A 54,961-nucleotide genomic window follows, 5' to 3' on the forward strand; every position below is an offset into this window, starting at 1 on the left:
CCACCAGCCAGCCCGCAAGCGTCAGGGGGATCAGGGCCTCGCCCAGCAGCGCGCCGATCAGCAGCAGGGGCGGTGCCCCGATGGCCGTGGCCCAGAACATCACCCGCATGGCACCGGCGTGCCTGCGCGCGGCCTTAACCGCAAGGAAGTAGCCGCCGTACCAGAGCGCCACCGACAGGGCGAGCAGGTCGCCCGCCAGCTGGCCCGGCTCGCCCGCACCCTGTGCGCCGAACGCCATCATGCAGGCGCCCAGTATGGCCAGGGCCAGGGCCGCCATGAAGCTCGCGCCGGGGCGCTCACGGAACATCACCCACGCGAACAGGGTCACGACCACGGGGGTCAGGTTGCACAGCACCGTGGCATTGACCACCGAGGTCATGCGGATCGAATAGTGCCAGAAGGCGAGGTCCGCGACGAAGAACAGTCCGGCCACCACCATCCATCGCCCCGGCAGGCCCGGCCCGGCCTGACCGTCCTCGGGCGCGCGCCGCCAGGTCAGCACCAGCAGCAACGGCAGGGCGAGGGCGAAGCGCCAGAACCCCGCCGCTGCCGGACCGACATCGGCGAGGCGCACCAGAACGGGAGCCAGCCCGATCACACAGGCCGAGAGCGCCAGCACGATCATGGCCACGGCTCCGGGCCGCGCTGTCGCCTGCATCATCCTGCCTCCCTGCCCCGCGCTGCGTGCACACGTGTGCAGCCTCAGCCATGCCGTGTGCGTGCGCCCGCGGCAAGGGCGCGATCCGGCGCGACAGGCGCTTGATCCAGAAGGCGAGAGCCCTCACCTTGCGATCATGAAGATCAGCCGCAAGTCCCTGCTGCGCCTTTTCCTGTCGCTGATGCTGGCCGCTGCGGTGGCAGGCGGCGTGGTGCTGGGCATCCGCCTGCTGTGGGCAGGGCTGGGCGGGGGCACCATGAGCGTGCACGGCTGGATTGCCCTGGCCATCGGCATCATCGGCACCTTGCTGATGGCTCTGGTGCTGATGGGGCTGGCGTTTCACTCGGCGCGTCGTGGGTATGACGACCGGGTCATCGACCATCGCGATCCGGGCCGGGACGAGGATCAGGACTGAAGCCGCCCTCAGGCCTCGAAAAGGTGCACCGCGGCAGGCGCAACCGTGATGCCGATGCTGTCGCCCGGTGACGGCGGATGTTCTGCCCCGGGACTGAGGGCGCGGCGCAGGATAAGAGTCTCTCCGCCCGCCACCACGCTCAGCCTGTAGAAGCCCCCGGCAAAGCCCACGGCGGTCACGGTGGCTTGGATACCGCCTTCGCCTGCAAGGATCGCCTCGGGGCGCACGCCGATGCGCGCAGGCCCGTCGGCCATGGCGGGCGCCTCGTGGCGGCCCAGCACGCTCTCGGCCACGGCCCCGTGCACGCGGGCGGGCACGATGTTGATCTCGCCCAGCAGCCGCGCCGCCTCCACGCTGGCGGGTGCGCCATAGCATTCTGCGGGGCTTCCGGTCTGAAGGATGCGGCCCTCGTGCATCAGGGCGAGGTGATCGGCGCTCAACATGGCCTCTTCGGCGTCGTGGGTCACGATCAGGGCGGCGCTGCCCGAGGCGCGCAGGGCCGCGAGCGTGGTGGCACGCACCTCGCTTCGCAAGGCACCGTCGAGGCCCGAGAACGGCTCGTCCAGCAGCACCGCGCGCGGCTCTCTGGCCAGGGCGCGCGCCAGGGCCACCCGCTGCTGCTCGCCGCCCGAAAGCGTCTGGGGGTAGCTGCGCGCCCGGTCGGCCATGCGCACCCGCTCCAGCAGGGCCAGAGCCCGGGAGGCTCGCTCATTGCGGGGCAGATGCCTGAGGCCGAAGGTCACGTTCTCGATCACGGTGAGGTGGGGGAACAGCGCATATTCCTGAAACACCAGACCGATGGGCCTGCGCTCGGGCGGGACGTGCAGGCGCCCACCCGACAGGGGCTGGACGGCACCGTCAGGGCCGGTCAGGGCGATCTCGCCGCTGTCCACGCGCTCCAGACCTGCGATCATGCGCAGCAGGGTGCTCTTGCCACAGCCCGAGGGGCCGAGCAGGCAGGTGATAGAGGCGCCTTGCAGCGTCAGGTCGGCCGCGATGACGGCCTCGCGGGAGCCAAAGCGTTTCGAGACGCCCCTGACCGCAATCATGCGCGCGCTCCCGTCTCGCCCGCGCCCGGACGCGAGGCGTTGATGCGGCGGCTCAGCCAGATGACGGCGGGCAGGGCGACCAGGATGATCAGAAGCGAAGGCCAGGCCGCCTGGGCCAGCCGCTCGTCGCGGGCATAGTTGTAGGCCAGCACGGCCGGGGTATCGAAGTTGAACGGGCGCAGGATCAAGGTGGCGGGAAGCTCTTTGAGGATGTCGATGAACACCACAAGCATGGCCGACAGCAGGCTGCCCGAGACGATCGGCACCTGCACCGACAGGGCCGCGCCGCCCTCGCTGCGCCCCAGGGAGCGCGCGGCCATGACCATGGATGGCGTGATGCGCATCAGCCCTGCGTCCACCGGCTCGAGGGCGGCGGCCATGAGGCGGGCGGCATAGGCATAGATGAGCACGATGATGGCGAAACCTGTGGCACTGAGGGCACCGGGCAGGTTCTGCCAGACGAAGGCGGCGGGCACCAGCAGGCCGATGGCCATGGCCGATCCGGGCGTGGCATAGCCGAGGCTGGCGATGCGTGCGGTCAGAGGCAGCTTGCGCGCGCCAAGGGCAAGGGCCGTGGCCAGGACGACGGTCAGCAGCGCGCCCGACAGTCCCAGCACCAGCGCGTTCGATGCCGACGTCACGATGCGCCCGATCTCGGGGCTGACCCGCAGGCCCACGATCACGAGCCACAGCACAGGCAGGCCCAGCCCCGCGATCAGAAGGCTGGCGCAATAGCCGCTCGCCAGTGCGCCGCGCACGCCGCGAAGGGGGGTGACGGGCAGGGGGCGCCAGCGCGCGTCCGCAGCGGCATAGCTGCGGGCGCGTCGGCCCCAGCGCTCCAGCCACATCAGCACCGCCGCCAGCGCCAGCAGCGGCAGGGCGAGGCGGGCCGCCGAAGGGGTCGATCCCATCACCGACCATGCGCGCACCACGCCGGTGGTCAGGGTGTCGAAACTGAGAAACTGCACCGCGCCATAGTCGGCCAGGGTCTCCATGACCGCTAGGGCGACACCTGCGGCGAGAGCCGGACGCGCCAGCGGCAGGGCGGCGCGCGCAAAGGCCTGAACGGGCGTGCAGCCGAGCGAGCGCGCCGCTTCCAGCGCGCTGACCGACTGGTTCAGGAAGGCGGCGCGCATGGCGATATAGACGTAAGGGTAAAAGGCCATGGTCAGCACGAAGGCCGCCCCCCACAGCGAGCGCATGCGGATGGCGATGTCGAAGCCCGCCACATCGCGCAGCCAGAACCGGAATGGTCCGGCCACGTCGAACAGGTCCGCATAGGCATAGGCGATGGCAAAGCCCGGCGCGGCCAGCGGCAGGACCAGCGCCCAGGCGAAAACGCGCTTGCCGGGAAAGTCGTGCATGACCACAAGCCAGGCCGCTGCAGTGCCGAGCACGGCCACGCCCGCACCCACGAGTGCGGCGAGCAGAACCGAGCCCAGCGCATAGCGGCGCACGTCCGGCCAGGGCAGGTCGACCGCGCCCGGCTGCATGGCCGTCACCACCAGTCCTGCCAGCGGCAGCAGCGCCAGTGCGGCCGCGATGATGGCCAGAACCCCCAAAGGCGAAGGCGCCCCCGATCGTCTCGGGAGCGCCCTGCCCGCTCTGGGCTGATCTTCGGTGGAAAGGCTCAGCGCCAACCGGCTTCGCTCATGATGCGCAGGGCCTGCTCCTGATGGGGGCCATAGCGCGACACCCTGATCGGATGGGCGGTGAAACCGGCCCAGGGGCGCGCGCGCTCGGGCACCGGCACGGACGGCGAGGCGGGATATTCACCATTGGCTTCGGCGACCATGGCCTGAGCCTCCTCGCTGGCGAGAAACTCCAGCAGGCGGATGGCATTGGCGCGGTTGGGCGCATTGGCCGCAAGGCCGCCGCCGGAAATGTTCACCAGGCTGCCCTGACCGTCGAGGCTGGGAAAGCCGAGGCGCACGCGCTCGGTGATGGCCCGGTCGCCCGCGTCCTCACCGGTGGCGAAGCGGATGTAATAATAGGTGTTGGTGATGGCGACATCGCAGACACCGGCGGCCACGGCACGGATCTGGTCGCGATCGCCGCCTTCGGGCTGGCGCGCCATGTTGGCGGCGATGCCCCGGGCCCATTCGCGCGCGCGCGCCTCGCCCCAGACCTCGATCAGGGCGCCAACCAGCGAGAGGTTGTAGGGATTGTCGGCGGCGCGCACGCACAGGCGGCCGCGGAAGCGCGGCCCGGCGAGCTGCTCATAGCTGGCGATCTCTTCTGGGCGCACGCGCTCGGGGTTGTAGGCCACCACCCGCGCACGCCGCGTGAAGCCGAACCACGAGCCGTCGTCGGCACGCAGGTTCTCGGGGATCAGGCCGTTCAGCGTCTCCGAGTTGGCCGGTTGCAGCAGGCCCGCATCCTGGGCGCGCCACAGCGAGCCCGCATCCGAGGCGACGAACACGTCGGCCTGGCCCGAGGCACCCTCGCTGCGCATGCGCTCGATCAGCTGGGCGGCGTTGCCCTCGGTGCGGCGCACCTCGATGCCGGTCAGCTCGGTGAAGCGCTCATAGAGGCGCAGGTCGGAATCGTAATGGCGCGCCGTATAGAGGTTCACATGGCCCGCGCCCTCGGTGCTCGCGTCATCACTGCCGCCCTGACCACAGGCCGACAGGGCAAGGGCGGGTGCCAGCACGATGGCTGTGAGGGCCGCGCCGAGGCGGCGACGCTGGGAGCGGAAGGGGATCATGGGGCCTCCGAGGGGCGTGGCGTTCAGGACGCCCCTCGTCGCACGCTTGCGAATGGTTCGCAATAGCCTGATACGGAAAAACTTGACCCTGCAGCCTGAGGGCGCACCGCTGCAGTCGGCAGAGGCCCGTTCAGACGTCCACCACCGTGGCAAAGCCGCCGTAAATCATGCGCTTGCCATCAAAGGGCATGTCGCTGTCCTGCATGCGCGCGTCCTCCATGCAGGCTTTCCAGCCCGCATCCCGCGCCGCCCTGGAGGGCCACTCGATCCAGGAGAACACGATGCTCTCGCCCGTCTCGGCCTTCACCGCCCGCCTGAAGTCGGTGAGCTTGCCCTCGGGCACGTCGTCGCCCCAGCACTCGACCACGCGCACGGCACCGTGCTCCTTGAAGATTGCCGCCATGCGGGTTGCGAACTCGACGTAGGTGTCGCGATTGCTGTCGCTGACAGCCGCCACATATCCATCCATATAGCTCATGGCATCGTCTCCGGCCTGTGCGGACCTGTGCAGGAATGCGGTCCCGACATTGCGGTTGATAGCGAATATCGTTATCTATGGCAACGATGAAGTTAGAAAAGATAACTCCTGATCGTGAATCCTCACGCCGCCGCTATGAGGATGCCTGCGCCACGGCCCATGCCCTCGACCTGATCGGCGAGCGCTGGGCCATGCTGGTCGTGCGCGAACTGATGCTGGGGCCGCGCCGCTTCAGCGACCTGCGCGGGGCCCTGCCGGGCATCAGCGCCAATGTGCTCACCCAGCGGCTGGAGGGTCTCGAGGCCACGGGCATAGTGGTGCGGCGCATCCTGCCGCCACCGGTGAAGGCGCGGGTCTATGAGCTGACGCCCTGGGGCTACGAGATGGAGCCGATCTTCCAGACCATGGGACGCTGGGCCGCGCGCTCGCCCCATCATGACCCGAGCCTGCCGCTCAGTGCCGTCTCGCTGTTCATGTCCATGCGTACCATGATCGACTGCGCGCGCGCCGAGGGCTTCGTGGGCCGCTTCGCCTTCGTCATCCGGGGCGAGGTCTATCTGGTGCGCATCCGCGAGCATGATGTGCGCGTTCAGCGCGATCTTCGCGCCAGCGCGGACCTTGCCCTGGAAGATGCGGTGATCGAGGGCGAGCCAGAGGCTGTGGCGGCGGTGATCTATGGCGGCCATGCTCTCGGGCAGATGGAGCGCGCGGGCGCGATAAGGGTCAGCGGAGACCGGGAAAAACTCGCGCGCTGTCTGTCGCTGTTCGTCCTGCCGCCGAAAGTCGATGCCGCGCTTGAGCCGCGCGAGTCGCCGGACGGGGCATGAAAAAGCCCGGACGTTTCCGTCCGGGCTGATCTTCATGGGGGTGGACGACCCTATGAGGTCGGGAAGCCGCGCGCGCGCAGCAGGGCCGTCACGTCCGGGTCGCGACCGCGGAACTGGCGATAGGCTTCCGAGCGGTCGGTGGTGTTGCCCGGTGCCAGGATGATCTGGCGGAAGCGGCGCGCGAGGGCGGGATCGAACGGATCGCCCGCCTCCTCGAAGGCCGCCCAGGTATCCGCGTCCATCACCTCGGACCACAGATAGGAATAGTAGCCCGCCGAATAGGCGTCGCTGGAGAACAGGTGATTGAACTGGGGCAGGCGGTGCCTCATCACGATCTCGCGCGGCATGTTGATGCGCGCCAGCGACTCGCGCTCGAAGGCGGCGATGTCGGTGGGCGGCGTGGCGCGGGTGTGCATGTCCATGTCCACCAGGGCGCTCGAGAGATACGAGACGGTGTGATAGCCCTGGTTGAAGGCGGCCGACGCCTCGATCCGGTCCACCAGCGACTGGGGCATGGGCTGGCCGGTCTCGGTGTGGCGGGCGAACTGGTCGAGGATGGGCCGCGTCAGCACCCAGCGCTCATGGACCTGGGACGGATATTCCACGAAGTCGCGCGGCGTGGTGCCGAAGCTGGGATAGTTCACCTCCGACACCAGATAGTGGATGGCGTGGCCGAACTCGTGGAACAGGGTCTCGGTGTCGTCCAGCGAGATCAGCAGCGGCTGGCCCTCGGGGGCCTTGATGAAGTTGTTGTTGTTGGAGGCCAGAACGTTGCTGGGGCCGTCATAGGTGGTATGACTGCGATAGGTGGTCATCCACGCGCCCGAACGCTTGCCCGCGCGGGCGAAGTCGTCCGAGTAGAACAGGCCGATGTGCCGTCCGTTGTCGCGCACCTCGAACACTTCCACGTCCGGGTGGAACACCGGCACGGTGCCCGCCGCCAGCGGATGGAAGGTCATGCCATAGAGGCGCTCGGCCATGTAGAACATGCCGCGCTTCATGGCGTTCAGCTCGAAATAGGGGCGCAGCTCGCTCTGGTCGAGGTCATAGCGCGCCTTGCGCACCTTCTCGGCCCAGTAGAGATAGTCCCACGGCTCGATGGTGATGGTCTGGCCCTCGGAAGCGGCCTGGGCGACCATGTCGCGCACTTCCTCGTCCACGCGCGCGCGCGCCGCAGGCCAGACGCGCATCATCAGTTCCATGGCGCGGTCCGGCGTTCCGGCCATGGTGTCCTGCATGCGCCAGTGGGCATGGGACGGATAGCCCAGCAGGCGCGCACGCTCGGCGCGCAGGCGCACGATGGTGGCGATGGTCTGCTTGGTGTCGTTGGCATCGCCGTTGTCACCGCGGCTGACGAATTTGCGCCAGACCTGCTCGCGCAGGGCCCGGTCGTCGGCAAAGGTCAGGAAGGGATCGACGCTGGAGCGCGTGTTGATGATGGCCCAGCCCTGAAGGTTGCGCGCGCGCGCCGCATCGCGGGCGGCGGCCTTGTTGGACTCGGGCAGGCCCGCCAGGCGCGCCTCGTCGGTGATGAGCGTCCAGGTGTTCTCGTCGGCCACGACCTTCTGCGAGAACTCGGCGAAGGAGGAGGCGAGCTGGGTGTTGATCTCGCCCAGCCGCTGCTTGCCGGCCTCGTCAAGGGCAGCGCCCGAGCGCACGAAGGCCTCGTAGCGGCGCTCGGTCAGACGGCGCTGTTCGGCAGACAGCCCTGCGGGATTGGCATTGACCGCGCGCACGCGCTCGAACAGGGCGGTGTTGAAGGTGATCTCGTCACCGGCGGCCGACAGCAGCGGGGCCACTTCGCGGTTCAGGGCCTGATAGTCGTCAGAGCCGATGTTGCTGATCATCACGCCGAACAGGGCCAGGGCGCGGCCCAGCGGGTCGCCCATTTTCTCCATGGCCACCAGGGTGTTGGCGAAGGTCGGCGCATCGGGATTGTTCGCAATGGCCTCGGCTTCGGCACGGCGCAGCGCGATGCCCTCGACGATCGCCTCGCGCAGCTTCGGCGCCGTGACGCGATCCCACGGGGGGACGCCGCCAAAGGGTCCGCTCCACTCCTGCAGCAGCTCGGCCTGAGGCGTGGTGTTCGGCAAGAGCGCGTTCACCACGGCCATGTCTGCCGCCATGCTGGCGGGCAAGGTGCCCATGGCCGCCGAGGTGGCGCATCCGCCCACCAGAAACAGGCCCGATCCGGCGAGGAGAAGCTGTCGTCTGTCCATGTCCGTCCCTTTTTGTGGCGCGCAGGCTTAACGGTAAAAGGCGCGGCCGGTTGCAAGCGGGGCAGTCCGGCCGGGCACGGTCCGCGCGGTTGGCCGCCAACCTAGCCACAAGTTGGCTTCAAGTCACCTGAACGGCGTTTAACCTTTGCCGCGCCGCTTCAGGATCGCTAAAGCGCCTGCATGGCTCTGGGCGTATTCGACTCCGGCGTGGGCGGCCTGACCGTTCACCGCGAACTGGTCAGGCGTTTTGAAAGCGCCGACCTGATCTATCTGGCCGATCAGGCCAAGGCACCTTACGGCGGACGGCTGGGCGAGGAGATCGTCGATCTCACCCGCGCAGGCTGCGAGCGCCTGTTCGACGAGGGCGCCTCGGTGGTCGTGCTGGCGTGCAATACCGCCGCCTCCATCGCGCTGCGCCGCCTGCAGCAGACCTGGCTGCCCGGCTATCGCGAGAAGATCGGGCGTCCGGTCAATGTGCTGGGCCTGATCGTGCCGACCATCGAATCCGTCACCGGCCAGCCGTGGGACTATGAGGCCGACCGGCATGGCGAGAAGATCGAGGCGGTCGACGTGGTAGGCGTGTTCTGCACGGCGGCCACCGCCATGAGCCGGGTCTATGAGATCGAGATCGACAAGCGCCGCCAGGATCTGGCGGTGTTCTCCGAAGCCTGCCCCGGCCTGGCGGGCCTGATCGAGCTGGGCGCGCCGACCGAGGAGCTGGAGGTGGTGGTGCGCGACCACGTCGATGCGCTGCGCCGACGCATCGGCCGCCATCCCGATCAGGCCATCCTCGGCTGTACCCACTATGCGATCATCGCCGACATCTTTGCCCGCGCCCTGCCCGAAGGCACGCGGGTGATCGACCAGCCGACCGCCGTGGCCGACGCGCTGGAGCGCTACTTTGCGCGCCACACCGAATATGATCTCGGCAGCAGCGGCCTTCGCCGGTTCCTGACCACCGGAGCGCCGGGGCCGCAGGGCGATCGCGTCACCCAGTTCTGGGGCGCGCCGCTCAGCTTCGAGGCCAGCTGAAGCACGAGAGAGGCCGTCGTGAAATCACTCTGGATACTGACCCTTTCCGTCGCAGCCCTGCTTGCGGCCCCACCCTCATCCGCGCCCGCGAGCGCCGAGGTGATCGAGGCTTCGGCCCATGGCTTCGTCATCGGGGGCGAGGTCAGGATCGAGGCACCGCATGCGCGCGTCTGGGCCGTGCTGAGTGCGCCTTCACTGTGGTGGCCCGATGCCCACACATGGTTCGGCGATGCCTCGGGCCTGAGCCTTGATCTGGCGCCCGGCGGCTGCTGGTGCGAGACGGGCGAGAACGGCGCCTTCGCGCGGCACATGGAGGTGGTCTATCTGAGCCCGGAGAGGAGCCTGCGCCTCAGCGGCGCGCTTGGCCCCCTGCAGGGACAGGGTGTGGCCGGTGCCCTGAGCCTTGATCTGATCGCTCAGGACGAGGCGACGGTGCTGCGCTGGCGCTATCGGGTGGGCGGCCATGCCGAGGGCGGGTTAGAGGCCTGGTCGGTGCCGGTCAATCAGGTGCTTTCCGGCAATATCGAGCGCATCAGGGCCGTCAGCGAGGCGAGCTAGCGCCCCGGGCCGCCTCGCTGGCCAGCACACGGCCCGCCGCATGCACGACGGCGGCAATACGAAGGGCGCACTGGATTTCCACTGCAGGCACGGCGTGTTTCTTCAGCTCGCCCTCGTGCGCATCGAGACACGCCCCGCAGCCATTGATCGCCGACACGGCGAATGACCACAGCTCGAAATCGGCCTTTTCCACGCCGGGATTGGCGATGACCGCCATGCGCAGCCGGGCGGGCAGGGTTTGGTATTCGGCACTGCGCATGATGTGCAGGGCGCGATAGTAGATATTGTTCATTCCCATGATCGCCGCCGCCGCCCTCGCGCCGTCCGCGGCCTCGAGGCTGAGGTGTGCGCTGGCTACATCCTCGATGGCCCGCACCAGGTCCGGCGTGCCCATCGCGTGGGCACAGGCCAGAAAAGTGCCCCACTTGCGCTGTGCGTTCAGCACCTCCTCTGCGGCCAGCACCTCCAGATTGCGGGCAATGTCCGCGGCATAGGCCGGTATCATGGCGATGAGGGCGGCCGTTTTCGGATCAGGGGACATCAGTGAACCCGGCTGTCAGAGGACGAGACGCCGATCTTCTCGCGCGGCGCTGCACATGGCAACCGGCCCGCATCCCGGGCAGGGGCAGGGGCCGGGCCGGGGCGGGTCTCGGGGAAAGCCGGGGCCATAACCCTGATCGATCATCTTTACGAAAACCATCAGGACTGTTTATCTGGGCCATGCTCCCGACCCTGCGCCAGCTCAGATATCTGACCCTGCTCGCCGAGCACGGCTCCTTCTCGCGCGCGGCCGAAGCGGCCCATGTCAGCCAGCCTGCGCTATCGGCGGGCATTCAGGAGCTTGAGCGGGTGCTGGGCGCGCCGGTGGTCGAGCGCGCGCGCGGCGCGGTGCTGCTCACCTCGGTGGGCGAGGAGGCGGTGCGCCGGGCCTCGGACGTTCTGGCGCGCACCGAGGATCTGGTCGAGGCGGCGCGTAATGCCGGAAAGCCGCTCTCGGGCCGCTTTCGTCTGGGCGTGATCCCGACGGTGGCCCCCTTTCTGTTGCCCGAGCGCCTGCCTGCTCTGAAACCGCGCTATCCGCGCCTCAAGCTGCTGCTGCGCGAGGACCAGACCTCGCGCCTGATCGCGGCCCTGCGCTCGGGCCATCTTGATGCGGTGGTGATCGCCCTGCCTCATGACACCGCCGGTCTGGATCATGCCCATATCGCCCACGACGACATTCTGGCCATCGCGCCCGAGGGGCACGCCCTGGCCGATCTCGGAGAAGTGCGCCCCGACAGTCTTTCGGCCGAGGACCTGATCTTGCTCGAAGACGGCCACTGCCTGCGCGATCAGGCTTTGGCGGCGGTCGAGATCGACACGCCGCGCGGTGAGGACGTCTTTGCCGCCAGCTCGATCCACACGCTGGTGCAGATGGTCGGCGCAGGGCTCGGCGTCAGCTTCCTGCCCCGCATGGCGGTGCGCGCCGGCCTGACGGACAGGGCCGGGGTGGTGGTGCGTGCCATCGGCCCCGATCAGCCCAGCCGCGAGATCGTTGTGGCATGGCGTCAGGGCTCCAGCCGCGCGGCCGAGGCCCGCCTGCTGGCCGAAGCCCTGCGCGAGGGGTGAGGCGCCCAAAGATAAAGGCCGGAGCGTTTGCCCCGGCCTTCATGAGGTTCAGCGATGGCGGAGCGCTCAGCTTCGCGCCAGATTGCGCAGCACGAACGGCATGACGCCCCCGGCCCGGAAGTATTCCAGCTCGGTCGCCGTGTCGATGCGGCAGCGCACCGGGAAGCGGGCCATGCGCCCGTCGGACGGGCGGAACAGCTCGACCCACAGATCCTGGCGCGGCTTCAGCTTGCCGATGTTGACGTCCGCCAGGCCGCGGATGGTGACGATCTCCTCGCCGGTCAGGCCCAGCTTGTGCCAGCCGTCCTGCTTGAACTGCAGCGGCACTACGCCCATGCCGACCAGATTGGAGCGGTGGATGCGCTCGAAGCTCTCGGCGATGACCGCGCGCACGCCCAGCAGGCGCGTGCCCTTGGCCGCCCAGTCGCGCGACGAGCCCGTGCCGTATTCCTTGCCCGCAAAGACCACCAGCGGACGTCCCTCGGCCTGATAGCGCATGGCCGCGTCATAGATCGCCATCTCGTCGCCCGAGGGGAAGTGGCGCGTGACGCCGCCCTCGATCTCAGGGGTGATCTTGTTGCGGATGCGGATGTTGGCGAAGGTGCCGCGCATCATCACTTCGTGGTTGCCGCGGCGCGCGCCATAGGAGTTGAACTCCGACACCGGCACGCCGTGTTCGGTCAGATAGCGGCCTGCGGGCGAGGCGGCCTTGATCGAGCCTGCCGGGCTGATGTGGTCGGTGGTGATGGAATCGCCGAACACACCGAGGATGCGCGCTTCGATGATGTCGGATACCGGCGCGGGCTCCATGCCCATGCCCTCGAAATAGGGCGGGTTGCGCACATAGGTCGAGCTGTCATCCCAGCCATAGGTCTGACCGCCGGTGATCTCGATGCCCTGCCACTGCCTGTCGCCCTTGAACACGTCCTTGTAGCGCTTGGCGAACAGGGCGTCGGTGACGCAGGCGCGCTGGATGCTGGCGATCTCCTCGGACGTCGGCCAGATGTCCTTGAGGAACACGTCACTGCCGTCCGCACCCTGACCGATGGGTTCGCTAGAGAGGTCGATGCGCATGGAGCCGGCCAGGGCATAGGCGACCACCAGCGGCGGCGACGCCAGATAGTTGGCGCGCACGTCCGGGTTCACCCGGCCCTCGAAGTTGCGGTTGCCCGACAGCACGCTCACCGCGACCAGATCGTGGGCGTTGATGGTGGCCGAGATGGCCTCGGGCAGCGGGCCGGAGTTGCCGATGCAGGTGGTGCAGCCATAGCCCACCAGATTGAAGCCCAGCGCATCCAGATCGTCCTGAAGGCCCGAGGCCTCCAGATAGTCGGTCACCACCTGCGAGCCCGGCGCCAGCGAGGTCTTGACCCACGGGCGCGACTTCAGGCCCAGCGCGCGCGCCTTGCGGGCCACCAGTCCGGCGGCGATCAGCACGCTGGGGTTCGAGGTGTTGGTGCATGAGGTGATGGCCGCAATCACCACGTCGCCGTCGCCCAGGTCGAAGCTCTCGCCCTCGACGCTCTGGCGCGCCTCGTTGCCCTGGCGCGAGAACACTTCCGGCAGGGCGGCCTCGAAGGCGTTTTTCGCCTCGACCAGCAGCACGCGGTCCTGCGGACGCTTGGGACCGGCCAGCGAGGGCTGGACCTCGCCCAGATCGAGGCTGAGGGTGTCGGTGAAGACGGGGTCTTCGCTGCCCTCGTCGATCCACAGGCCCTGCGCCTCGGCATAGGCCTTGACCAGCGCCACGCGCGCCTTGTCACGGCCCGTGGCGGCCAGATAGTCGATGGTGGCCTGGCTGACCGGGAAGAAGCCGCAGGTTGCTCCATACTCGGGGGCCATGTTGGCGATGGTGGCCTGATCCTCGAGGCTGAGGTGCGAAAGACCCGGGCCGTAGAACTCCACGAACTTGCCGACCACGCCCTTCTTGCGCAGCATCTGGGTGACGGTCAGCACCAGATCGGTTGCCGTCGAGCCTTCGGGCAGGCGCCCGTCGAGGCGGAAGCCGATGACCTCGGGGATCAGCATCGGGATCGGCTGGCCCAGCATGGCCGCCTCGGCCTCGATGCCGCCCACGCCCCAGCCCAGCACGGCCAGGCCGTTGATCATGGTGGTGTGGGAATCGGTGCCCACCACGGTGTCGGGATAGGCGACGGTCTTCTTGCCTTCCTCGGCGGTCCAGACCGTCTGGGCGAGATGTTCGAGGTTGACCTGGTGGCAGATGCCCGTGCCCGGCGGCACCACGCGGAAGTTGTTGAAGGCGGTCGAGCCCCAGCGCAGGAAGCGATAGCGCTCCATGTTGCGCTCGTATTCACGCTCCACATTGGCCTTGAAGCTGCTCGCCTGACCGAAATGGTCCACCATGACCGAGTGATCGATGACCAGATCGACGGGGTTGAGCGGATTGATCCGGGCCGGATCGCCGCCCAGCGCCGTCATGGCGTCGCGCATGGCGGCCAGGTCCACGACCGCAGGCACGCCGGTGAAATCCTGCATCAGCACCCGCGCGGGGCGGAAGGCGATCTCGTGCTCGACCGCGCCGCGGTTCTCGATCCAGGCGGCCACGGCACGCAGGTCGGCTTCGGTGACCGAAACCCCGTCTTCGTTGCGCAGCAGGTTCTCGAGCAGAACCCTCATGGAGCGCGGCAGGCGCGAAATCCCGGTCAGACCGGCTTCCTCTGCGGCGGCAAGGCTGTAATAGGCATATTTCTTGCGCCCGACGGAGAGATCCCGGCGGGTGGAAAGGCTGTCGACTGACGGCATGGAGAAGTCCTTCTTGGTCAAGGCCGCCCGAAAATCCGGTTGCACCTTTGCGCGGTCGCGGCCCGGACGCACAGGGTCCGGGTGCGCGCGCAGAAGGCCTGCTGCGGCTGGCTGCTACATAAACCCGGCCCGGCACCGCGTCGAGAGACCAGCACAGGGCGAAGCAACATTGATAACGGCTCGCAAATGCTGAGCTCGGTCACCCTCGATGCCCTGACCCTGTCGCGCGGCGGGCGGGTGCTGCTGCGCGATCTGTCACTGACGCTGGGGGCGGGCGAGGCGCTCGCTCTTTCCGGTGCCAACGGGGCGGGCAAGACCACGCTCCTGCGCGCCATTGCAGGCTTCATCCGCCCCGACGCGGGCGCGATCGGCTATCGGGGTACAGACGGGGCGGCGCTGGAGCCCGAGACGGCCAGGCGGCATCTGCATCTGCTGGGTCATCATGAAGGGCTGAAGGGCGCGCGCACAGCCCGCGACGAGCTGCGTTTTCAGGCCGAGTGGCTGGGGGAAGGCGGCGGGATCGGGGCGGCCGCGGACGCGCTGGGGCTGGGCCCCGTGCTGGGGCTCGAGACCCGCAGGCTCTCGGCGGGCCAGAGGCGGCGGGTGTCGCTGGCGCGCCTCGTCAGTGCGCCGCGCTGCCTGTGGCTGCTCGACGAACCGCTGGCGCCCCTCGATGCGCGCTGGCGTGATGTGGCCCGCGCGCTCATGGCCCGGCACCTGTCCGAAGGCGGCATGATCATCGCGGCCGTGCACGATCCGCTGGACCTGCCCGCGCGCAGCCTCGACCTTTCACAGGTGTCCTCATGAGGCGATCATCACCGGCGAGGGTTCTGTTTATGCGCGAGCTGTCCCTGGCATGGGGCGGCGGGGGCGGTGCCCTGCTCGCCTGCGGCTTCTTTCTGGCCATGGGCGCGATCGTGCCCCTGTCCGCCGGTCCCGATCCGGCGGTGCTGCGCCCCGTGGCGGGGGGCGTGACCTGGATTGCCCTCGCCCTCGCCAGCCTGCTCTCGCTTGAGCGCCTGTTCGAGCGCGATCACGAGGATGGCGCGCTGGACCTCATCGCTCTCGGTCCGCTGCCGCTCGAGGCCGTGTTCGTCATCAAGGCCCTGGCCCAGTGGGTGGCCACGGGCGTGCCTCTGGCCGTGATCGCGCCCGTGGTGGCGATTGCGCTGGGGGCCCCGGTCGCCCTGTCCGCTCTGGTGGTGCTGTCGGCCCTGATGGCCGGGATCGGCTTTGCCTTCACCGGGGCGCTCGGCGCGGCGCTGGCGCTCGGCTCGCGCCAGGGTGGGCTGCTGATCGCCGTGGTGGTGCTGCCCCTGTTCATCCCGCCGGTGATATTCGGGGCGGGCGCGCTGGACCAGGCCGCGGCGGGCGCGGACTTCGGCCCGGCGCTGGCCCTGCTGGGGGCCTATGGCCTGTTCGCCGCCGTTGTCGGCGCTGTGGGCGGGGCAGCAGCGATCCGCAACGCCCAGAGCTAGACAGAGTTGGCCAGAGCCAGCCTGGCCAGCTCACTGGCCGGCTCACTGGCCGGCTCACTGGCCGGCTCACTGGCCGGACAGCCCTCTCAGCCATGCCTCCAGCGCGGCCGTGTCGCCCATGTCGCCTGTCCACTCGTGGGCCGGGCGGACGGTCTCGTTGTTGCCGCGCGCCCGTCCGCGAAACACCTTCATCGGCACGAAGGCGGCGGCACGCCCGCTGGGCAGGGCAATGTCGCGGGTGTCCATGTAGAGGCTGTCGGCAGAGGTCTCCTGGCCAACGACCACCGCGCCCATGGCGGTGAAAATATCGACAGCATCGAGGCACGCCGAGGCACAGCCGGAATCGGTGAGCACGAAGACCTGCCCGCGCACCGGCGAAGGGGCAGGTGTCCCGTCCGGGCGCGCCTCGCGCTCGCCCTGACGCCACAGGGGGCGGCCCGCCGCCAGAGCCTCGGCCATGCCCGCTGCGATCTGGCTGGCCCAGGCCCGGGCTTCCGGCTGATCGGCGAACACCTCGTCGCGATAGGATTCGATCATCTCCAGATTGCCGCGCGAGGCGCGCCAGTCCACGCCCTGCGAGCGGGGCCCGAGCATCGCGACACGTTCCTCTCCCCACAGCGCCCTGGCAATCTGGCTGGGCCATAGCGAGGAGCCGCCATTGTTGCCGCGCAGGTCGAGCACCACCAGGGCGGCGCGACGCACGTCTTCGGTTCGCGCCTCGACCTCGCTGACCAGCGCCGTCAGACGCTGGCCGACTTCCGAGGATGGGTCGCTCTCGAAGCTGCCCATGCTGATCCAGATGCCGCCGTCGATGTCCCGCATCTCGACGGGGGCAAAGTGGCGCGGCGCGCGCGCGGCGGCAAAGGCGGCCCGCTGGGTCTCGTCATCCAGATGATCCCAGACGATCCGGTACTGCTGGCGCACGCCGCCATGATCGAACAGGCACGCGCGCGGCTGATGCACATAGGGGTTGCCCTGTTCGACGAACAGCCAGTGGGCCAGGGCGTTGCGGCGCGAGCGAAGATTCCAGCGCCCCGCCGTGCGGCCCACGCGATCGGCGGCGAGGTCCAGCGCACCGATGCCGTCGCACGAGACGAGCACCGCGCCGACCGGCGGCAGGCCCTCGCCGTTGCTGAAGACCACCTCGTGCTGTTCCGCGCCCTCGTCACCACTGCGCAGGCCCGTCAGAAAGCCCGGCCAGCGCGCACGCCAGCTGTGTCCCATCGGGGCCCAGTCCGCGAGGCCGAGGTGCCCGTCGTCGAAGGATGCGGCGTATTCTCTCAGGGCAAAGTACCAGTGCTCATAGCTGTCGGCCTGCGGTGCCCGCGACAGGGCCAGATCGAGGCCCGCGCCCAGCAGCGGGAGAAACCCGGGGTTCTCCTCATCGACCGGCCCGGCATGATTCTCGAGGATGATGTCGTGAAAGGCGCGCGCATCCTCGCTTAGCGCCTCTCCCCAGCGGGCGGGGGCCTGCACCTCGGGCTCGCGGGCCATGGCGGCGGTCATCAGGGCTATGGCACCCACGGCGGCGAGGGCAAGGGGCGAGGTCACGGTCATGGTCTCGGTTTCTCTGATGGGCAGGGGACGGCGCCGGGCGCGAACAGAGCCCCAGCGTGCCCGCACCGACACGATGGCGCCAGTTAAGGATGCGTCATGCGGACGCTTGCCGCCGCCAGCGCGCACCGCTATGCGCTGACCATGGTTTTCGGCCTCGCCAACCCCCAGCGGTTCATGCGTTTCACCGGCCCGCTCGTGCCCGTGTTCTGGGCGCTGGCGGCGCTGATGCTGGGGTGGGGCGTGTGGCTGAGCTTTACCGCGCCCGAAGACTATCAGCAGCTCGACACGGTGCGCATCATGTTCGTGCACGTTCCGGCGGCCTGGCTGGGGCTGATGGCCTATGGCCTGCTGGGCGTGTCGTCCTTCTTCGCGCTGGTGTTCCGCCATGCCCTCGCCGATGCGGCCGCGCGCGCCGCCGCCCTGCCCGGAGCGGTCTTCACGGCTCTGGCCCTGATCACCGGCTCGCTGTGGGGCAAGCCCATGTGGGGCACATGGTGGGTGTGGGATGCGCGGCTGACCTCGGTGGTGGTGCTGTTCCTGTTCTATCTCGGCTACATGGCCCTGCGCACCGCCATCGACGACGAGCAGAAAGCCATGCGTGCCTCGGCCGTGCTGGGCATGGTGGGCTTGCTCAATCTGGTGATCGTGCGCTTTTCGGTGGAGTGGTGGAACACCCTGCACCAGCCGCCCTCGGTGCTGAGGTCGGGCGGGCCGTCCATGACGGCCGAGCACCTGACCCCGCTTCTGGTCATGGGTGCGGCCTACACCCTGCTGTTCTTCGCCCTCTGGCTGACGGACATCCGCACCGAGGTGCGCCGCCGGCGCCTGGGCACCCTTCGCGCCCGCATGGGACAGGAGGCCTGAGCATGCTCGATCTCGACATGGGCGCCTACGGGCTTTACGTCTGGCCTGCGTGGGCCATCAGTGCCCTGGCGCTGATCGTGCTCAGTGCCCGCAGCGCCCTTCGCGCGCGCGCCGTTCGCCGCGAGCTTGAGCGGCTGGAGCGCGAGGGCGGGGCCAGTGAGGCATCATGAACCGCTGGCTGGCCGTCATGCCTCTGGCCGCCCTGGCTCTTGTGATCATGCTGATGGCCGGGTGGGCGCTGTGGCGCGAGAACCGCGTGGTGCCCGACGCCCTGATCGGCCAGAGCGTGCCCGCCCTCAGCTTGCCCGATCTTGACGGCGCGCCCCAGCCCGACCTGGCGGCGCTGGTCACGGGCGAGGTCAGTGTCATCAATGTATTCGCCTCCTGGTGTGCGCCCTGCCGCATCGAGCACGAGCACCTGATGGCCCTGCAGGCCGAGGGGGTGCGTGTCATCGGCGTCGCCTGGCGCGATCAGCCCGAGGACACGCGTGCCTTTCTGGACGAGTTGGGTAACCCTTATGTCCATGTCCTGTCCGACCCCGAGGGCGGCGCAGGGGTGGAGCTGGGCATCACGGGCGTGCCCGAAACCTATGTGGTCTCACCTGACGGCCGCTTCGTGGCCAAGCACGGCGGGCCCATCGCCGACGAGCGCGATCTCGACGAGCTGCGCGCGGTGATCGCGCGGGCGCGTTAACCCTTTTTGCACAGGCTCCGTTAATCCTGCGATCATGACCGCGATCCCGCCCCGCATGATGGATGCCGACCTGTTCGCCCCGCGCGCGGCTGCCCCGGCGGCCCCGTCGCTGGCCGGGCAGAAGGCGTTCTTTGCCGCCGTTTCGGGAGCGCCGCCCACAAGTTCCATGCAGGCACCCGCTACCGCAAGGAAAGCGCCTGAAGCGCCCGCCGCTGCCGCGCCCGCCGGCGATCCTGCGCCCTCGCGCGCCATGCGGCCGGGCAGCCTGCTCGACATCCGTATCTAGAGCCGCATTCCGGGCCCCGGCGGGCTCATGGCGGGGCCATGTCTTTGCGCTTTGGCGCACACGCCCTATCTGGTCAGCCATGACCGAGCTGTCCCCCCGCGAAATCGTCTCCGAGCTTGATCGCCACATCGTTGGCCAGACCGATGCCAAGCGCGCCGTTGCGCTCGCCCTGCGCAACCGCTGGCGGCGCAAGCGCGTGGAAAGTGCCCTGCGCGACGAGATCACGCCCAAGAACATCCTGATGATCGGGCCTACGGGCGTCGGCAAGACCGAGATCGCCCGGCGGCTGGCAAAGCTGGCGGGTGCGCCCTTCATCAAGGTGGAGGCGACCAAGTTCACCGAGGTCGGCTATGTGGGCCGCGACGTCGATCAGATCATGCGCGATCTGGTCGAGGCCTCGCTGGTCATGGTGCGCGAGCGCCGCCGCGCCGGTGTGCGCGCCCGCGCCGAAGGTGCCGCCGAGGAGCGCCTGCTCGACGCCCTGGTGGGCGAAGGCGCCCAGCCGACCACCCGCGAGAGCTTCCGCAGGAAACTGCGTGCGGGCGAGCTGGACGACCGCGAGGTCGAGCTGAAGCTCGCCGACACCTCCAGTCCCTTGCAGGGGCTCGATATGCCCGGCGGCGCGGGCATGGGCGTGCTCAATCTCTCCGATATTCTGGGCAAGGCCATGGGCGGGCGCACCAAGGCGGTGCGCCTCAAGGTGCGCGAGGCGCTGACGCCCCTGATCGCCGAGGAAAGCGACAAGCTGCTCGATGACGAGGCCATCACCCACGAGGCCGTCGCACTGGCCGAGAGCGAAGGCATCGTCTTTCTGGACGAGATCGACAAGGTGGCCGCCAAGTCCGAACGCTCGGGCGCCGATGTCAGCCGCGAGGGCGTTCAGCGCGATCTGCTGCCCCTGATCGAGGGCACCACGGTCTCGACAAAGTATGGCCCCGCCCGCACCGACCATGTGCTGTTCATCGCCTCAGGCGCCTTTCACGTGGCCAAGCCCTCCGACCTTTTGCCCGAACTTCAGGGCCGCCTGCCCATTCGCGTGGAACTGAAGGCCCTGACCCGCGAGGACTTCCACCGCATCCTGACCGAGCCCGAGGCCAATCTGGTCAGCCAGAATCAGGCGCTGCTGGCCACCGAGGGGGTCGATCTGGTGTTCACCGAGGATGCCGTCGAGGCCATGGCCGACGCTGCCGTGGCGGTCAATGCCAGCGTCGAGAACATCGGTGCGCGCAGGCTCCAGACCGTGATCGAGAAGGTACTGGAGGAGCTCTCGTTCCGCGCCACGGACCATGCGGGCCAGACCATCACCATCGATGCCGAGGCGGTGCGCAGCCGGGTGGGCGATCTGGCCCGCGACGCTGATCTCAGCCGCTATATTCTCTAGCGCCCGTCAGGGTCTGGGCCCATTGCAGCCCGGTCCCGCATTACAGCCCGGGCCCGCATTACAGCTCGGTAAGGTGCCAAGCGGGCTTTCGCCCTGCTAGGCTGGGGGCGAAATGCGGCCAAAGGGCCAGCCGACACACACCCGGGGGCATGACCATGATCAATCGAGCTGAAAACCGCGCAGGGCGCCGTGAGCATTCGGGGGGGCTTGCATCGGGTGCGCCCTGGCTGAAGCGTCTGGTCTGCGCCACGGCAGCCATGGCGGTCGCCTTCTCGCCCATGGCCCCCCTGACCACGGCGGCGCTCGCTTCTGGCAGTGCTTCTGTTGCAAGCGCGCAAGGCTCGGGCGTGGTCGTGCCGCCGCTGGGCTTCCAGCGCCGCGAGCTGGCCAACGGGCTCGAGGTCTACACCCTGCGCGACACCTCGACCTCCAATGTCTCGGTCCAGGTCTGGTACCGGGTCGGCTCGAAGGACGATCCGCAGGGACGCTCGGGCTTTGCGCACCTGTTCGAGCACCTGATGTTCAAGTCCACGCGCAACCTGCCGCCCGAAACCTTCGATCGGCTGACCGAGGACGTGGGCGGCTCGAACAACGCCTTCACCGCGTCTGACATGACCGCCTATTTCGAGTCCGTGCCCGCCAACCATCTGGAGCGGATGCTGTTCGCCGAGGCCGAGCGCATGGGCTCGCTGGTCGTGGACGAGGAAGCCTTCGTCACCGAGCGCGACGTTGTGAAGGAAGAATATCGCCAGCGCATCCTCGCCAGTCCCTATGGCCGCCTGTTCGGCCTGTTCGTGCCCCAGACCGTGTTCACCGAGCATCCCTACCGCCGCGCGGGCATCGGCTCCATCGAGGATCTGGAGGCCTCGACGTTGGAGGACGTGCGCCGCTTTCACGAGACCTATTATCGGCCCGACAACGCCATTCTGATCGTGGCGGGCAATTTCGGTCAGGCCCAGCTTGATCGCTGGATCGACCATTATTTCGCGCTCATCGAGCGCCCCGACCGCCCGATCCCGACCCACAACGTCGAGGAGCCCGTGACCGGGCCGCGCGAGGCGACCTTCCATGCGCCCAACGTGCCGCTGCCCGCCGTGGTGCTGGCCTGGCCGACCGTGCCCTATGGCCACCCGGACCGTGCTGCGCTCGAGGTGCTGGACGGCATTCTGTCGACGGGCGAGTCCTCGCGACTCTATCGCTCGCTGGTCTATGACACCCAGCTGGCCGCAGCGACCAGTTCCTCGGCCACCTTCAACCAGCAGGCGGGCTATCTGTCGGCCTATGCGATCATGGCCGGGGGCCGCACGCCCGAGGAAGGCATCGCCGCCATCGCCTCCGAGGTCGAGCGCTTCTCGACCCAGCCGGTCACCGCCGCGGAACTCGACGAGGCCAAGAACGAACTGATCGCCGCCCTGCTGCGCCAGCGCGAGACCGTGGAGCAGCGCGCCATGGCTCTGGGCACCGCCCTGATCATGACGGGCGAGGCGCGCACCGCCGATCTCGACCCGGCCGCCATTCAGGCGGTCACCGTGGCCGATGTGCAGCGCGTGGCCCGCCAGTATCTGCGCGCCGACCGCACCATCACCATCCGCTATCTGGCCGCGTCGGAAGGCAACCCCGTCTCGGTCCAGCCCGTGAACGTGCCCGCGCCCATCACCGTCGCCGATCTGGCCCCCGAAGGCCCGCTGGTGACCCTGCTGCCCGAGGGCGAGCGCACGCCTCTGCCCCAGCCCGGTCCCGCGCCCGAAGCGCTGACGCCCTCGATCAGCGAGCGCCGCCTCGCCAACGGCATGAGGGTTCTGGTGGCACCGACGCGCAATGTGCCGCTGGTGTCTGCGCGCCTCAGCTTCTCGGCAGGCACGCGCGATGATCCCGAGGGCCGTGAGGGCACCGCCGGCCTGATGGCGAGCCTGCTGACCCAGGGCACCGACACCATGAGCGCGCCCGAGATCGCCGCCTCGGTCGAGCAGCTCGGGGCCTCGCTGGGCGCAGGCTCGGGTGCCGATTTCGTCAATGTCTTTGCCAGTGCGCCAGCCAGCGTGTTCGACCGCGCCGCGGGCCTGATGGCCGAGGTGGTGCGCAACGCCAGCTTTGCCGAGGCCGAGCTGGAGCGTCAGCGCGCCCAGGTGCTCGACGGCCTGCGTGTCTCGCTCACCCAGCCGGGCAACGTCGCCTCGCTGGCCGCCGCGCGCGCGGTGTTTGGCGATGCGCCCTATGGCCGTCCGGGCAACGGCACCATTAACTCCGTCACGCGCATCACCCGCGATGATGTGGCCGGTTTTCACAGTGCCCATGTGCAGCCCTCGCGCGCCACTCTGGTGTTCTCGGGCGACATCGAGCCCGAGCAGGCCTTTGCGCTGGCCGAACGTCTGTTCGGCGACTGGCGCGACGCACCCGGTGCCCCTGCCACTGTCAGCTATGCGGCGGGCGCGCCCGTGGCACCGCGCGTCATCGTCATCGACCAGCCCGGTGCCGGTCAGGCCGCTGTCGTCGTCGCCATGCGCGGCGTGACGCGCGACGATGCGGACTATTACCCGCTGCTCCTGGGCAATGCCCTGATGGGCGGCGGCTTCTCGGCCCGCCTCAATCAGGAGATCCGCATCAACCGCGGGCTGTCCTATGGCGCGCGCTCCTCGCTCAGCGTCTATCGCCAGGGCGGCACCCTGATGGCCTCGACCCAGACCCGCAACGATGCCGCAGCCGAGGTTGCGGGCTTGATGCTGGCCGAGATCGAGCGCCTGTCGACCTCGCTTCCGACCGAGGACGAGCTGGCGCCGCGCCGGGCGACCCTGATCGGCTCCATGAGCCGCTCGCTGGAGACGGTGAACGGGCTGGGTGCGGTGGTCTCGACCTATGCGCTCAACGACCGGCCCATGTCCGAGATCGCGACCTATGGCGCCTCGGTCAATGCGGTCACGCCCGCGCAGATCCGCGATGCCGCCATGCGCCGCCTGCCTGCATCCGGTGCAAGCCTGGTGATCGTGGGCGATGCCAGCCAGTTCATCGACGAACTGCGTCGCCTCTATCCCGATCTCGAGGTGATTGCGCTGAGCGATCTTGATCTGGACAGCGCCCGCCTGCGTGAGTGATGCTCTCTTCCGGCGGTTGTGTCGGGCGGAGTGTGCCATGAAGCGTTTATCGGTGCGGATCGGGCGTCTGCCTGCGGCGGGTGCGGCGATGGCTTTGGCCGTGGCCCTCGCCGCGGCCTTGGGGGCTGGCTCTGCGGCCATGGCCCAGAGCGGCGAAGGCCCTGTCACGGCCGCCGAGGTCGAGGCGGCATGGCGGCTGGCACAGAGCGATGAGGAGGCGGGCCTCGAGGCCGCCTGGTACATCAACGAGCGCGATCCCGTTCAGGGTTATCAGCTTCACAAGCGCCTCGCCGATGCGGGCTCGCATCTGGCACAGTGGCGCGTGGGCATGGCCCTGCTGGAGGGCGAGGGCGTTCAGGCCAATGCCGTTCTGGCGCGTGACTATGTGCGGCGCTCGGCCGAGGGCGGCGACATCCAGGGCGAGATTTCCATGGCCGTGATGCTGGTCAATGGCGAGGGCGGCCCGGTGGACGAGGCCGCTGCGCGCGAATGGTACCGGCGCGCCGCGGTGCGCCCCGAGCGAAGCTCGGCCCATGCCATGCGCGGCCTGGCGGTCATGTACCTGCTGGGCCAGGGCGGCGATGCCGAGATCGAGCGGGGCATCGCCTATGCGCGGCTCTCTGCCGAAGCCGGAGACAGTCTCGCGCGCCAGCTGTATTCCCAGCTTGGATCCTTTATCCGCACTGCGGATCAGGCAGAGATCGAGCGCCATTACCGCGAATGGATCGAGACCTTCGGGCGTCCGCGCTGAGGCTCTCGCGCCTCAGTTCGACAGGCACACGACCTGGGCCACGCGCAGGTCGCGGCGCAGGCTGTCGGCGACCCGGCCATAGTTCTCGATGGTGACAGGCTCTCCGGTCGCGCGCTCGCCGCGCCGGGTCGCCCCGCGCAGGATCGGTGTCAGGGTCTCGGGCGCTGTAGTGTAGATGCGACCGCGCCGGGGGGCTTCGGCGACGGTCACGCCGATGACGCGGCCCTGACGATCCACCGCAGGCGCGCCCGACAGCCCCGCCAGGGTGCCGCCGAGGCCACTGGTGCGGCCCACTTCCGCCCATGCCAGCACAGGCTCGTCGCGCGCGCCGCGCCCCATGATGCGCAGGGTCTCGCGGCCCAGCAGGCGCGAGGTAACCTCTCCGGGGCGGCCTTGAGGAAAGCCGGGGTGAAAGGCCCTCTGGCCCTCGCGCAGCGGCTCGTCGATCACGACCGGCATGGCCATGGGGCCGCCCTCTGTGATCAGCAGGGCGATGTCGGCACCGGGCGCTAGGCGCACATCCGCCGCCACGGCGCGGTTCGAGCCAACCACCAGCGCGGTCTGGCGACAGCCCTCGACCACGTGGCGCGCGGTCAGCCAGCGGCCATCGGCGGAAATCGAGAAGGCCGTGCCCATGGAGGGCTGGAAGGGTGCGGGCGGCGCTTCGACCACCACGGTGGGATCAAAGGGCGTGATGGGGCCGAGCAGGGCGCCTTCGACGCCCTCGGGCTGGGGCGGAGCGGGGGGTGCCTCGGCATTCTCGCGCCGGGCCAGGGACGCCCCGAGAATGGCGGCGATGACGATCAGATAGATCAGCCAGTCCGGCAGGCGCATGGTGCTTGCCGTTCCCTCAGCCGGTCAGGGCGGCGGCGAGAATGAGCGCGGTGGACAGCTTGGCACCGACCAGCAGCACCGCTGCGGGCACCTCGCCGTCCTGGATGCGCTGGGGCAGGCCGGTCAGCAACACATCGACGACGCGAAAGGCCAGAAGCTGCAAGACGATGGTCGCCACGCCCCAGATGGCGATGTCTCGCACCGAGGTGGATACGGCCAGAGAGACGGCCAGCGGAATGGCCAGACCCAGCAGAACGCCTGCAAAGGCCACGGCGGCGGCGGCGTTGCCCTCGCGGATCAGCGCGATCTCCTTCCAGGGCGTCAGCAGCGCATAGAGCGTCGCGCCGACGGCCAGAAGCAGGATGGTGATCCCTGCGTGCAGCAAGGTCAGGGGAAAGCCCGTCGCAAAGGCCTGGATTTCCGGGCTCGACAGGTCGGGAACGAGGGTGGCTGGGTCCATGAGACCTTGTGGGTTCGGGGCGTGAAGGGCGAGGGCAGGTCGGCTCTAGCCTGTTTGCATTAAAGCCCCGTCAAGCCGCAAGGGCGCTCACATTTCAGGGGAACTGGCCTCAGGCGAGACAGCCGGGGCCTGCGCGGCCTTGCGAAGGGCGCTGGCGCGGACCTTCTCGCTCTCGGACTTGAGCTGTCCGCAGGCTGCCAGGATGTCGCGGCCGCGCGGGGTGCGGATCGGACTGGCGTATCCGGCACGGTTGAGCACGGCGGCAAAGGCCTCGATGGTCTTCCAGTCCGAGCACTGATAGTCGGTGCCGGGCCAGGGGTTGAACGGGATCAGATTGATCTTGGCCGGTATGCCGCCGATCAGCTTCACGAGGGCCTTGGCCTCGTCCAGACTGTCGTTGACGCCCTTGAGCATGACGTATTCGAAGGTGACGCGCCGCGCATTGCCGAGGCCCGGATAGGCGCGGATGGCGGCCATGAGCTGATCGAGCGGATACTTGCGGTTCAGGGGCACCAGCACGTCGCGCAGTTCGTCGCGGGTGGCGTGCAGGCTGATGGCCAGCATGGTGCCCGTGCGCTCGCCCAGCTCGGGGATCATCGGCACCACGCCCGAGGTCGAGACCGTGATGCGGCGGCGCGAGATGGCGATGCCCTCGCCGTCGGCAATGATGTCGATGGCGTCGGCCACATTGTCGAGATTGTAGAGCGGCTCGCCCATGCCCATGAAGACGATGTTCGACAGGCGCCGGTCTTCCTTGGGGCTGGGCCATTCGCCCAGATCGTCGCGCGCGACCTGGACCTGGGCCACGATCTCGGCGGCCGTCAGATTGCGCACCAGCTTCTGGGTGCCGGTGTGACAGAAGGTGCAGTTCAGGGTGCAGCCGACCTGGCTGGACACGCACAGCGCGCCCGAGCGGGCCACGTCGGGGATGAACACCGTCTCGATCTCGATGCCCGGCGCGGTGCGGATCAGCCATTTGCGCGTGCCGTCCCTGGAGACCTGCCGCTCAACGATCTCGGGCCGCGCGAGGGTGAAGGCCTCGGCCAGCTTCGCGCGGGTGTCCTTGGCCACATCGCTCATCAGGCCAAAGTCGGTGACGCCGTAATGGTGGATCCAGCGCCAGACCTGGCTGGCCCGCATTCGCGCCTTTTCGGGCGGGCAGATGTCATGGTCGATCAGCGTCTGGCGCAGGCCCTCGCGCGTGAGACCGGTCAGGTTCACGGGGGCCGGTGCGGGCACCGGGCGAGAGGCGTGGGCGATATCGAGGCTGAGGCTCAAGGGCGGACTTTCCGTGGCGGCGCGAAAGGTGAGGCGCGCGCTCCTATAACACAGTTGGGGCAGGTTTGTGGTTCAGGGGCGAGCGACAGATCAGACCCTGTTGCGGGCCTCGGCGCGGGCGGCTTCGAGATCGGCGGGATTGTCGACGGATAGCGGCGCGGCCTCGATCACGGCGGCCTTGATGACGAGGCCCATCTCCAGCGCGCGCAGCTGTTCCAGCCGCTCGGCCCGCTCAAGCGCGGAGGGCGGCGCGGCGCAGAAGGCCTCGAGCGCCGCGCGCCGATAGCCATAGATGCCGATGTGCCGCCACACGGGCACTTCATGGTAAGGCGCCGCGCGGGTGAAATAGAGCGCGCGCCCTCGCCCGGAGCCCGGCTCCATGGCCATGATGGCCTTGACCACGTCCGGGTTGTTGCGGTCGTCATCGCCCGCGGGCGGAGCGATCAGGGTGGCAATGTCGCAGCCGCTGTCATCGGCCAGCACCGCGGCGCAGGCGAGCGTCACAGATGGCGGGGCAAAGGGCATGTCGCCTTGAAGATTGATGACGGTGTCATGGCGCGCGCCCGGGTCGATCTGGTGCAGGGCCGCCAGAATACGGTCCGAGCCCGACGGCAGGGCCGGGTCGGTCAGGCAGGCCTCAAAGCCGGCTTCGCGCACGGCCTCGACGATCTCGGCGTCTCCGGCGGCGACACAGACCCGATAGCCGCTCTTCGCGGCCATGGCGACGGCCCGCACGATCATGGGCACGCCCTCGATGTCGGCCAGCGGCTTGCCCGGCAGGCGCGTGGCAGCCATGCGGGCGGGGATGAGGACGATCGGCTCTGAAGACATGGCTTTCACGGGGCGGGTGCAGGGATGTGGGCAAGGTTGCGGGTGTGCCTGGCCGGGCACTTGTGGTCATGGATGGGTGCCCTTCGCAAGGCTGCGACGCCGGGACACCCTTCGTCACGGTTGCGAAGGTCGCGCCAGCGTGTATGACAGCCACAGCCAAGCAACCTTCCCGGCCCGGCCGGGCACCCATTAGAGATCCGGATTTATGAGCGGCGATCTGAAGTGGAACAAGATTTTCGGTGCCGGTCTGGCCACCGTCTTCACCATTCTGGTGGTCAATGAGGTCTCGGGCCTCGTTTTTCACACCAGCAAGCCCGAGAAGATGGGCTACTTCATCGATGTGCCCGAGGAAGAAGCGGGCGCGGGCGCCAGCGTCGAGCTGCCGCCGGACTGGGGTACGGTGCTGCCGATCGCCGATCTGGCCGCCGGTGAGCGCGCCTATGCGCGCTGCGTCGCCTGTCACACGATAAATGCGGGCGGGGCGGACGGCATCGGTCCGAACCTGTATGGCATCGTCGGCGGCGGGGTCGGCAACAACGCCGGCTTCGACTATTCACCGGCGCTTCGCGAGCACGCGGGCAGCGCCCCGGTCTGGACCTATGACGAGCTGGACCTGTTCATCACCGCGCCGAACCGTCACATCCGCGGCACGCGCATGTCGTTTGCGGGCATCCGCAACACCGAAGAGCGCGTCAATCTGATCGCCTATCTGCGCCAGCAGGGCTCGGGCGGCTATCCGATCCCCGCACCCGATCCGGCCCGCCAGCCGCAGCCCGAGGGCGAGGCCGAGCCCGATCCGGCCGTGGCGCCCGGCTCCGACGTCGACCAGACCGCCAGCGAAGGCATCGCCGAGACCGCACCAGAACAGGCCACGGCACCGGCCCAGCCGACGCAGTAAAGACCCGATCCGGGCAGAGCTAGAGACGGCGCGTGATCCTGACGGGTCCGCGCCGTTCGCATATCCGGGCCAGAGGCTCTGCCAGCACCGCGCCGTGCATCTCGCACGGATGAATGAGCGCGCCCGCGTCGTCCAGCACGCCTGCGTGATCGTCGAAGAACACCAGATCGCCGGGGCGGGGCGCTTCGCTCACCACATCGCCCGTGTGCGCGGTCATGTGCGCCAGCGGGCCGATGGCGCTGCGGGCCCGCGCAAAGGCGACATGGCGGATCAGGCCGGCGGCATCGAAGCCCGCCTGTCCGCGCCCGCCGCGCACAAAGGGCCGGCCGAGGCACGCGCGCGCCACGTCGAGGGCCGCAGGGACGGGGCGCAGAAGCTCGGGCAGGGGTTCGCTCCAGTTGCCATCAAAGGGAGCCAGCCCCGAAGCCTCGCACCAGCCGATCAGGCCGGTGCGCAGGTTCTGGCCGAAAGCGCGCGCGCCGTCCGTCTCCAGAACCTCGAACAGCTCATGGGCGGCCATCTCGTCGACCGGGCCGCTCTCGTCGTGCAGCGCGAGGCCCGGCCGCGTGATGCGGTGGTGCCGGGTGGGCACGAAGCGGACGCCCGCAATGAGGCCCTCGAAGCGAAGCGGGGCGCGGTCGCCCCTCGTCAGGGGCAGGGGCGGGATCAGATCGTCCAGGCTCACGCTCCGTTCATAGCCGAGGGGGGCAAAGGCCCGGTTAATACTGGCCGAAACGCTGCATCAGCATGAGCGCGCAGGCGCGCAGGCCCTGGGCCTCGGCGCCTGCGGGATGGCCGGGACGCGCACGCGGGTTCCAGGCGAAGATGTCCATGTGCGCCCAGCCGCGCTCTGGCGCAAAGCGTTGCAGGAAAAGGGCGGCCATGACCGAGCCCGCCTGGGCCCAGTCGGCGGAGTCGTTGCGCAGGTCGGCGATGTCCGGCTCGATGGCGCTGCGATAGCCGGGCCACAGGGGCATGCGCCACAGGGGATCGGCGACCTCTCGCCCGGCCTCGATCAGACCTTGCGCCAGCGCCTCGTCATCGCTGTAGAGCGGCACCAGTTCCGGCCCCAGCGCGATGCGCGCCGCGCCGGTCAGGGTGGCGAAGTCCAGCGTCAGGTCCGGCGAAAGCTCGTCGGCGCGCGCCAGCGCATCGGACAGGATCACGCGCCCTTCGGCATCGGTGTTGCCGATCTCGACACTGAGGCCCTTGCGCGTTCCGATGATGTCGCCGGGGCGGAAGCTCTCGCCCGAGATGGCGTTCTCGACCGCAGGCACCAGAACGACGAGGCGCACCTTCAGGCGCAGGGTCATGACCAGCCAGGCCAGCGCCAGGGCATGGGCCGCGCCGCCCATGTCCTTTTTCATGTTGCGCATCCCGGCGGCGGGCTTGATGTCGAGACCGCCGGAATCGAACACCACGCCCTTTCCGACCAGCGCCAGCAGGGGAAGGTCAGAGGCGTTCGCGTTCCAGTGCATCTCGATGATGCGCGGCGCGCGCGCCGGTGTGGCGGCACGGCCCACGGCATGGACCGCCGGGTAGTTCTGCTCCAGCAGTGCATCGCCGGTGACGACTGAAATGTCCGCACCGTGCTGCCCGGCAATGGCGCGTGCGGCGGCCTCGATCTCGGCGGGGCCCATGTGATTGGGCGGGGCATCGACCATCTGGCGGGCGATGGCACAGGCGCGGGCGATGGTGCGCGTTTCGGAAAGAAGCGCCGCGTCCTCGATCAGCAGGGCGGCGCGCGGGCTGCTCTCAGGACGGGTGCGGCGGAAGGCATCGAAGCGGTAGTGGCCCAGCGCAAAGCCAAGCGCGATTGCCCCGGCCTGATCGCGCGTCGCGCCTTCCAGCCGATAGGTGCCGGGGCTGAGGCGAGTGCTGAGGCTGCGGGCGGAGGCGAGCGGACCGCCAGCGGCGCCATCGGCGGGCAGGCCGAACAGAACGCGGGCAGGCAGGCCGTCTTCGCCGCAGACTTCGAGAATCTCGCCGGGCCGGGCTGAAAATCCGCGCGTGCGGGCCAGATCGCGGGTGCGCGCATCGAGGCCGTCCAGATCGTCCGGCCTGACCGGGTGAAGGGGGACGGCCTGATCGGCGCGGGCCATATGATCGGCGTCGACAAGGCCGGTGTCGAAATCGTCGGCCAGGGCAGAGACCAGTTCAGGGATCGGGGCGTGAGGCGAGGTGTTCATGAAGGCTTTCATAGCGCAGCGGGCACGGCTTTGGCCATTTACCCTGATTAACCAAGGATTGACGCAAATCACGCAAGGCTCGGGCAGAAATGGCTAGCGAGGATCGCCCATGGCCCGCCGTCGTCTGAACAGTCGCGCTCTCATCACCCCGCTGGTGCTGGCCTGCATCGCAGGCGTGAGCGCAGCGGGCGAGGCGACGGCCTGGCCGTTCGGCAACCGCGATGCCAACCGCACCGCAGCCCAGGCGGCCGCCGGGGGGGCAGGGCAGGCCCCGGCCCAGACGCAAGCCTTGCCCGCCGCTTCTTCGGCCGCCGAGCGGGCCACTTGGGCGCGTCTTGAGCCCCTGACCCGCTCGGTCATGTGGCGGCGCGAGGTGGAGATCAATCCGCGCGATGCCGAGGCGGTGCTGGGTCTGGCCTCGTCGCTGCGCCAGCTCGGCCAGCACGATGCCGGGGTCGAGACCATCGAGGCCTTTCGCGTGTATGAGCCCGACCACGGCGGTGCCCTGATGGAGCTGGGCCGCCTGCACATCGCGCGCGGCCAGGGCTTCTATGCCATCGCACCGCTGGAGCGGGCCCGCGATCTCGACCCGCGCGACTGGCGCGTCTGGTCTTATCTGGGCGTCGCCTATGATCAGGTGCGCCGCAATGACGATGCCCGCGCCGCCTGGACCCAGGCGCTGGTGCTGTCGCCCGACAATCCCGCCGTGCTCAGCAATGTGGCCATGGCCATGGCCGCCCAGGGCCAGGCGACGGAGGCCGAGACGATCCTGCGCCGCGCCGTCGCCCAGCCCGGCCACACCCTTCAGGTCCGGCTCAATCTGGCGCTGGTGCTCGGCCTTCAGGGCAAGATCGGCGAGGCGGAAGCCCTGCTGCGCCGTGATCTGCCGCCCGAACAGGCCGAACAGAACCTGCAGTGGATCCGCGCGCGGATGAACGCCGGGGTGCGCACCTGGGAGTCCGTGGCCGGTTCCTGACCGCGCCGTTTCTGATGCGCCTGCGGGTGCGGCCCCGCGGGCGCTGGACCAGCGGGGGGGCGGGAGAGTCCGGCCGGACCGGTGCACGCGCCCGGATGTTGAGGCGAGGGACCGTTTCGGCGCGCGCCCTTGATCTGACCGCGGGAGGTTTTGCGGTGGCCAGGCGCGGCTCGCTCTTCACGAACTTGCGCTTTCGCTGCCGGCGGGCGCTCCGGCGGCCTTGACGCCAGAGCGGACACCCCTGCTTTCGACAGGGGCCAGAAAGTGCCCCGCACCTCTCGCGCCGCCTCAGGCACACAAGCTGCGAAGGCCTTGCGCGCTCTCCCATGCCGAAGGGGCACCCCAAGCGTGGCCCGCGCCAGAAGCGATGCGCGAAGATTGCCATCCAGCGCACAGAAGCTGCGGATTTCAGGGAGGATTGACGCGCGGCGCTCGTCCGGTCGTGCGCCTGATCGCCCCTGTTGCCGGCCTAGTTGTTGATGTCCTGGATCTTGATGATCGCCGGGCCGAGGATGACCACGAACAGCACCGGCAGAAAGAACACGATCATCGGCACGGTCAGCTTGGCGGGCAGGGCGGCAGCCTTCTTCTCTGCGGCAGAGAGGCGCAGGTCGCGGTTCTCCTTGGCCATGGTGCGCAGCGCATTGCCCAGCGGCGTGCCGTACTGTTCGGCCTGGATCATGGCCGTGGCCACCGATTTGACGCCCGGATGGTTGGTGCGTTTGGCCAGACCCTCATAGGCGCTGCGCCGCTCGGGCAGATAGGACAGCTCGGCCGACAGCAGGGACAGTTCTTCAGCCAGCTCGATGGACTGGCCGCCGATCTCCTGGCTGACCTTCTGGATGGCCGCATCGATGGACATGCCCGATTCCACGCAGATCAGCAGCAGGTCCAGCGCATCGGGAAAGGCCTGCACGATGGACTGGCGCCGCTTCTGGATGCGGTTCTCCAGATAGAGGTTCGGCGCGTAGAAGCCGGCCATGAAGGCGCCGAACACTATGGCGACGCGCGACATCAGCGGCAGGCCGAAATCGTTGAGCACGAACACATAGAAGGCCGCAAAGGCCATCATGACGAACGGGGCGGCAAAGCGGAAGAAATAGAAGGCGGTCAGGGGCTGCTGGCCCCGGAAACCGGCCATGGCCATCTTGTCGGCCACCTTGGGATCTTCGAGATAGCGGCTGAGCTGAAGGCGCTCGACCACGCGCTTCTTGAAGCCCTCGTCGCTCTGGCGCAGCGAGGAGCCGGACTGGGCGATGGCCTGACGCGACCGGCGCTTCAGCTCTTCACGCCGGACCGAGACGGCCTTCATGCGCCGCTCCAGGCTCGCGCCCTGGGTCAGGGTGCCCAGCAGGGTCATGACCGTGGCAAAGGTGAACACGGCCACGGCGATGGCCAGCAGGTTCTGCGGATTGGTGAGAAAGCGCATCCAGTCCATCAGCGCCTCCCCTGTCCTGTGGTGTGTGATCTCATCGTGGCCTGCCCATCAGAACTTGAACGAGATCATCTTCTTCATGACAAAGATGCCCATGGCCATCCAGATCGCAGAGCCCATCATCATCACCTGACCGCGCATGTCGGTGAACATCAGCAGCATGTAGGCCGGGGTGGTGATCATCACGAGCATCATCACCGCCGGGGGCAGGGAGCCGATGATGGCCGCCGACGCCGTGGCCTCGGAGGACAGGGCCTTGATCTTCTCGCCCATCATGCGCCGCGCCCGCAGCACCGTGGACAGGTTGGCGAGCGCCTCGGCCAGATTGCCGCCGGTCTTCTGCTGGATGGCGATGACGATGGCAAAGAAGCGCAGCTCTGGCGTGGGCATGCGCTCGAACATGCGGTCGAGGCCCTGGCCCAGCGTCATGCCGACACTCAGGCCCTCGACCAGGCGCTGGAACTCTGGGCCGAGCGGGGCGGGACTCTCGCGGGCGATGATCTTGAAGCAGTCGTGCACGGGCAGGCCCGACTTGATGCCGCGCACGATCACGTCGACGGCGTTGGGAAACTCCAGCGAGAACTTCTTCATGCGCCGCTTGCCCAGAAAGCCCAGCACCCAGCGCGGCAGGCCAAGGCCGAAGATCAGGCCCAGACCTGCGGCCAGCAGCGGCGAGAGGCCCAGCAGCATGGCCAGCGCACCGGCCATCAGGCCCGCAGAGGCGCTGATGATCCAGAAGGTGCGCACGCTCATCGCCAGGCCCGCCTGACGGATGCGCGCCGATATGGTGACGCGGGCGCGGCGCTCCTTGCGCTCGACTTCCTTCAGTTGACTGACGATGGCCCGGCGCCGCGCCTCGGGCGTGTTGGCGGCAGCGCGCGTGGCCTTGGCCCGGGCGGCGGCGCGCGGGCCGGTGAAGGTTTCGGCGCGCTTCAGCGCCCGCTCGGACGAGCTGTCCCCGCCCACGAACACCCAACCGAGGCTGGCGATGGTGATGAAACCGAGCAGGGCGGCGAGCAGCTCCAGCATGGCTATTCCGCCGCGTCCAGGGCTTCGGCCAGCTCGCGCTCCAGCCCGTAGTAGCGGGCGCGGTCCCAGAAGCGCGGGCGGGCGATGCCGGTCGAGCGGTGCCGACCGATGACGCGGCCGTGCTCGTCCTCGCCGGTGATCTCGTAGACGAACAGGTCCTGGGTGACGATGACGTCGCCTTCCAGCCCCACGACCTCGGTGATGTGGGTGATGCGCCGCGAGCCGTCGCGCAGGCGCGCGGCCTGGATGATCACGTCGATGGAGCCCACGATCATCTCGCGGATGGTCTTGGAGGGCAGGCCATAGCCGCCCATGGTGATCATGGATTCGAGGCGGCTGATCGCCTCGCGCGGGCTGTTGGCGTGCAAGGTGCCCATGGAGCCGTCGTGGCCGGTATTCATGGCCTGGAGCAGGTCGAAGGCCTCGGGCCCGCGCACCTCGCCGACGATGATGCGCTCGGGCCGCATGCGCAGGCAGTTCTTGACCAGATCGCGCATGGTGATCTGGCCCTGGCCTTCCAGATTGGGCGGGCGGGTCTCGAGGCGCACCACGTGGGGCTGCTGCAGCTGAAGCTCGGCGGCGTCCTCGCAGGTGATGACGCGCTCGGTCGGGTCGATGAAGGCCGTCAGGGTGTTGAGCAGCGTCGTCTTGCCCGACCCCGTGCCGCCCGAGATCAGCACATTGCACCGGCACGCGCCGATCACGCCCAGCACGCGCGCGCCCTCGGGGCTGATGGAGGCGAACTCCACCAGGTTGCGCATGGTGAGCTTGTCTTTCTTGAACTTGCGGATCGTCAGGGTCGCACCATCCAGCGCCAGCGGCGGGGCGATGACGTTGACGCGCGAGCCGTCGGGCAGGCGCGCGTCGCAGATGGGCGAGCTTTCGTCCACGCGCCGTCCGACCTGACTGACGATGCGCTGGCAGATGTTCATCAGCTGGGCGTTGTCGCGGAAGCGCACATTGGTCAGCTGGACCTTGCCGCCCACCTCGATGAACACGCGCCCGGCACCGTTGACCATGATGTCGGCGATGTCGTCGCGCGCCAGCAGCGGCTCCAGCGGGCCATAGCCCAGCACATCGTTGACGATGTCCTGAACCAGATGCTCCTGCTCGGCCACCGACATGGAGACGTTCTTGATCGCCACCAGCTCGGCGACGATGTCGCGGATTTCCTCGGACGCGGCCTTGGCATCGAGCTGGGCCAGCTGGGCCAGGTCGATGGTGTTCATCAGGGCGTTGAAGATGGTCGTCTTGGTGGCGTGGTAGTAGTCGCTCTGTTCACTGACGATCTTGGCGACCGTCTGGGCCTTCTTGAGCTGTTCCAGTCCCGGCGTGACGCGCGGGCCGGGACCGGAAGGGCCGGAGGTGGCCGGGCGCGGCTCGTGACCGGGGCGTCTTTCGGACTTTTCGGCCAGGGCATCCATGCGACCTGAAAGGGCGCTGGCTCCCGCTCCGGCACCCGCTCTGGCACCTGCTCTGGCGTCGCCGTGCGGCTCGGCTCCTGTCTCGGTCCTGACTGTGGCAGAGGCGAAGGCGTCGGCGCTCACCGGCTCGGGCGCATCCGCGCCAAACGGCGGTGCAGGGCGAGCGGCCGCTCTGGCTGCCGGGGCGGGCGTCGGCTGGAGCGGGGCGGTCCCCGGCGTGGTGCGCTTGCCGAACACGGAGGCGGCCTATCCCTTCTTGCGGCTGAACAGCTTGCCGAACAGGGAGCCCTTGGCACGCGGCGCGGCGGGGCCGCCGAGCTGGGGCAGCTCGCGGTTCGAGACGATCTGGGCGAGGGTGACAAAGGCCTCGGCGGCCTTGGACTTGGCATTGGCCTCCAGCACCATCTGGCCGTTGTTGGCCGCCTGTCCGAACAGCTTGGCGTCGAAGGGAATGATCATGGCCGGATGGATGCCGAGCGCCGCGCCGAAGTCCCTGGCCGGAATCTCGGGGCGGCCGGGCATGCCGACCTGATTGAGCACCAGGCGCGGGGGCGCATCGTTGGGGCGCGACTGGCGCACCAGATCGACCATGTTCTTGGCATTGCGCAGGGCGGCCAGGTCGGGCGTGGCGACCACGACCACCTCGTCGGCCGAGATCAGCGTGCGGCGCATCCAGCCCGACCACAGGTGCGGCAGGTCCAGCACCACGAAGGGCGCGGTGGTGCGGATGCGGCTGGTGACTTCCTCGAAGGCGTCGGGCGAGACATCCCAGTCGCCATCGAGCGAGGCTGGCGCGGCAAACAGGCTGAGGCGCTCACTGCACCGGACCATCATGCGGTCGAGCAAGGTCGCATCCAGACGGTCGGGCTGGCCCAGCGCGTCGGCGACGCCGTGGATGGGATCCTGGTTGAAGTCGAGCCCGGCGGTGCCGAAGGGCAGGTCGTAATCGACGATGACGGTGTTGGCGCCGATCTTCTCGGACAGGGCATAGGCGGTGTTGTGCGCCACCGCCGAGGAACCCGAGCCGCCGCGCGCGCCGACAAAGGCGATGGAGCGGCCCGTGAAGGGGCGGCTGGGGTCCGAGAACAGCCCGCCGATGGCCTCGATCAGCTGCAGCGGCTGGACCGGCGCGACCATGTATTCGGACACGCCCCGGCGCATCAGCTCGCGATAGAGCATGATGTCGTTGACGCCTGCGATCACCACCACCTTGGTGCCCATGTCGCAGACCTCGGCGAGACGGTCGACCTGGGCCAGCAGCTCCATGGGCGGGGCGAGGCATTCGACGATGATCAGCGGCGGGGTGGGCTCGCTGGCATAGGTCTCGATGGCGCCCTCGATGCCGCCGACGCGGATCTGGGTGGTGGCGCGCGAGAGCCGGCGGTCCTGACCGGCGCGGTCGGCCGCTGCCAGGGTGTCCTGACGCTCGGCGAAGATGTGGATGGTGATGCGCGGCACCGAAACGTCGGCAAGGCGCTGGCTGGCGCTGGCCACCAGCTCGCCGACGGGATTGAAGGCGGGCGGGTTGTGCGCGGGCGCAGTGTGGGCTGGCGGGCTGTAGGCGGGAGGACTGTGCGCGGGCTCAGGGTGGGCGGGCACGTTCAGGGTCGCAGCCCCCGAGGCGTGCAGGCCGCCAGAGGCTGCGGGAGCCCCGGCCGGAGCGATGGGCGCATGGTCCTCAAGGGGATCGGCGGGAATGTGGCTGTAGGGATCGCCGTCCAGCTCGGGATCGAGACCCGCGGCGCCCTGCGCCCGGTGTGCGGCGGCGGCATCGGGCGGGGCGGTGAAGCGCAGGGGCTGGCCGGGCGCGCGCGCGTCGGGCTGTGCGTGCGCATGGGGTGCAGGGGCGCCCTGGCCGAAGGGCGCGGGCGCACCATGGCGGGAGGACAGGGCCGAGCCACTGGCATCGAGCGGAGCAAATTCGTCCAGGGCGTCGAAGCCGAGGGCGTCGTCGTCGAAGTCGTCCAGAATATGGTTAGCGGCTGCGCCCGGAGGTCTGCTCATGCCGCCTTCTCCCTCAATGCCACCGTCATCACTGGACCGCCTGAGCCACCTGATCGCCCACGCCCGGCTCGCGCTGGGCCGATGTCACCTCGCCGGTGCGATAGCGGTCGATGACCACCGTGCGCCGCCCGCCGTCAGGTGCGGTCATGGCGCGCGGCTCGATGATGTCGCGCGGATTGGTGATCTGGGCGGCCAGATTGGCGCTGACCGCACAGCCGAACGCCGCGTAGCCGCCGTTGTCGCGCGTGGCGGTAAGATTGGTCCACTGCTGCGAGCAGTCGGGCACATGAGCGCGCAGCACCTCGAAGCTGGCCAGAACGGGCGCGCGCGGATCGGGAGCGTGATAGCCGGCCACGCGCACGCGCTCGGCGGGCACGCCGGTGCTGATGAGATAGCTCTGCACCTCCCAGGCCATGCGCGAGGCGGACGGATCGGCCCCGGCGGGGGTCTCGACCACCAGATAGGGCGCGCCGTGGGCGGCAAAGCGCGACACGAGCTGGTCGAGGGCATGGCGCTGGTTGGCGGACAGCCCCTGATCGTGAACGGCCAGGGCGATGCGATCGAGGCCCGGCTCGACCTGGAGCACGAAGCGCGAGACCGGATTGAGCGGGGGCACGCCGCCGCCGCTGGAAGGCGTGGTGCAAGCGCCAAGCGCCCCCGTCACGAGGGCACCGAGAACAGCGAGGGTGGCCACGGGTGCGCGCATCAAGCGGTTCCTCATTCGATCACATAGCCCACGGGGCCGTGCCAGGCGGGCGCGGGCGCGCCCGGCGCGGTGCGCGGTGCGCCGTAAGCCTCGTTGAGCCGTCCGAACAGGAGGGTCTGGCTGTCGGAGGCGATGCGCAGCCCGTCGGCGGGGGTCTGAAGGCGGCCCGGCGCGGTGGGCGAGACGATGTAGGGCTCGACGATCACGACCAGCTCGGTCTCGCCCGAGAGGAAATCGCGCGAGCGGAACAGGGTGCCGAGCACGGGCAGGTTGGTGATGCCGGGCAGGGAGTCGATGTTCTGGCGCGTGCTCTCCTGCAACAGGCCCGCGATCATCATGGCGCCGCCCGAAGGCATCTCGACGGTGTTCTGGGTGCGCCGCACGGTCAGGCCGGGCAGGGTCAGGGCATTGGGCGTGCCCGCGCCCAGCGTCAGGGCGCCCTGGGTGCTCAGCTCGGAGACCTCGACCGAGATCTGCAGCGAGATGCGCCCTTCGCTCATCACCATGGGGCGGAAGGCGAGCGAGACGCCGTAGGGCTTGAACTCGACCAGGATGTTGCCTTCGCGGTCGCGGCCCACCGGAACGGGGAACTCTCCGCCCGCCAGGAAGCTGGCGCTCTCGCCGTGCACCGAGGTGAGATTGGGCTCGGCCAGCATCCGCACCAGCCCCACCCGCTCGAAGGCGCGCAGATTGGTGGTGAGGTTGGTCGAGCCGGGGTTGGTGTAGCCGATGTTGGCCCCGCCCACCTGACCGGCGTTCACGCCGAAGGTGGAGCCGAGCGAGAAGGAAAAGCCGTCGGCGGCGTTCTGGACCAGGGCGTCGATGTCGAAGCCGAGCTGCTTGATGACGGTGCGCTGCACCTCGACGACGCGCACGCGCACCGTGACCTGATCGGAGCCGGCCACGGTGATGAGGTTCAGCACACGCTCGGGCGAGGAGACGAACTGGCGTGCCAGCGACACGGCGCGATCGGCCTCGGCATTGTTCAGGGCATGGCCGGTGAGGATGATGCTCTCGTTGACGGCCTCGGCCTGGATGTTCGATCCGGGCATGACGCGGCGAAGGGTGTCGCTCAGCGCCGCCGTGCCCGCGTCCACGCGCACGTTCAGCGACAGGATGGTGCGTCCGGCCGCATCGAGAAACACCGCATCGGCCTCGCCGGGCGCAAGGCCCACCAGGGTGATGCGGCGCGGCGTGTGCAGGATCGCCTCGGCCACGGTGGGGTTCGAGATGATGACGTCGCGCGCATCGGCAGGCAGATCAATGGTCGAGGAGCGCCCGCGCGGCAGGGTGATGCTCTGGCCCGACGCACCGGTCGACAGGCGCACGCTGGACTGGGCCTCGGCAGGCCCGGCGGTGAGCGGCGCGAGCGCAAGGGCGGCCAGAAGGCCTCCGACCAGGGCACAGGAGCGAAGGGCGCGAATACGGCTCATGGCACGACCACCACATCGGTTTCGCCGTTGCGATAGACGCGCACGGCGCGGGCCTCGGCCCTGGGAGCAGACACGCGGCCCGACGGCCCGGCGGTATCGGCATAGGAGCGCAGCACCAGCGACAGCTCGCCCTCCGAGCGGGCCAGCGCCAGGGCCTCGGCATCGCGCGGACTCAGCTCCAGGGTGGCGGTGGCGCCGATGACGCTCTGGGCGTTATCCTCGGTGCGCGTGGTCTGGTCGATGGCCAGCACCTTGACGTTCTGAAGCACGGTGGCGGAGGTGAAGCGGCTGCGCTGGCCTGCGCCCTCCAGCCCGATGTTGCCCAGATTGGTCTCGCGGCTGAGGATCACGTCCACCCGGTCACCCGGCAGGATGAAGCCGCCGGCGGCCGTCTCGACATTGACGCGGATGGCCATGGCTCTCATGCCCGGCTCCAGATAGGCGGCCAGAAAGCCGCTGTCGCCCGCGCGCACGATCTTGCGCTCGACGATGGGCTCTCCGGCCACGAAGGCCTCGCGCACGACCGCGCCGATATAGTTGCCGCGCACGCCGCCGCCGGTCAGGCGTTCGGTGCCGCGCTGGATGGCGGTGCGGGCCTGACCCTCGACGCCGCCCTCGACGCCGGCCTCTGCGGTTGCGGCGGGCGCTTCGGCGCTTTCGCTGCCGGGAAGTGGCACGGTGCCGTCGGTGATGAAGGTGGGGTTGAGCCCGTCCACCGGCCAGTCGCGCCACTCCAGGTCGCGGTCGGTGATGCGGCTGCCCGGCGCCAGATCGGTGCGCGCCACCAGGACACGCGCCATGGGCCGAACCTCGGCGGGGGCCGTGGCGGACGCGGGGCTGGCGGGTGAGCCCGAGCCCATCATGCGCACCACGAAGGCCAGACCGATCGCGCAGACGGCGGCGATGGCGATCACGATGATCTTGGCAGGTTTCATGCTTGCGCCGCTCTCGGTTGCCGAATCGGGCGAGCGCGCGTGCGGACGCACGGCTCCCGACCGTTAACGACCATGCCGGGCGCGGGTTAACGGGCTACTAAGCGCGCCGCTATTTGGCGGGCACGCGCGCGGGCGCTTAGCAGAGCCGTCAGGCGGGCTGTCCGCCCAGGCAGCGCAGGGCCACCTCGAGGTTCTTCAGGCCGTCCTCGCCGGTGACGGGCGGGGCCTTGCCGGTGCGGATGGATTCGGCAAAGGCCTCAAGCTCGAGGCGCAGGGGCTCGGCGGGCCAGCTGTTGAGCGTGCGCGTCGAATAGGAGCCGTCGGCCGCATAGCCGAAATACTCGGTCACCTGGCGCGTGATCAGGTCCGCGACCACGAACTTCTGGCGCGTGGCCACCTGAAGGGTGCGGGTCTTGTAGGGCGTGACCCAGTTGGTGGTGATGTGGGCGATCACCCCCGCCTCGGTGCGGAATTGCAGCAGGGCCGTGTCCTCGCGCTCGGCCCGCGTGCGCGCGAGCTGGGGCTGGACCTCGGTGATCTCGGAGCCGGTCAGGTGGCGGATGATGTCGATGTCGTGCACGGCCAGGTCGATGACCACGCCGACCTCGCCCATGCGCGGCGGGAACGGGCCGACGCGGGTGATCTGGATCGAGATGATGTCGTCATCGGCAATGGCGCGGCGCACGGTCTCGACGGCGGGGTTGAAGCGCTCCACATGGCCGACCATCAGCACCCGGTCATGGGCGCGGGCCGCATCGATGAGCCTGCGCGCGCCCTCCAGGTCCGCCGCGATGGGCTTTTCCACCAGCAGGTGCACGCCGCTCTCCAGCAGCCGCACGCCGAGGTCAGCATGGGTGCGGTTGGGCGTGGCGATCACCGCACAGTCCAGACCGGCACCAATGAAGGCGTCCAGATCGCTGACGGCCTGCGCGCCATAGACATCGGCCACGCCGCGTCCGACCACGGCATCGGGATCGAAGATGTGCGTCAGCTCGACATCGCGCATCTCGGACAGCACGCGCGCGTGGTTGCGGCCCATGACACCGGCACCGGCGACACCGGCCTTCAGGGGAGCTGTCTGGCTCATGCGCGGCCTCCGAAACGGGCGATGGCGTCGATGATGCGGTCCTGATCGGCCTCGGCCAGATAGGGATGCATGGGCAGGCTGATGACCCGCGCGGCCGCCGCGTCCGTTACCGGCAGGTGTGCGTGCGCGCCAAAGCGCTGATAGGCGGGCTGGCGGTGCATGGGCACGGGATAATAGACCGCCGTGGGAATGGCCTCGGCCTTGAGGTGCGCGGCGAGCGCGTCGCGGTCCTCGTGCTCGATGGTGTACTGGGCCCAGGTCGAGATGCCGCCCGCGATCACGCCGGGCACGGCGGCGACATGGGCGCGCAGGCCCTCGCTGTAGCGCGCCGCGATGCGGTTTCGCGCGGCGATCTCCTCGGGGAAGATGGCCAGCTTCTCGCTGAGGATCGCGGCCTGGATGGAATCGAGGCGCGAGTTCATGCCAATGCGCATGCTCAGATATTTGGGATCGTGATCGAAGCTGCGCCCCGCAAGGTCAGACGCCACCGCCTTGCCGTGCACGCGCAGAGAATCGATCACCTCGGCGAGCCCCGCATCGCGCGTCAGCACCGCCCCGCCATCGCCATAGCAGCCCAGCGGCTTGGCGGGGAAGAAGCTGGTGGTGGTCACATCGGCGAAGGCGGCAGGGTGCCGGCCGTTCAGGGTGCAGCCGAAGCCCTGGGCGGAATCGGCGATCAGCAGCAGGCCGTGGCGATCGCAGATCTCGCGGATGGCAGGATAGTCGGCGGGCTGGCCGAACAGATCGACGGCGATCACCACGCGCGGCTTCAGGCGCCCCTCGCGCACCGTCGCCTCGATGGTCGCCTCCAGGCTGGCGGGGTCCATGTTGTAGGTGACCGGATCGATGTCCACGAACACCGGCTCGGCGCCCAGCCACGGCACCACCTCGGCGGTGGCGGCAAAGGTGAAGGAGGGGCAGAACACCGCATCGCCCGTGCGCACCGCCCAGGCGATCAGCGGCAGCACCAGCGCATCGGTGCCATTGGCACAGCCCAGCGCATGGGGCACGTCCGAATAGGCGGCCAGCGCCTTCTCGAAGGCGGCGACCTGAGGGCCCATGACCCACTGGCCGGAGTTGACGGCATCCATCACCGCGCGGTCGATGCGCTCGCCGAGGTGACGGCGCTGGGCCTGAAGGTCGATGAAGGCGATCGGTGCGGGCTGGGTCATGGAGGCTCTGGGGTGGGTGCGGGTGACGGCGCGCAGGCTCCGGGCGCTGGCGGTAGAAGCCCGTGAGCCCGGTACCTTTGAGCGCGATACCTTTAAGCGCGATGCCGGGGCGCTGCCGGCCCGTCGCGCAGGCAGCGCGCGCAGTGAATGGCTGTCGGCCCTTTATCAAGCGCGAGGGCCGCTCGCCAAGCCTTGCCGTTGCCACGGCGATCACAAGCGGTTGCCGACTGTGGCAGGGTAACGCCCGGCTTGCCCATTACGCGCACCCTCCTTAATGATGGCGACTGGTGGTGTGCGGGGACGGAGGGGTCGAGGATGCGGATCGTTCCGGTGATCCTCTGCGGCGGCAGGGGCGAGCGCCTGTGGCCCGTGTCACGCATGGACCGGCCCAAGCCCTTTCATCATTTCGGTGCCCAGGCCAGCCTGTTTCAGGCGACGCTGGAGCGCTTCGGCGATCCGCAGCGTTTCGAGCCGCCCCTGATCCTCTGTGCCCGCGAGCATGAGGGTGTGGTGCGCGAGCAGGTCGGCGATCGCACGATCAGTGGCCTGATCATGGAGGGCGGGCCGGGGGGCACGGCTCTGGCCTGCGCAGTGGCCGCGCTGGCACGCCCGCACGATGCGCTGCTGATCACGCCCGCCGATCATCTGATCGAGGCGCCCGAGGTGCTGATGCGTGCCATCGAGGCGGCCGCGCCCCTGCTGGACGAGGCGCGCATCTGTCTGTTCGCCTGTCCGCCCGATCACGCCAGCAGCGCCTATGGCCATGTGCGCGCCGGAGCTGTGGCCGGGCCGGGCGTCGCCCGCGTCGAGGCCTTTGTCGAGAAACCGGCGGCGGCGCGGGCGCTGGAGATGATCGCCGAGGGCGGCTGGGCATGGAACATGGGGCTGTTCCTGGGGCAGGCCGGGGCGTTCACGCGCGCGCTTGCACGCCATGCCCCCGACATCCTCGATCAGGCCGCACGGCTGTGGTCGCGGCGCGAGAGGGCCGGGGATGACGCCGTGCTGATTCCTCCCGCACAGGTGAGCGCGCCGGTCTCCATCGACACGGCGGTGATGGAGCGCTCGGACGATCTGCTGGTGGCGCGCTGCGATCCTTTGTGGCGGGACGTGGGCTGCTGGAACGGACTGTGGCGGCACGCGGCGCGCGATGGCACCGGAAACTGGGTCACGGGGCGGGCGACGGCGCGCGAGTCCACGGGCTGCGTGGTGCTGGGCGACGGGCCTCCGGTCACGGCCATCGGCCTGACGGACATGGTGGTGATCAGCACCGATCAGGGGGTTCTGGTCATGCCGCGCGCGCGGGCGCAGGAGCTGCGCGCAGCCGGGCTCTGGTCAGAGCAGGAGCACTGGTGAGCGTCTTCCTGCGTTTCGATCACTGGATGCGGCGCACCGCCCTGCCCCTGTGGCTGGGGGCCGGGATCGAGCGCGAGGGACCCTTCAGGGGGCGCTTTCACGAGCGGCTGGGCTTTGACGGCGTACCCGATGTTCGCGCGAACCGGCGCACCCGCGTGCAGGCGCGCCAGCTTTTCGTCGCCTGCACCGCCGCCGCGCGGCAGGCGCACCCCGAGGCGCGCGACCTGGCCAGCGCCTGTCTCGACCAGATGATCGCGCGCCACCACGCGGGCGCCGGGCGCTGGCTGTTCTCGACCGATGCGCAAGGGCGGCCTGCGGGCGCTGGGCCCGACCTTTATGACCATGCCTTTGTCCTGTTCGCACTGGGCCACGGCGCGCGCGTGCTGGGCCGGGCCGATGCGATGGCACTGGCCCATCAGACCCAGAGCTATCTGGATCAGGCCATGGCGAGCGCGTCGGGGGGCTGGCACGAGAGCCTGCCCCCAGCCCTGCCCCGGCGACAGAACCCGCATATGCACCTGCTGGAGGCCTATCTGGCCCTGATGGCCGCGAGCGCCGAGGGCCCGGACGCGCCAGAGCACTGGCGCAGCCTGGCCGCTCGGGTGATCGCCCTGATGAACACCCGCCTGTTCGATGCCGGGCATGGCGTGCTGCGCGAGTTCTTCGAGGACGACTGGCGCCCGCGCCCGCCGCCCGAAGGCGACATCATCGAGCCGGGCCATCACTTCGAGTGGGTGTGGCTGCTGCATCAGGCAAGGGCCGCAGGCCTCGATGTGGACGGGGCCATTGCCGAACGGCTCTATGACAGCGCGCTGCGGCACGGGTGCGACGATCAGGGCCGCGTGCTCGACGCCATCAATCCGGCCTGCAAGGTCACGGACCGGGGGCGCAGGCTGTGGGGCCAGTGCGAGGCGGTCAAGGCCCATCTGGTGCGCGGGCAGGGCGATCGGGCCGAGCGCACGCTTGCCGCCCTGATGGACAGTCATCTCGATACGGACGTGCCCGGCCTGTGGTGCGACCATTTTTACGAGGACGGATCGTGCCGCGACGGTTTCGTTCCGGCGTCCAGCCTCTATCATCTGGTCATGATGTGGGACGAGATCGGAAAGGCGGGCCAGTGAGCGTCGCGGCGGTGTTCCTCGACCGTGACGGGGTGCTGATCGAGGATGTCGGCTATCCGCACCGGCCCGAGCAGCTGAAGTTCGTCCACGGTGCCGAGCGGGCCGTGGCGCGGCTGAACCGTGCGGGCTACATGGCGGTGGTGGTGACCAACCAGTCGGGCGTGGCCAGGGGCCTGTTCGACGAGGCCACCATGAACGCCTTCAACGATCTGGTGGTGCGAAAGCTGGCGGCCAGGGGTGCCATGATCGCTGCGGTCTATGCCTGTCCCTATCACCCGAGCGCGCGCGATCCGAAGTGGTTTCACGAGGATCACCCCGAGCGGAAGCCCAACCCCGGCATGATCCTGCGCGCGGCAGACGAGCACGGCATCGACCTGTCGCGCAGCTTTCTGATCGGGGACCGCGACACCGACATGGAGGCGGCCCGGCGTGCCGGCATACCGGGCTTCCTGTTCGAGGGCGGTGATCTGGACGCCTTTGTCAGCGAGCTGCTGGGCCACTGACGGAGCTGGTGGCGGGCGGCTGACCCGTTGCATTTATTTCGCCGTGCGATGATTTAGGGCGCATCCTGCTTTTTCGTTTTCACGGACCCGTCCCATGCCCGAAGTCACGCCGGACGCCACGGCCCCCGCCAGCGACGAGAGCGCCTATCAGGATCGCTGGTGGCGCGCACCCGACGGGCTGAGGCTTCATGCGCGCGACTATGCGGGCGGCGCGGGCGTGGCGCGCCTGCCGGTGATCTGCATTCACGGACTGACGCGCAATGCGGCGGACTTCGAGGTGATCGCGCCGCTGATCGCCCGCAGCGGCAGGCGGGTGCTGGCGGTGGACGTGCGCGGGCGCGGCCGCTCGGAGCGCGCGCCCGATCCCATGACCTATCGGCCCGATACTTATGCGAAAGACATTCTGGCCCTGATGGATCAGGCGGGCATCGCGCGGGCGGTGTTCCTTGGCACCTCCATGGGCGGGCTGATCACTATGGCTCTCTCCGCGCTGCGGCTGAAGGCCATAGCGGCGGTGATCATGAACGATGTCGGCCCCGAGGTGGCGCCCGAGGGGCTGGCGCGCATTGCGGCCTATACGGGCAAGGCGGTCGAGATCAACAGCTGGGCCGATGCGGTGGCCTATGCGCGCAGCGTCAACGCGGTCGCCTTCCCCCACTATGAGGACGCGCAGTGGCAGGCGTTCGCGCGGCGCATCTTCACCGAGGACGAGGCAGGCGTGCCCCGGCTGGACTACGACCCCGACATCTCGGCACCGATCCGTGCGGCGGGCGGCAAGGCGCTGGTGCCCAACCTCTGGCCGTGGTTCACGCGCATGGCGCGCAGGCGCCCGCTGCTGGTGGTGCGCGGCCAGACCTCGGACCTGCTCTCGCCCGCCATCGCCGCGCGCATGAAGAAGCGCGCACGCGACATGGAGCTGGTCGAGGTGCCGGGCATCGGTCATGCGCCCATGCTGGATGAGCCCGAGGCGCGCGCGGCCATCTTCGAGTTCCTTGGCCGCGTGCCCTGAGGCGCGAAAAGGGCGATTGACGCGGCGTAAGCCACCGGCTTGAAGAGGGCATGACCCTCACCCTCGATGACATTCTGGCCGCACGCGAGCGCATCCGCGGACAGGTCGATCACACGCCCACGCGCCACTCGCGCCGCCTGTCGCTGCTGACGGGAGCCGAGGTTTATGTGAAGTTCGACAATCTGCACTTCACCGGCTCGTTCAAGGAGCGCGGCGCGCTGAACCGGCTGTTGCAGCTCTCGCAGGACGAGCGCGCGCGCGGCGTGGTCGCGGCGTCTGCGGGCAACCACGCCCAGGCGCTGGCCTATCACGGCAACCGGCTGGGCGTGCCCGTGACCATCGTCATGCCCCACGGCACGCCCTTCGTGAAGATCGACGGCACCCGCGCCCACGGGGCCAGCGTGGTGATCGAGGGCGACGACTTCTCGGGCTCGACCGAGCACGCCCATGCGCTGGCGCGCGAGCATGGCTATGTGTTCGTGTCCGCCTTCGATGACCTCGGCATCGTGACCGGCCAAGGCGTGTGCGCGCTGGAGCTGCTGGAGGATGCGCCCGGGCTTGATGGCCTGCTGATTCCCATCGGCGGCGGCGGGCTGATCGCGGGCTGTGCGGTGGCGGCCAAGGCCCTGCGCCCGGACATCGAGGTGATCGGCGTCGAGGCGGCCATGTATCCCTCTTTCACCGCGCGCAGGCGCGGCGAGCAGGCGCGCTGCGGCGGCCAGACCATCGCCGAGGGCATCGCCATCAAGGCCGTGGGCGAGATCCCCTTCGCCATCGCCGACCCGCTGGTGGACGATGTGATCGTGTGCGAGGAGGCCGATTTCGAGCGCGCGGTCGCCTTCTATGCCACCCACGAGAAGACCGTGGCCGAGGGCGCGGGCGCGGGCGGGCTGGCGGCCCTGCTGCGTGATCCCGCACGCTTTGCCGGAAAGCGCGTCGGCCTGGTGCTGTGCGGCGGCAACATCGACGCGCGAATGCTGGCCGTGGTGCTCAATCGCGAGCTGGTGCGCGAGCGGCGCCTTGTGGTCTATCGCATTGTCGGCGATGACAGGCCCGGCATGCTGGCCCTGATGAGCGCGGTCATCGGCGGGGCAGGCGGCAACATCATCGACGTGGTGCACAACCGTCTGGCGCTCGACGTGCCGGCCAAGGGCGCCGAGTTCGACATCATGGTCGAGACCCGTGACCACTGTCATGCGGACGAGATCGCTCAGGCGTTGAAGGACAAGGGCTATGTTTTGCGTATGGGCTAGACATCTCGCCATGGCGGCGGCGGCGCTCGCCTGCGTGGCCCTTGCGGCCTGCGGGGCCGGCGACGGCATGGACCTGAGCGAGCGCGAGCGGGCGGCCAGCTACTGGATGGAGAACAACGGGCGGCGCGCCGAGATCGTCACCCTCGATTCGGGCCTGCAATACCGCGTGCTGCGCGAAGGCGCCGCCGATGCGCCCAGCCCCGATTCCAACGATCTGGTGCGCGTGAACTATGAGGGCAGCCTGATCGACGGCACGGTGTTCGACAGCTCCTACGTGCGCGGTACGCCCTATGTCACCACGCCCGAACAGGTCGTGCCCGGCTGGACCGAGGCGTTGCAGCGCATGAAGGTCGGCGACGAGTGGCTGCTCTATGTGCCGCCGTCGCTCGGCTATGGCGCGCGCGGCGCGCCGCCGGACATTCCGCCTCACGCCATTCTGGTGTTCCGCATCGAGCTGCTCGACATCGCTCCGGCGGCGGGCGGCTCGCGGGTCGACAGCGCCAGAGGCTAATAAGGACGGGGCTCGCAAGAAAAGGGCGCGAAGGGGCAGAAGGCCGGGCGGACCCGGCTCAGCCCTTGCTCATCTTCACGCGCCTACCTTCACGCGTATCGCGGCCTCGGGCAGATCCTCGCCGAAAGCGCGCTGATAGAACTCGGCAATGGTGGGCCGCTCCAGCTCGTCACACTTGTTGAGGAAGGTCAGGCGGAAGGCGAGGCCGTGATCTCCGCCCATGATGATGGTGTTCTGCGCCCAGTTGATGACCGTGCGCGGGCTCATGACGGTCGAGATGTCGCTGTTCATGAAGGCGTTGCGCGTCATGTCGGCCACGCTGACCATGGCGGCGATGGTGCGGCGGCCCTCGGCATTGTCCCAGTCGGGCACCTTGGACAGCACGATCTGGGCCTCGACGTCGGCGGCCAGATAGTTGAGCGTGGTGACCATGGACCAGCGGTCCATCTGGCCCTGATTGATCTGCTGGGTGCCGTGGTAGAGACCAGAGGTATCGCCCAGCCCGATGGTGTTGGTGGTGGCGAACAGGCGGAACCAGCGGTTGGGGCGGATCACGCGGTTCTGGTCCAGCAGGGTCAGGCGGCCCTGGGCCTCCAGTACGCGCTGGATGACGAACATCACGTCCGGGCGGCCTGCATCATATTCGTCGAACACCAGGGCCACGGGCCGCTGGATCGACCAGGGCAGTATGCCCTCGCGGAACTCGGTGACCTGCTTGCCGTCCTTCAGGACGATGGCGTCCTTGCCCACCAGGTCGATGCGGCTGACGTGGGCGTCCAGATTGACCCGCACCATGGGCCAGTTGAGCCGCGCGGCCACCTGTTCGATATGGGTCGACTTGCCCGTGCCGTGATAGCCCTGGACCATGACGCGCCGGTCGAAGGCAAAGCCCGCGCAGATGGCCAGGGTGGTCTGGGGGTCGAAGCGATAGGCCTCGTCGATGTCCGGCACATGGCTGTCGCGCTGGTCGAACACGGGCACGCTCATGTCGGAATCGATGCCGAACAGCTCGCGCACGCTCACCTTGCGGTGCGGTTCGAGGGTGAGCAGCGGATCGGGCGTGGCATCAAGCGCAGAGGTCATGGGGCTCACTTATGAAACCTTGGCCTCACGGTCCAGTGGGCGCGGCATTTGTGCCGCAGCGCGCTGCGAGCCAAAAGAAAAGCTCTCCGGCGTCGCCACCGGAGAGCTTCTCACACCGCAAGGGCGGCGCAGGCGAAGGCTTCGCCTTACTGACGACCGGCCTCACGCACGGCGTCGGCTTCACGCTCGGCCTGATCGCGGACCTGATCGGCCTGCTCCTGCAGGTTCTCGGCGCTGCGCTCGGCAGACTGCGTGGCACTGTCGGTGGTGGCGGCATCGGCGCGCTCTTCGAGGCGCTCGGCGTCGCGCTCAAGCTCGCTGGCCTGCAGCTCGGCCTGTTCCTCGATGGACTGGGCCTGACGCTCGGCTTCCGAGTCGGTGTTGTTGCACGCGGCCAGGGCCAGGGCGCCAACGGCGATAACGGCATATTTCATCATGGGACGTGTCTCCTGAAAGGTCCTGAGAGCGGGGGAAACGCCTGCCGGCCGATCCGGTTCACGCTTTTGTGAGCGCCGCGTCGGCTTTGCGTCAGCCTCTCGCGCTCTTTCCAGACGCGCTGACGCTCAGGCGTGCCCGCTTTTCCTCAGGATCTTGTAGGCCCGGATGACCCGTTGCAGGCGCGCCTCGGCCCCGCGATCGCCGCCGTTGGTGTCGGGGTGGCAGCGCTTCACCAGTTCAAGATAGCGCGCCTTGATCGCCTCGGTGCTGGCGCCCGGTTCCAGATCGAGATCCAGCAGGGCCTGACGCTCGATGCGGCCCACCGGGCGTGCCTCGGCGGCGTGAGGGCCCGGCGCGGCACCCTCGCGCCCGAACAGGCCGAAAGCATCCTGCCAGCTTCCCGTTCCCTGGCTCTGGCCTCCGGGAAACCTGGCGGCAAAGGCGGCGGCCTCGCGCGAGAAGCGCCCGGCCTTCATCTGCCAGGTCGGACGCCCGCCGGTCATGGCCTCTTCGGCCTGGAGGGTGCGGATCTCGCCCTCGCTCATGCCCGCATAGAAGTTCCAGCTCTTGTTGTACTGGGCGGCGTGGGCCTGGCAGAAGTTGTAGAAGCTGTTGATCTGCTTGCGGTCCTTGGGTGCCCGCGCCGTGGCCGCGCGCGAGCAGTCGGGCCACTCGCACGGCACTTCGCCGGGCTTGAGGCGCAGCACGTCCTCTTCCTGCTCCTCGCCGGGGCGGGGCGGCTTGACCCGGATGTCGATGAACCGGGGCCGGTATTGAAACGAGGCGCTCATGCTTCCAAGAGTATGCGCGATTTGGCCGGTATCAAGGAGAGCCCATGTCTGTTGGCCCGGTTGCCTCGCAGATTCAGCAAAAAGTGACCGGCGCGCTGGCGCCCGAGCACATGGAACTGGTCGATGACAGCTGGCGTCACGCCGGTCACCACCACGAGGGCGGGATCGACGCGCGCCCCGGCGGCGAGAGCCACTTCAGCCTGACCATCGTCTCGGCCGCCTTCGAGGGACTGGGCCGCCTGGCCCGCCAGCGCGCCGTGCTGGCCCTGCTGAAGGACGAGATGTCCGGGCCGGTTCACGCGCTCTCGATCACGGCCCTGACCCCGCAGGAGTGGCGCGAGCGGCGCTGAGCGGCCCTGCCGGGGCGTCCGCTGTGCCAGAAAAATGTCCGTTCACCTCGTCTTAGAACCTTGGCCTTAGCGTTCCTCCGGGGATGAAAAGGGAAGATCGGAGGCGCGTTTGTCCGAGCCGCAAGAGACGCAGGATGACGTGGCCCGCGCCCCTGTCACGCCTTCGGGCGCGCAGGGTGCCGTGACGGCCGGGGTGACGGGTGAACAGGGCGGCGCGTCGCGCACGGCCCGTGCCAACGAGGCGGCCCAGTCGCTCGCGGCCATCCTTCAGACCCAGTATCTTCGCTATGTGATCATCGCCAGCTGGGCGCTGGCGCTGGCGGCAGCGGTGGATGTGGGCCTTGCCGCGGGATGGTTCGCCCTGACGCTGGCTGCGGGCGCGGCGCGCGGCTTTGTCGAAAAGCGCGTTGCCAGCCGGCCCGGCGTGGCCGAGCGCAAGGGTTTCGGCCTGTTCTTCCTGGTGGTGGCGACCATAACGACCTGTGCCTGGGCCATCGCACCGGCCATGGCGTGGTTTTCGGACGCGAGCTTCGGGCGCGAGCTGGCCATCGGGCTTCTGGGCGCGGGCTATGTGCTGGTGTTCACCCAGCTTCGCAACACGCCGCGTCAGGCGGTGGTGATCTCCTCGCCCTACAGCCTGGTGGCGCTGATGATCGCGGTCAGCCTGTGGGGCACGCCCGATTTCGTGGCCTTCCTGTCGCTGGTGCCGTTCACGGCGGCGGGCCTGTTCGTGCTGGTCATCATGACCTTGATGAAGGAAGAGCGCATCCGCGCCTTCCAGGCCCATCAGGCGCACCTGATCGAGGAACTGGAATCCGCGCGCGACACGGCCAATGCCGCCAGCGAGGCCAAGTCGAACTTCCTCGGTGTCATCAGCCACGAGCTGCGCACACCCATGAACGGCGTGCTGGGTGCCGCCCAGCTGATGAGCGCCACGCGCCTCGACAACACCCAGCGCGAATATCTGTCGATCATCCGCAACTCGGGCGACAATCTGCTCAGCCTGCTCAACGACATCCTCGACATGACCAAGATCGAGGCAGGCAAAATGAGTTTCGAGACCGTGGACGTGGATGTGCAGGAGCTGCACCAGCGCGTCATCGGCCCCTTCATGGCCCAGGCCCAGTCCAAGGGCCTCGATTTCACCCACGAGATGACCGGCGAGGTGCCCGCTACCGTGCGCTGCGATCCGCTGCGGGTGTGTCAGGTGCTGCACAACCTTCTGTCCAACGCGGTGAAGTTCACCGAGGCGGGCAAGGTGCACTACGGCGTCGAGGCCACGCGCATCGGCGAGGATCGGGTGCGCTTCCGCTTTGCCGTGACCGATCAGGGACCGGGCATCGCCGACGAGGACCGCCAGCGCCTGTTCGAGCCCTTCACCCAGCTCGACGCCACCTCGACGCGCCGGTTCGGCGGCACGGGGCTGGGCCTGACCATCTCGCGCAGGCTGGCGCGGATCATGGGCGGGGACATCGAGCTTGAGACCGAGCCGGGCAAGGGCTCGACCTTCGCCTTCGTGGTCGAGGCGGAGGTGGTCGAGTGGGCAGGCCATGCCGCCGCCGAGCCGGTGACCGCCGATGCCGAGGATGCCGAGACCCTGTCGGTGCTGGTGGTCGAGGACCATCCGGTCAACCGCATGATCATCGAGGCATGGCTGACGGCGTCGGGCCATGAGTCCACCTCGGCCGAGCATGGCCAGATCGCGCTTGAGCTGGCCGCCACGCGCCGCTTCGACCTGATCGTCATGGACGTGAACATGCCGGTCATGGACGGCCTGAGCGCCACGCGCGCCCTGCGCGAGGGCGTCAACATGAACCGCGACACGCCCATCGTCGTGCTGTCGGCCTCGGCGCGCAGCGAGGATCACGAGGCGGGGCTGGAAGCGGGCGCGGACGCCTATCTGAACAAGCCCATCGACTTCAAGCTGTTCGCCCAGATCATCCAGCGCGTGCGCGGCGGGCGTGAGGCGGTGCGCGCGAGTCCGGCGACAGCGGCCCAGGCTGCCTGAGAGGCGGCCTGAGAGGCGGCCTGAGCGGGGCACCGGGCCGATCAGGGCGAGATTGTGGCAAAAGCCTGAACCCGACCTGAACGCGCGTCTCAGGGCAGGCTCAGGCCCGGCGCTCTAGGGTGCTCCTTATTGTTGAAGGAGTACCGTTATGAAAAAGCCCTCGCCCCGGCCTTTGCAGCCATTATGGCCGTCAGCACCGTGAGCTATGCCTCGGCCTCTGACGCCCAGTCGCGCAATTATCGCTATGAGCAGCCGCGTCACGACTATCGCTATGACCGTAACCGCAACGCGCGCCCGCAGGCCCATCGCGCCCGCCCGCCTGCGAACTGGAGAAGCCAGGCGCCGCGCCGCTATCGCGCTCCGGCCTATCGTGCGCCGCGCGGTCACGCGGTTCGCCAGTGGCAGTACGGCCAGCGCCTGCCCGCGCAGTATCGCACCAGCTACTATGTGGTCGATCACCGCCAGTACGGCCTGCGTCCCCCGCCGCGCGGCTATCACTACGTCCGCCACGGCAATGACGTGCTGCTGACCGCCATCGCCACCGGCGTGATCGCCAGCATCATCGTGGGTCTGTTCTACTAAGACCCGCCCATAAAGAACGCTCTCCAGGAAGAAAGCGTCTCTCACCGCCACGGCGCCCCGGAAGTCCGCTTCCGGGGCGCTTTCGTGCGGGGCTGTTCATGCGCTAGGCATTACCATGGCCGATGCGCGCGATCCCGACCAGCCCTGCTCAGAGACCGGCGCTTCCGGCTTGCGGCGCGTGCGCCTGTTCGAGGTGCTGATGGTGTTCACGCGCCTCGGCCTGACCTCGTTCGGGGGGCCGATTGCCCATATCGGCTATTTTCACGAGGCGCTGGTGCGACGCAGGCGCTGGGTCAGCGAGGCGCGCTTTGCCGCCCTGATCGCCCTGTCGAACCTGTTGCCGGGACCAAGCTCCAGTCAGGTGGTCCAGGCGCTGGGCGCGGCCCGTGCGGGCGGTAATCTCGGGGCGCTCGCGGCCTTTGTCGCCTTCACCTGGCCCTCGGCCCTGATCATGCTGGCGCTTGCACTGGGGGTCGAGCGCGTCGGCGCGCTGACCGACCAGCCCTGGGTGATGGCCCTGAAGGCGGCGGCGCTGGGCGTGGTGATCCATGCCGCCATCACCATGGCGCGCGCCAGTGTCAGGGGACGGCTGGAGCTGGTCATCGTCCTCGCTTCGAGCGGCGCGGCGCTGATGCCGGGCGGCATGGGCTATGCGGCCGGGATCGTGCTGGTGGCGGCAGCGCTCGGCTTCCTGCGCGGCGCTGGCCCTGATGCCGCCCCGCAGCCAGAGCCCGCAGCTGACCCAGCCCCGGGGCCTGCCGTGGCGCGCGGCTCGCGCCGGGCCGCCGCGTTCTGCCTTGGCCTGTTTCTCTCGCTTCTGGTCATGCTGCCGCTGGGCGCGCGGCTCACCGGTG

General features: G+C 69.0%; 53 protein-coding genes (2 of these 53 cut by a window edge). 26 read left to right on the plus strand and 27 right to left on the minus strand.

Translation table 11 applies throughout. From position 1 onward, the window contains the following. Positions 1 to 661: the 5' portion of a DMT family transporter gene (locus ACK4E3_RS07610; protein WP_409698655.1), read on the minus strand. Its footprint begins 248 nt before the window's first position; 661 of the gene's 909 nt are visible here — the first part of the coding sequence; the start codon lies at positions 659 to 661; its stop codon lies beyond the left edge, outside the window. A 133-nt stretch (positions 662 to 794) separates the two neighbouring features. Between ACK4E3_RS07610 and ACK4E3_RS07615 the strand changes: the two genes are divergently transcribed. Further along, complete coding sequence (locus ACK4E3_RS07615; RefSeq protein ID WP_409698658.1) at positions 795 to 1,073, plus strand: hypothetical protein; 279 nt, start codon at positions 795 to 797, stop codon at positions 1,071 to 1,073. An 8-nt stretch (positions 1,074 to 1,081) separates the two neighbouring features. Here ACK4E3_RS07615 and ACK4E3_RS07620 read toward each other — a convergent pair whose 3' ends face one another. The 4 genes from ACK4E3_RS07620 to ACK4E3_RS07635 form a co-directional block, all read right to left on the minus strand. Beyond that, a complete protein-coding gene (locus ACK4E3_RS07620) occupies positions 1,082 to 2,122 on the minus strand; it encodes an ABC transporter ATP-binding protein (protein WP_409698660.1) in 1,041 nt (346 codons plus the stop codon). Beyond that, positions 2,119 to 3,684: an ABC transporter permease gene (locus ACK4E3_RS07625; protein ID WP_409698663.1), complete on the minus strand. Its 1,566-nt coding sequence runs from the start codon at positions 3,682 to 3,684 to the stop codon at positions 2,119 to 2,121. The genes ACK4E3_RS07620 and ACK4E3_RS07625 overlap by 4 nt, the downstream gene beginning before the upstream one ends. A gap of 68 nt (positions 3,685 to 3,752) precedes the next feature. Continuing rightward, entirely contained in the window at positions 3,753 to 4,829 is a 1,077-nt protein-coding gene (locus ACK4E3_RS07630) for an extracellular solute-binding protein (protein ID WP_409698666.1), read from the minus strand. A gap of 130 nt (positions 4,830 to 4,959) precedes the next feature. After that, positions 4,960 to 5,307, minus strand: a complete 348-nt coding sequence (locus ACK4E3_RS07635) for a DUF1428 domain-containing protein (protein WP_409698669.1) — start codon at positions 5,305 to 5,307, stop codon at positions 4,960 to 4,962. 86 nt (positions 5,308 to 5,393) lie between these two features. Between ACK4E3_RS07635 and ACK4E3_RS07640 the strand changes: the two genes are divergently transcribed. Continuing rightward, positions 5,394 to 6,134: a winged helix-turn-helix transcriptional regulator gene (locus tag ACK4E3_RS07640; protein WP_409698672.1), complete on the plus strand. Its 741-nt coding sequence runs from the start codon at positions 5,394 to 5,396 to the stop codon at positions 6,132 to 6,134. A gap of 50 nt (positions 6,135 to 6,184) precedes the next feature. Here the strand turns inward: ACK4E3_RS07640 and ACK4E3_RS07645 are convergent, their stop codons facing one another. Continuing rightward, positions 6,185 to 8,353, minus strand: coding sequence for a M3 family metallopeptidase (locus tag ACK4E3_RS07645; protein WP_409698674.1), 2,169 nt, complete (start codon positions 8,351 to 8,353; stop codon positions 6,185 to 6,187). A 180-nt stretch (positions 8,354 to 8,533) separates the two neighbouring features. Between ACK4E3_RS07645 and ACK4E3_RS07650 the strand changes: the two genes are divergently transcribed. Together ACK4E3_RS07650 and ACK4E3_RS07655 are read left to right on the plus strand one after the other, a co-directional pair. Then, complete coding sequence (locus tag ACK4E3_RS07650; RefSeq protein ID WP_409698677.1) at positions 8,534 to 9,385, plus strand: glutamate racemase; 852 nt, start codon at positions 8,534 to 8,536, stop codon at positions 9,383 to 9,385. An 18-nt stretch (positions 9,386 to 9,403) separates the two neighbouring features. After that, positions 9,404 to 9,943 (plus strand): ATPase, encoded by a 540-nt coding sequence (locus ACK4E3_RS07655; protein WP_409698680.1) that lies wholly within the window; start codon positions 9,404 to 9,406, stop codon positions 9,941 to 9,943. On the opposite strand, the gene ACK4E3_RS07660 is transcribed toward ACK4E3_RS07655, so the two are convergent. Beyond that, on the minus strand, positions 9,927 to 10,484 hold the full coding sequence (locus tag ACK4E3_RS07660; RefSeq protein WP_409698683.1) for a carboxymuconolactone decarboxylase family protein: 558 nt from the start codon (positions 10,482 to 10,484) through the stop codon (positions 9,927 to 9,929). The genes ACK4E3_RS07655 and ACK4E3_RS07660 overlap by 17 nt on opposite strands. Positions 10,485 to 10,663: 179 nt before the next feature. On the opposite strand from ACK4E3_RS07660, the gene ACK4E3_RS07665 reads away from it, so the two are divergent. Then, positions 10,664 to 11,551, plus strand: coding sequence for a LysR substrate-binding domain-containing protein (locus ACK4E3_RS07665; RefSeq protein WP_409698686.1), 888 nt, complete (start codon positions 10,664 to 10,666; stop codon positions 11,549 to 11,551). Positions 11,552 to 11,617: 66 nt separating this feature from the next. Here ACK4E3_RS07665 and acnA read toward each other — a convergent pair whose 3' ends face one another. Then, positions 11,618 to 14,314, minus strand: coding sequence for an aconitate hydratase AcnA (gene acnA / locus ACK4E3_RS07670; protein WP_409698689.1), 2,697 nt, complete (start codon positions 14,312 to 14,314; stop codon positions 11,618 to 11,620). A 186-nt stretch (positions 14,315 to 14,500) separates the two neighbouring features. On the opposite strand from acnA, the gene ccmA reads away from it, so the two are divergent. Both ccmA and ccmB read left to right on the plus strand, forming a co-directional pair. After that, positions 14,501 to 15,121 (plus strand): heme ABC exporter ATP-binding protein CcmA, encoded by a 621-nt coding sequence (gene ccmA / locus ACK4E3_RS07675; RefSeq protein WP_409698692.1) that lies wholly within the window; start codon positions 14,501 to 14,503, stop codon positions 15,119 to 15,121. A 29-nt stretch (positions 15,122 to 15,150) separates the two neighbouring features. Then, complete coding sequence (ccmB, locus tag ACK4E3_RS07680) at positions 15,151 to 15,792, plus strand: heme exporter protein CcmB (RefSeq protein WP_409698695.1); 642 nt, start codon at positions 15,151 to 15,153, stop codon at positions 15,790 to 15,792. A gap of 66 nt (positions 15,793 to 15,858) precedes the next feature. On the opposite strand, the gene ACK4E3_RS07685 is transcribed toward ccmB, so the two are convergent. Then, positions 15,859 to 17,349 (minus strand): S41 family peptidase, encoded by a 1,491-nt coding sequence (locus ACK4E3_RS07685; RefSeq protein WP_409698698.1) that lies wholly within the window; start codon positions 17,347 to 17,349, stop codon positions 15,859 to 15,861. Positions 17,350 to 17,445: 96 nt separating this feature from the next. Between ACK4E3_RS07685 and ccmC the strand changes: the two genes are divergently transcribed. The 7 genes from ccmC (at position 17,446) to ACK4E3_RS07720 (ending at position 24,414) form a co-directional block, all read left to right on the plus strand. Further along, positions 17,446 to 18,213 carry a heme ABC transporter permease CcmC gene (ccmC, locus tag ACK4E3_RS07690; protein ID WP_409698701.1) on the plus strand — a complete coding sequence of 256 codons (768 nt, stop codon included), beginning with the start codon at positions 17,446 to 17,448 and terminating at the stop codon, positions 18,211 to 18,213. A gap of 2 nt (positions 18,214 to 18,215) precedes the next feature. Next, a complete protein-coding gene (gene ccmD / locus ACK4E3_RS07695) occupies positions 18,216 to 18,383 on the plus strand; it encodes a heme exporter protein CcmD (RefSeq protein ID WP_409698704.1) in 168 nt (55 codons plus the stop codon). Beyond that, positions 18,380 to 18,907, plus strand: coding sequence for a DsbE family thiol:disulfide interchange protein (locus tag ACK4E3_RS07700; protein ID WP_409698707.1), 528 nt, complete (start codon positions 18,380 to 18,382; stop codon positions 18,905 to 18,907). Before ccmD ends, ACK4E3_RS07700 begins: the two co-directional genes overlap by 4 nt. Before the next feature lie 34 nt (positions 18,908 to 18,941). Next, positions 18,942 to 19,193, plus strand: a complete 252-nt coding sequence (locus tag ACK4E3_RS07705) for a hypothetical protein (RefSeq protein WP_409698710.1) — start codon at positions 18,942 to 18,944, stop codon at positions 19,191 to 19,193. 79 nt (positions 19,194 to 19,272) lie between these two features. Next, positions 19,273 to 20,574 (plus strand): ATP-dependent protease ATPase subunit HslU, encoded by a 1,302-nt coding sequence (gene hslU, locus ACK4E3_RS07710; RefSeq protein WP_409698713.1) that lies wholly within the window; start codon positions 19,273 to 19,275, stop codon positions 20,572 to 20,574. 155 nt (positions 20,575 to 20,729) lie between these two features. Continuing rightward, a complete protein-coding gene (locus ACK4E3_RS07715; RefSeq protein ID WP_409698716.1) occupies positions 20,730 to 23,663 on the plus strand; it encodes a M16 family metallopeptidase in 2,934 nt (977 codons plus the stop codon). A 37-nt stretch (positions 23,664 to 23,700) separates the two neighbouring features. Continuing rightward, positions 23,701 to 24,414, plus strand: a complete 714-nt coding sequence (locus ACK4E3_RS07720; RefSeq protein ID WP_409698719.1) for a tetratricopeptide repeat protein — start codon at positions 23,701 to 23,703, stop codon at positions 24,412 to 24,414. A gap of 12 nt (positions 24,415 to 24,426) precedes the next feature. Here ACK4E3_RS07720 and ACK4E3_RS07725 read toward each other — a convergent pair whose 3' ends face one another. The 4 genes from ACK4E3_RS07725 to ACK4E3_RS07740 all read right to left on the minus strand — a co-directional run bounded on the left by ACK4E3_RS07725 (position 24,427) and on the right by ACK4E3_RS07740 (position 27,817). Beyond that, positions 24,427 to 25,248: a serine protease gene (locus tag ACK4E3_RS07725; protein WP_409698722.1), complete on the minus strand. Its 822-nt coding sequence runs from the start codon at positions 25,246 to 25,248 to the stop codon at positions 24,427 to 24,429. 16 nt (positions 25,249 to 25,264) lie between these two features. Next, positions 25,265 to 25,708 carry a DUF350 domain-containing protein gene (locus ACK4E3_RS07730; RefSeq protein ID WP_409698725.1) on the minus strand — a complete coding sequence of 148 codons (444 nt, stop codon included), beginning with the start codon at positions 25,706 to 25,708 and terminating at the stop codon, positions 25,265 to 25,267. Between the two features lie 87 nt (positions 25,709 to 25,795). Then, complete coding sequence (gene rlmN, locus ACK4E3_RS07735) at positions 25,796 to 26,986, minus strand: 23S rRNA (adenine(2503)-C(2))-methyltransferase RlmN (RefSeq protein WP_409698728.1); 1,191 nt, start codon at positions 26,984 to 26,986, stop codon at positions 25,796 to 25,798. A 90-nt stretch (positions 26,987 to 27,076) separates the two neighbouring features. Further along, positions 27,077 to 27,817: a 3-deoxy-manno-octulosonate cytidylyltransferase gene (locus tag ACK4E3_RS07740; RefSeq protein WP_409698731.1), complete on the minus strand. Its 741-nt coding sequence runs from the start codon at positions 27,815 to 27,817 to the stop codon at positions 27,077 to 27,079. Positions 27,818 to 28,022: 205 nt separating this feature from the next. Between ACK4E3_RS07740 and ACK4E3_RS07745 the strand changes: the two genes are divergently transcribed. Next, entirely contained in the window at positions 28,023 to 28,715 is a 693-nt protein-coding gene (locus tag ACK4E3_RS07745) for a c-type cytochrome (protein WP_409698734.1), read from the plus strand. Positions 28,716 to 28,734: 19 nt separating this feature from the next. Here the strand turns inward: ACK4E3_RS07745 and ACK4E3_RS07750 are convergent, their stop codons facing one another. Then, positions 28,735 to 29,400 carry an NlpC/P60 family protein gene (locus ACK4E3_RS07750; protein ID WP_409698737.1) on the minus strand — a complete coding sequence of 222 codons (666 nt, stop codon included), beginning with the start codon at positions 29,398 to 29,400 and terminating at the stop codon, positions 28,735 to 28,737. Between the two features lie 34 nt (positions 29,401 to 29,434). Beyond that, entirely contained in the window at positions 29,435 to 30,904 is a 1,470-nt protein-coding gene (locus ACK4E3_RS07755) for a leucyl aminopeptidase family protein (protein ID WP_409698740.1), read from the minus strand. A gap of 109 nt (positions 30,905 to 31,013) precedes the next feature. Between ACK4E3_RS07755 and ACK4E3_RS07760 the strand changes: the two genes are divergently transcribed. Beyond that, positions 31,014 to 31,880 carry a tetratricopeptide repeat protein gene (locus tag ACK4E3_RS07760; protein WP_409698743.1) on the plus strand — a complete coding sequence of 289 codons (867 nt, stop codon included), beginning with the start codon at positions 31,014 to 31,016 and terminating at the stop codon, positions 31,878 to 31,880. A 469-nt stretch (positions 31,881 to 32,349) separates the two neighbouring features. Here the strand turns inward: ACK4E3_RS07760 and ACK4E3_RS07765 are convergent, their stop codons facing one another. The 9 genes from ACK4E3_RS07765 to ACK4E3_RS07805 all read right to left on the minus strand — a co-directional run bounded on the left by ACK4E3_RS07765 (position 32,350) and on the right by ACK4E3_RS07805 (position 43,105). Further along, on the minus strand, positions 32,350 to 33,318 hold the full coding sequence (locus ACK4E3_RS07765) for a type II secretion system F family protein (RefSeq protein ID WP_409698746.1): 969 nt from the start codon (positions 33,316 to 33,318) through the stop codon (positions 32,350 to 32,352). Positions 33,319 to 33,366: 48 nt separating this feature from the next. Continuing rightward, positions 33,367 to 34,344, minus strand: a complete 978-nt coding sequence (locus tag ACK4E3_RS07770) for a type II secretion system F family protein (RefSeq protein WP_409698749.1) — start codon at positions 34,342 to 34,344, stop codon at positions 33,367 to 33,369. A 2-nt stretch (positions 34,345 to 34,346) separates the two neighbouring features. Then, positions 34,347 to 36,005, minus strand: coding sequence for a CpaF family protein (locus ACK4E3_RS07775; RefSeq protein ID WP_409698752.1), 1,659 nt, complete (start codon positions 36,003 to 36,005; stop codon positions 34,347 to 34,349). Between the two features lie 9 nt (positions 36,006 to 36,014). After that, positions 36,015 to 37,772: a CpaE family protein gene (locus ACK4E3_RS07780; protein WP_409698755.1), complete on the minus strand. Its 1,758-nt coding sequence runs from the start codon at positions 37,770 to 37,772 to the stop codon at positions 36,015 to 36,017. A 28-nt stretch (positions 37,773 to 37,800) separates the two neighbouring features. After that, positions 37,801 to 38,478, minus strand: a complete 678-nt coding sequence (locus tag ACK4E3_RS07785) for a CpaD family pilus assembly protein (RefSeq protein WP_409698758.1) — start codon at positions 38,476 to 38,478, stop codon at positions 37,801 to 37,803. Positions 38,479 to 38,489: 11 nt separating this feature from the next. Continuing rightward, positions 38,490 to 39,911, minus strand: coding sequence for a type II and III secretion system protein family protein (locus ACK4E3_RS07790; RefSeq protein WP_409698761.1), 1,422 nt, complete (start codon positions 39,909 to 39,911; stop codon positions 38,490 to 38,492). Next, on the minus strand, positions 39,908 to 40,846 hold the full coding sequence (cpaB, locus tag ACK4E3_RS07795) for a Flp pilus assembly protein CpaB (protein WP_409698764.1): 939 nt from the start codon (positions 40,844 to 40,846) through the stop codon (positions 39,908 to 39,910). The genes ACK4E3_RS07790 and cpaB overlap by 4 nt, the downstream gene beginning before the upstream one ends. 148 nt (positions 40,847 to 40,994) lie before the next feature. Further along, complete coding sequence (locus ACK4E3_RS07800; protein ID WP_409698767.1) at positions 40,995 to 41,933, minus strand: Gfo/Idh/MocA family oxidoreductase; 939 nt, start codon at positions 41,931 to 41,933, stop codon at positions 40,995 to 40,997. Continuing rightward, positions 41,930 to 43,105: a DegT/DnrJ/EryC1/StrS family aminotransferase gene (locus ACK4E3_RS07805; protein WP_409698770.1), complete on the minus strand. Its 1,176-nt coding sequence runs from the start codon at positions 43,103 to 43,105 to the stop codon at positions 41,930 to 41,932. Before ACK4E3_RS07805 ends, ACK4E3_RS07800 begins: the two co-directional genes overlap by 4 nt. A 315-nt stretch (positions 43,106 to 43,420) precedes the next feature. On the opposite strand from ACK4E3_RS07805, the gene ACK4E3_RS07810 reads away from it, so the two are divergent. From ACK4E3_RS07810 to ACK4E3_RS07835, 6 genes are all read left to right on the plus strand, one after another. Then, positions 43,421 to 44,458, plus strand: a complete 1,038-nt coding sequence (locus ACK4E3_RS07810) for a mannose-1-phosphate guanylyltransferase (RefSeq protein ID WP_409698773.1) — start codon at positions 43,421 to 43,423, stop codon at positions 44,456 to 44,458. After that, positions 44,455 to 45,579 carry an AGE family epimerase/isomerase gene (locus ACK4E3_RS07815; RefSeq protein ID WP_409698776.1) on the plus strand — a complete coding sequence of 375 codons (1,125 nt, stop codon included), beginning with the start codon at positions 44,455 to 44,457 and terminating at the stop codon, positions 45,577 to 45,579. Before ACK4E3_RS07810 ends, ACK4E3_RS07815 begins: the two co-directional genes overlap by 4 nt. Further along, entirely contained in the window at positions 45,576 to 46,082 is a 507-nt protein-coding gene (locus ACK4E3_RS07820) for a D-glycero-alpha-D-manno-heptose-1,7-bisphosphate 7-phosphatase (protein WP_409698779.1), read from the plus strand. Before ACK4E3_RS07815 ends, ACK4E3_RS07820 begins: the two co-directional genes overlap by 4 nt. 94 nt (positions 46,083 to 46,176) lie before the next feature. After that, positions 46,177 to 47,091, plus strand: coding sequence for an alpha/beta fold hydrolase (locus ACK4E3_RS07825; RefSeq protein ID WP_409698782.1), 915 nt, complete (start codon positions 46,177 to 46,179; stop codon positions 47,089 to 47,091). A 50-nt stretch (positions 47,092 to 47,141) separates the two neighbouring features. Beyond that, on the plus strand, positions 47,142 to 48,344 hold the full coding sequence (locus ACK4E3_RS07830; RefSeq protein WP_409698785.1) for a threonine ammonia-lyase: 1,203 nt from the start codon (positions 47,142 to 47,144) through the stop codon (positions 48,342 to 48,344). Positions 48,345 to 48,354: 10 nt separating this feature from the next. Next, positions 48,355 to 48,855 carry an FKBP-type peptidyl-prolyl cis-trans isomerase gene (locus ACK4E3_RS07835; protein WP_409698788.1) on the plus strand — a complete coding sequence of 167 codons (501 nt, stop codon included), beginning with the start codon at positions 48,355 to 48,357 and terminating at the stop codon, positions 48,853 to 48,855. Positions 48,856 to 48,930: 75 nt separating this feature from the next. Here ACK4E3_RS07835 and cobS read toward each other — a convergent pair whose 3' ends face one another. From cobS to ACK4E3_RS07850, 3 genes are all read right to left on the minus strand, one after another. Next, positions 48,931 to 49,938, minus strand: coding sequence for a cobaltochelatase subunit CobS (gene cobS / locus ACK4E3_RS07840; RefSeq protein ID WP_409698791.1), 1,008 nt, complete (start codon positions 49,936 to 49,938; stop codon positions 48,931 to 48,933). 146 nt (positions 49,939 to 50,084) lie between these two features. After that, positions 50,085 to 50,375 carry a hypothetical protein gene (locus tag ACK4E3_RS07845; protein WP_409698794.1) on the minus strand — a complete coding sequence of 97 codons (291 nt, stop codon included), beginning with the start codon at positions 50,373 to 50,375 and terminating at the stop codon, positions 50,085 to 50,087. Between the two features lie 126 nt (positions 50,376 to 50,501). Continuing rightward, positions 50,502 to 51,167 (minus strand): J domain-containing protein, encoded by a 666-nt coding sequence (locus ACK4E3_RS07850; protein WP_409698797.1) that lies wholly within the window; start codon positions 51,165 to 51,167, stop codon positions 50,502 to 50,504. Positions 51,168 to 51,211: 44 nt separating this feature from the next. Between ACK4E3_RS07850 and ACK4E3_RS07855 the strand changes: the two genes are divergently transcribed. The 4 genes from ACK4E3_RS07855 to chrA all read left to right on the plus strand — a co-directional run. Next, on the plus strand, positions 51,212 to 51,517 hold the full coding sequence (locus tag ACK4E3_RS07855) for a BolA family protein (protein ID WP_409698800.1): 306 nt from the start codon (positions 51,212 to 51,214) through the stop codon (positions 51,515 to 51,517). A gap of 109 nt (positions 51,518 to 51,626) precedes the next feature. After that, positions 51,627 to 53,525 carry an ATP-binding protein gene (locus tag ACK4E3_RS07860; RefSeq protein WP_409698803.1) on the plus strand — a complete coding sequence of 633 codons (1,899 nt, stop codon included), beginning with the start codon at positions 51,627 to 51,629 and terminating at the stop codon, positions 53,523 to 53,525. A 183-nt stretch (positions 53,526 to 53,708) separates the two neighbouring features. Next, a complete protein-coding gene (locus tag ACK4E3_RS07865; protein WP_409698806.1) occupies positions 53,709 to 54,107 on the plus strand; it encodes an RcnB family protein in 399 nt (132 codons plus the stop codon). Between the two features lie 115 nt (positions 54,108 to 54,222). After that, positions 54,223 to 54,961: the 5' portion of a chromate efflux transporter gene (gene chrA / locus ACK4E3_RS07870; RefSeq protein ID WP_409698809.1), read on the plus strand. The gene runs 527 nt beyond the window's last position; only the first 739 of its 1,266 coding nucleotides appear in the window; it begins with the start codon at positions 54,223 to 54,225; its stop codon lies off the right edge, out of view.

Origin of the sequence: Brevundimonas sp. (assembly GCF_046299595.1) — a bacterium.
In the GTDB taxonomy this organism is placed as follows: domain Bacteria; phylum Pseudomonadota; class Alphaproteobacteria; order Caulobacterales; family Caulobacteraceae; genus Brevundimonas.

What these genes read in the sequence shown, in the direction of transcription:
- ACK4E3_RS07615 (WP_409698658.1), top strand. Translation starts at nt 795, where the DNA reads ATGAAGATCAGCCGCAAGTCCCTGCTGCGCCTTTTCCTGTCGCTGATG.
- ACK4E3_RS07620 (WP_409698660.1), bottom strand. Translation starts at nt 2,122, where the DNA reads ATGATTGCGGTCAGGGGCGTCTCGAAACGCTTTGGCTCCCGCGAGGCC.
- ACK4E3_RS07630 (WP_409698666.1), bottom strand. Translation starts at nt 4,829, where the DNA reads ATGATCCCCTTCCGCTCCCAGCGTCGCCGCCTCGGCGCGGCCCTCACA.
- ACK4E3_RS07635 (WP_409698669.1), bottom strand. Translation starts at nt 5,307, where the DNA reads ATGAGCTATATGGATGGATATGTGGCGGCTGTCAGCGACAGCAATCGC.
- ACK4E3_RS07640 (WP_409698672.1), top strand. Translation starts at nt 5,394, where the DNA reads ATGAAGTTAGAAAAGATAACTCCTGATCGTGAATCCTCACGCCGCCGC.
- ACK4E3_RS07645 (WP_409698674.1), bottom strand. Translation starts at nt 8,353, where the DNA reads ATGGACAGACGACAGCTTCTCCTCGCCGGATCGGGCCTGTTTCTGGTG.
- ACK4E3_RS07650 (WP_409698677.1), top strand. Translation starts at nt 8,534, where the DNA reads ATGGCTCTGGGCGTATTCGACTCCGGCGTGGGCGGCCTGACCGTTCAC.
- ACK4E3_RS07660 (WP_409698683.1), bottom strand. Translation starts at nt 10,484, where the DNA reads ATGTCCCCTGATCCGAAAACGGCCGCCCTCATCGCCATGATACCGGCC.
- ACK4E3_RS07665 (WP_409698686.1), top strand. Translation starts at nt 10,664, where the DNA reads ATGCTCCCGACCCTGCGCCAGCTCAGATATCTGACCCTGCTCGCCGAG.
- acnA (WP_409698689.1), bottom strand. Translation starts at nt 14,314, where the DNA reads ATGCCGTCAGTCGACAGCCTTTCCACCCGCCGGGATCTCTCCGTCGGG.
- ccmA (WP_409698692.1), top strand. Translation starts at nt 14,501, where the DNA reads ATGCTGAGCTCGGTCACCCTCGATGCCCTGACCCTGTCGCGCGGCGGG.
- ccmB (WP_409698695.1), top strand. Translation starts at nt 15,151, where the DNA reads ATGCGCGAGCTGTCCCTGGCATGGGGCGGCGGGGGCGGTGCCCTGCTC.
- ACK4E3_RS07685 (WP_409698698.1), bottom strand. Translation starts at nt 17,349, where the DNA reads ATGACCGTGACCTCGCCCCTTGCCCTCGCCGCCGTGGGTGCCATAGCC.
- ccmC (WP_409698701.1), top strand. Translation starts at nt 17,446, where the DNA reads ATGCGGACGCTTGCCGCCGCCAGCGCGCACCGCTATGCGCTGACCATG.
- ccmD (WP_409698704.1), top strand. Translation starts at nt 18,216, where the DNA reads ATGCTCGATCTCGACATGGGCGCCTACGGGCTTTACGTCTGGCCTGCG.
- ACK4E3_RS07700 (WP_409698707.1), top strand. Translation starts at nt 18,380, where the DNA reads ATGAACCGCTGGCTGGCCGTCATGCCTCTGGCCGCCCTGGCTCTTGTG.
- ACK4E3_RS07705 (WP_409698710.1), top strand. Translation starts at nt 18,942, where the DNA reads ATGACCGCGATCCCGCCCCGCATGATGGATGCCGACCTGTTCGCCCCG.
- hslU (WP_409698713.1), top strand. Translation starts at nt 19,273, where the DNA reads ATGACCGAGCTGTCCCCCCGCGAAATCGTCTCCGAGCTTGATCGCCAC.
- ACK4E3_RS07715 (WP_409698716.1), top strand. Translation starts at nt 20,730, where the DNA reads ATGATCAATCGAGCTGAAAACCGCGCAGGGCGCCGTGAGCATTCGGGG.
- ACK4E3_RS07720 (WP_409698719.1), top strand. Translation starts at nt 23,701, where the DNA reads ATGAAGCGTTTATCGGTGCGGATCGGGCGTCTGCCTGCGGCGGGTGCG.
- ACK4E3_RS07725 (WP_409698722.1), bottom strand. Translation starts at nt 25,248, where the DNA reads ATGCGCCTGCCGGACTGGCTGATCTATCTGATCGTCATCGCCGCCATT.
- ACK4E3_RS07730 (WP_409698725.1), bottom strand. Translation starts at nt 25,708, where the DNA reads ATGGACCCAGCCACCCTCGTTCCCGACCTGTCGAGCCCGGAAATCCAG.
- ACK4E3_RS07740 (WP_409698731.1), bottom strand. Translation starts at nt 27,817, where the DNA reads ATGTCTTCAGAGCCGATCGTCCTCATCCCCGCCCGCATGGCTGCCACG.
- ACK4E3_RS07745 (WP_409698734.1), top strand. Translation starts at nt 28,023, where the DNA reads ATGAGCGGCGATCTGAAGTGGAACAAGATTTTCGGTGCCGGTCTGGCC.
- ACK4E3_RS07755 (WP_409698740.1), bottom strand. Translation starts at nt 30,904, where the DNA reads ATGAACACCTCGCCTCACGCCCCGATCCCTGAACTGGTCTCTGCCCTG.
- ACK4E3_RS07760 (WP_409698743.1), top strand. Translation starts at nt 31,014, where the DNA reads ATGGCCCGCCGTCGTCTGAACAGTCGCGCTCTCATCACCCCGCTGGTG.
- ACK4E3_RS07765 (WP_409698746.1), bottom strand. Translation starts at nt 33,318, where the DNA reads ATGGACTGGATGCGCTTTCTCACCAATCCGCAGAACCTGCTGGCCATC.
- ACK4E3_RS07770 (WP_409698749.1), bottom strand. Translation starts at nt 34,344, where the DNA reads ATGCTGGAGCTGCTCGCCGCCCTGCTCGGTTTCATCACCATCGCCAGC.
- ACK4E3_RS07780 (WP_409698755.1), bottom strand. Translation starts at nt 37,772, where the DNA reads ATGAGCAGACCTCCGGGCGCAGCCGCTAACCATATTCTGGACGACTTC.
- ACK4E3_RS07785 (WP_409698758.1), bottom strand. Translation starts at nt 38,478, where the DNA reads ATGCGCGCACCCGTGGCCACCCTCGCTGTTCTCGGTGCCCTCGTGACG.
- ACK4E3_RS07790 (WP_409698761.1), bottom strand. Translation starts at nt 39,911, where the DNA reads ATGAGCCGTATTCGCGCCCTTCGCTCCTGTGCCCTGGTCGGAGGCCTT.
- cpaB (WP_409698764.1), bottom strand. Translation starts at nt 40,846, where the DNA reads ATGAAACCTGCCAAGATCATCGTGATCGCCATCGCCGCCGTCTGCGCG.
- ACK4E3_RS07800 (WP_409698767.1), bottom strand. Translation starts at nt 41,933, where the DNA reads ATGAGCCAGACAGCTCCCCTGAAGGCCGGTGTCGCCGGTGCCGGTGTC.
- ACK4E3_RS07805 (WP_409698770.1), bottom strand. Translation starts at nt 43,105, where the DNA reads ATGACCCAGCCCGCACCGATCGCCTTCATCGACCTTCAGGCCCAGCGC.
- ACK4E3_RS07810 (WP_409698773.1), top strand. Translation starts at nt 43,421, where the DNA reads ATGCGGATCGTTCCGGTGATCCTCTGCGGCGGCAGGGGCGAGCGCCTG.
- ACK4E3_RS07825 (WP_409698782.1), top strand. Translation starts at nt 46,177, where the DNA reads ATGCCCGAAGTCACGCCGGACGCCACGGCCCCCGCCAGCGACGAGAGC.
- ACK4E3_RS07830 (WP_409698785.1), top strand. Translation starts at nt 47,142, where the DNA reads ATGACCCTCACCCTCGATGACATTCTGGCCGCACGCGAGCGCATCCGC.
- ACK4E3_RS07835 (WP_409698788.1), top strand. Translation starts at nt 48,355, where the DNA reads ATGGCGGCGGCGGCGCTCGCCTGCGTGGCCCTTGCGGCCTGCGGGGCC.
- cobS (WP_409698791.1), bottom strand. Translation starts at nt 49,938, where the DNA reads ATGACCTCTGCGCTTGATGCCACGCCCGATCCGCTGCTCACCCTCGAA.
- ACK4E3_RS07845 (WP_409698794.1), bottom strand. Translation starts at nt 50,375, where the DNA reads ATGATGAAATATGCCGTTATCGCCGTTGGCGCCCTGGCCCTGGCCGCG.
- ACK4E3_RS07850 (WP_409698797.1), bottom strand. Translation starts at nt 51,167, where the DNA reads ATGAGCGCCTCGTTTCAATACCGGCCCCGGTTCATCGACATCCGGGTC.
- ACK4E3_RS07855 (WP_409698800.1), top strand. Translation starts at nt 51,212, where the DNA reads ATGTCTGTTGGCCCGGTTGCCTCGCAGATTCAGCAAAAAGTGACCGGC.
- ACK4E3_RS07865 (WP_409698806.1), top strand. Translation starts at nt 53,709, where the DNA reads ATGGCCGTCAGCACCGTGAGCTATGCCTCGGCCTCTGACGCCCAGTCG.